Source organism: Streptomyces sp. NPDC033216 (genome assembly GCF_055577115.1).
Genome location: NZ_JBVIQK010000034.1, coordinates 1 through 48,511, shown reverse-complemented (window position 1 = coordinate 48,511; position 48,511 = coordinate 1). Strand labels below are relative to the sequence as shown.

At 69.4% G+C, this 48,511-nt stretch carries 43 protein-coding genes and 1 pseudogene; 21 read left to right on the top strand and 23 right to left on the bottom strand.

What is annotated here, in order from left to right; genetic code table 11:
- Positions 1-186: 186 nt before the first annotated feature.
- The 3 genes from ACZ5Y0_RS34040 to ACZ5Y0_RS34030 all read left to right on the top strand — a co-directional run bounded on the left by ACZ5Y0_RS34040 (position 187) and on the right by ACZ5Y0_RS34030 (position 6,290).
- Complete coding sequence (locus tag ACZ5Y0_RS34040) at positions 187-2,973, top strand: type 2 lanthipeptide synthetase LanM family protein (RefSeq protein WP_469132517.1); 2,787 nt, start codon at positions 187-189, stop codon at positions 2,971-2,973.
- Positions 2,974-3,086: 113 nt separating this feature from the next.
- Positions 3,087-3,308: a hypothetical protein gene (locus tag ACZ5Y0_RS34035; protein ID WP_469132516.1), complete on the top strand. Its 222-nt coding sequence runs from the start codon at positions 3,087-3,089 to the stop codon at positions 3,306-3,308.
- A 72-nt stretch (positions 3,309-3,380) separates the two neighbouring features.
- Entirely contained in the window at positions 3,381-6,290 is a 2,910-nt protein-coding gene (locus ACZ5Y0_RS34030; RefSeq protein ID WP_469132515.1) for a helix-turn-helix transcriptional regulator, read from the top strand.
- Positions 6,291-6,695: 405 nt separating this feature from the next.
- On the opposite strand, the gene ACZ5Y0_RS34025 is transcribed toward ACZ5Y0_RS34030, so the two are convergent.
- The 5 genes and pseudogenes from ACZ5Y0_RS34025 to ACZ5Y0_RS34005 form a co-directional block, all read right to left on the bottom strand.
- Positions 6,696-7,310, bottom strand: a complete 615-nt coding sequence (locus tag ACZ5Y0_RS34025; protein ID WP_469132524.1) for a class F sortase — start codon at positions 7,308-7,310, stop codon at positions 6,696-6,698.
- A 164-nt stretch (positions 7,311-7,474) separates the two neighbouring features.
- Entirely contained in the window at positions 7,475-8,020 is a 546-nt protein-coding gene (locus ACZ5Y0_RS34020) for a sortase (RefSeq protein ID WP_469132514.1), read from the bottom strand.
- A 131-nt stretch (positions 8,021-8,151) separates the two neighbouring features.
- Positions 8,152-8,464: pseudogene (locus tag ACZ5Y0_RS34015) on the bottom strand (FAD-dependent monooxygenase); the annotation flags it as partial.
- A 374-nt stretch (positions 8,465-8,838) separates the two neighbouring features.
- Positions 8,839-10,257, bottom strand: coding sequence for a glycosyl hydrolase family 28-related protein (locus tag ACZ5Y0_RS34010; RefSeq protein ID WP_469132513.1), 1,419 nt, complete (start codon positions 10,255-10,257; stop codon positions 8,839-8,841).
- A gap of 526 nt (positions 10,258-10,783) precedes the next feature.
- Positions 10,784-11,605 carry a PhzF family phenazine biosynthesis protein gene (locus ACZ5Y0_RS34005; RefSeq protein WP_469132512.1) on the bottom strand — a complete coding sequence of 274 codons (822 nt, stop codon included), beginning with the start codon at positions 11,603-11,605 and terminating at the stop codon, positions 10,784-10,786.
- A gap of 402 nt (positions 11,606-12,007) precedes the next feature.
- Between ACZ5Y0_RS34005 and ACZ5Y0_RS34000 the strand changes: the two genes are divergently transcribed.
- The 3 genes from ACZ5Y0_RS34000 to ACZ5Y0_RS33990 all read left to right on the top strand — a co-directional run bounded on the left by ACZ5Y0_RS34000 (position 12,008) and on the right by ACZ5Y0_RS33990 (position 14,794).
- Positions 12,008-12,652 (top strand): GAP family protein, encoded by a 645-nt coding sequence (locus tag ACZ5Y0_RS34000; RefSeq protein WP_469132511.1) that lies wholly within the window; start codon positions 12,008-12,010, stop codon positions 12,650-12,652.
- A 90-nt stretch (positions 12,653-12,742) separates the two neighbouring features.
- Complete coding sequence (locus tag ACZ5Y0_RS33995) at positions 12,743-13,090, top strand: DUF1214 domain-containing protein (protein ID WP_469132523.1); 348 nt, start codon at positions 12,743-12,745, stop codon at positions 13,088-13,090.
- Positions 13,091-13,438: 348 nt separating this feature from the next.
- On the top strand, positions 13,439-14,794 hold the full coding sequence (locus ACZ5Y0_RS33990; RefSeq protein ID WP_469132510.1) for a hypothetical protein: 1,356 nt from the start codon (positions 13,439-13,441) through the stop codon (positions 14,792-14,794).
- 228 nt (positions 14,795-15,022) lie between these two features.
- Here the strand turns inward: ACZ5Y0_RS33990 and ACZ5Y0_RS33985 are convergent, their stop codons facing one another.
- From ACZ5Y0_RS33985 to ACZ5Y0_RS33960, 6 genes are all read right to left on the bottom strand, one after another.
- Complete coding sequence (locus ACZ5Y0_RS33985; RefSeq protein WP_469132509.1) at positions 15,023-15,376, bottom strand: UBP-type zinc finger domain-containing protein; 354 nt, start codon at positions 15,374-15,376, stop codon at positions 15,023-15,025.
- The gene (locus ACZ5Y0_RS33980) at positions 15,373-16,824 is read right to left on the bottom strand and encodes an ATP-binding protein (protein ID WP_469132508.1); all 1,452 of its coding nucleotides are present in this window, start codon (positions 16,822-16,824) and stop codon (positions 15,373-15,375) included. Before ACZ5Y0_RS33980 ends, ACZ5Y0_RS33985 begins: the two co-directional genes overlap by 4 nt.
- Complete coding sequence (locus tag ACZ5Y0_RS33975) at positions 16,821-18,461, bottom strand: NAD(P)/FAD-dependent oxidoreductase (protein WP_469132522.1); 1,641 nt, start codon at positions 18,459-18,461, stop codon at positions 16,821-16,823. The genes ACZ5Y0_RS33980 and ACZ5Y0_RS33975 overlap by 4 nt, the downstream gene beginning before the upstream one ends.
- A gap of 64 nt (positions 18,462-18,525) precedes the next feature.
- Positions 18,526-18,942: a MarR family winged helix-turn-helix transcriptional regulator gene (locus tag ACZ5Y0_RS33970; RefSeq protein WP_469132507.1), complete on the bottom strand. Its 417-nt coding sequence runs from the start codon at positions 18,940-18,942 to the stop codon at positions 18,526-18,528.
- 555 nt (positions 18,943-19,497) lie between these two features.
- Positions 19,498-19,818, bottom strand: a complete 321-nt coding sequence (locus ACZ5Y0_RS33965) for a GNAT family N-acetyltransferase (protein WP_469132506.1) — start codon at positions 19,816-19,818, stop codon at positions 19,498-19,500.
- Positions 19,819-19,918: 100 nt separating this feature from the next.
- The gene (locus ACZ5Y0_RS33960) at positions 19,919-20,890 is read right to left on the bottom strand and encodes an alpha/beta hydrolase (RefSeq protein ID WP_469132505.1); all 972 of its coding nucleotides are present in this window, start codon (positions 20,888-20,890) and stop codon (positions 19,919-19,921) included.
- Between the two features lie 617 nt (positions 20,891-21,507).
- On the opposite strand from ACZ5Y0_RS33960, the gene ACZ5Y0_RS33955 reads away from it, so the two are divergent.
- From ACZ5Y0_RS33955 to ACZ5Y0_RS33910, 10 genes are all read left to right on the top strand, one after another.
- Entirely contained in the window at positions 21,508-22,452 is a 945-nt protein-coding gene (locus tag ACZ5Y0_RS33955) for an SDR family NAD(P)-dependent oxidoreductase (protein WP_469132521.1), read from the top strand.
- Between the two features lie 205 nt (positions 22,453-22,657).
- Complete coding sequence (locus ACZ5Y0_RS33950; protein WP_469132504.1) at positions 22,658-23,335, top strand: HD domain-containing protein; 678 nt, start codon at positions 22,658-22,660, stop codon at positions 23,333-23,335.
- A gap of 465 nt (positions 23,336-23,800) precedes the next feature.
- The gene (gene wrbA / locus ACZ5Y0_RS33945; RefSeq protein WP_469132520.1) at positions 23,801-24,403 is read left to right on the top strand and encodes an NAD(P)H:quinone oxidoreductase; all 603 of its coding nucleotides are present in this window, start codon (positions 23,801-23,803) and stop codon (positions 24,401-24,403) included.
- A 144-nt stretch (positions 24,404-24,547) separates the two neighbouring features.
- On the top strand, positions 24,548-25,504 hold the full coding sequence (locus ACZ5Y0_RS33940; protein WP_469132503.1) for a zinc-binding dehydrogenase: 957 nt from the start codon (positions 24,548-24,550) through the stop codon (positions 25,502-25,504).
- A 266-nt stretch (positions 25,505-25,770) separates the two neighbouring features.
- On the top strand, positions 25,771-26,217 hold the full coding sequence (locus tag ACZ5Y0_RS33935) for a DUF5709 domain-containing protein (RefSeq protein WP_469132519.1): 447 nt from the start codon (positions 25,771-25,773) through the stop codon (positions 26,215-26,217).
- A 303-nt stretch (positions 26,218-26,520) separates the two neighbouring features.
- Positions 26,521-27,798 carry an MFS transporter gene (locus ACZ5Y0_RS33930; RefSeq protein WP_469132502.1) on the top strand — a complete coding sequence of 426 codons (1,278 nt, stop codon included), beginning with the start codon at positions 26,521-26,523 and terminating at the stop codon, positions 27,796-27,798.
- 7 nt (positions 27,799-27,805) lie between these two features.
- On the top strand, positions 27,806-28,357 hold the full coding sequence (locus ACZ5Y0_RS33925) for a 2Fe-2S iron-sulfur cluster-binding protein (protein ID WP_469132501.1): 552 nt from the start codon (positions 27,806-27,808) through the stop codon (positions 28,355-28,357).
- A complete protein-coding gene (locus tag ACZ5Y0_RS33920; protein ID WP_469132500.1) occupies positions 28,354-29,364 on the top strand; it encodes an FAD binding domain-containing protein in 1,011 nt (336 codons plus the stop codon). The genes ACZ5Y0_RS33925 and ACZ5Y0_RS33920 overlap by 4 nt, the downstream gene beginning before the upstream one ends.
- Positions 29,361-31,475: a xanthine dehydrogenase family protein molybdopterin-binding subunit gene (locus ACZ5Y0_RS33915; RefSeq protein WP_469132499.1), complete on the top strand. Its 2,115-nt coding sequence runs from the start codon at positions 29,361-29,363 to the stop codon at positions 31,473-31,475. The genes ACZ5Y0_RS33920 and ACZ5Y0_RS33915 overlap by 4 nt, the downstream gene beginning before the upstream one ends.
- A 156-nt stretch (positions 31,476-31,631) precedes the next feature.
- Positions 31,632-32,522, top strand: coding sequence for an NmrA family NAD(P)-binding protein (locus ACZ5Y0_RS33910; protein ID WP_469132498.1), 891 nt, complete (start codon positions 31,632-31,634; stop codon positions 32,520-32,522).
- A gap of 348 nt (positions 32,523-32,870) precedes the next feature.
- On the opposite strand, the gene ACZ5Y0_RS33905 is transcribed toward ACZ5Y0_RS33910, so the two are convergent.
- The 5 genes from ACZ5Y0_RS33905 to ACZ5Y0_RS33885 form a co-directional block, all read right to left on the bottom strand.
- Complete coding sequence (locus ACZ5Y0_RS33905) at positions 32,871-33,494, bottom strand: hypothetical protein (RefSeq protein ID WP_469132497.1); 624 nt, start codon at positions 33,492-33,494, stop codon at positions 32,871-32,873.
- Positions 33,491-34,063 carry an RNA polymerase sigma factor gene (locus tag ACZ5Y0_RS33900; RefSeq protein WP_469132496.1) on the bottom strand — a complete coding sequence of 191 codons (573 nt, stop codon included), beginning with the start codon at positions 34,061-34,063 and terminating at the stop codon, positions 33,491-33,493. The genes ACZ5Y0_RS33905 and ACZ5Y0_RS33900 overlap by 4 nt, the downstream gene beginning before the upstream one ends.
- 199 nt (positions 34,064-34,262) lie before the next feature.
- A complete protein-coding gene (locus ACZ5Y0_RS33895) occupies positions 34,263-34,694 on the bottom strand; it encodes a nuclear transport factor 2 family protein (RefSeq protein ID WP_469132495.1) in 432 nt (143 codons plus the stop codon).
- A gap of 160 nt (positions 34,695-34,854) precedes the next feature.
- Entirely contained in the window at positions 34,855-36,000 is a 1,146-nt protein-coding gene (locus ACZ5Y0_RS33890) for an XdhC family protein (protein WP_469132494.1), read from the bottom strand.
- A gap of 580 nt (positions 36,001-36,580) precedes the next feature.
- Positions 36,581-37,543 carry a GlxA family transcriptional regulator gene (locus ACZ5Y0_RS33885; RefSeq protein ID WP_469132518.1) on the bottom strand — a complete coding sequence of 321 codons (963 nt, stop codon included), beginning with the start codon at positions 37,541-37,543 and terminating at the stop codon, positions 36,581-36,583.
- 765 nt (positions 37,544-38,308) lie between these two features.
- Here ACZ5Y0_RS33885 and ACZ5Y0_RS33880 point away from each other — a divergent pair.
- Complete coding sequence (locus ACZ5Y0_RS33880) at positions 38,309-38,773, top strand: MarR family winged helix-turn-helix transcriptional regulator (RefSeq protein WP_469132493.1); 465 nt, start codon at positions 38,309-38,311, stop codon at positions 38,771-38,773.
- A gap of 314 nt (positions 38,774-39,087) precedes the next feature.
- On the opposite strand, the gene ACZ5Y0_RS33875 is transcribed toward ACZ5Y0_RS33880, so the two are convergent.
- A complete protein-coding gene (locus tag ACZ5Y0_RS33875; RefSeq protein ID WP_469132492.1) occupies positions 39,088-39,852 on the bottom strand; it encodes an MBL fold metallo-hydrolase in 765 nt (254 codons plus the stop codon).
- Between the two features lie 292 nt (positions 39,853-40,144).
- Here ACZ5Y0_RS33875 and ACZ5Y0_RS33870 point away from each other — a divergent pair, with 292 nt between their 5' ends.
- On the top strand, positions 40,145-40,783 hold the full coding sequence (locus tag ACZ5Y0_RS33870; protein ID WP_469132491.1) for a hemerythrin domain-containing protein: 639 nt from the start codon (positions 40,145-40,147) through the stop codon (positions 40,781-40,783).
- A 5-nt stretch (positions 40,784-40,788) separates the two neighbouring features.
- Positions 40,789-41,640 (top strand): LLM class flavin-dependent oxidoreductase, encoded by an 852-nt coding sequence (locus tag ACZ5Y0_RS33865; protein WP_469132490.1) that lies wholly within the window; start codon positions 40,789-40,791, stop codon positions 41,638-41,640.
- A gap of 13 nt (positions 41,641-41,653) precedes the next feature.
- Here ACZ5Y0_RS33865 and ACZ5Y0_RS33860 read toward each other — a convergent pair whose 3' ends face one another.
- Positions 41,654-42,355: a TetR family transcriptional regulator gene (locus tag ACZ5Y0_RS33860; RefSeq protein WP_469132489.1), complete on the bottom strand. Its 702-nt coding sequence runs from the start codon at positions 42,353-42,355 to the stop codon at positions 41,654-41,656.
- Positions 42,356-42,677: 322 nt separating this feature from the next.
- On the opposite strand from ACZ5Y0_RS33860, the gene ACZ5Y0_RS33855 reads away from it, so the two are divergent.
- Complete coding sequence (locus tag ACZ5Y0_RS33855; RefSeq protein WP_469132488.1) at positions 42,678-43,208, top strand: hypothetical protein; 531 nt, start codon at positions 42,678-42,680, stop codon at positions 43,206-43,208.
- Positions 43,209-43,761: 553 nt separating this feature from the next.
- Here the strand turns inward: ACZ5Y0_RS33855 and ACZ5Y0_RS33850 are convergent.
- Complete coding sequence (locus ACZ5Y0_RS33850; RefSeq protein WP_469132487.1) at positions 43,762-44,139, bottom strand: DJ-1/PfpI family protein; 378 nt, start codon at positions 44,137-44,139, stop codon at positions 43,762-43,764.
- Between the two features lie 63 nt (positions 44,140-44,202).
- Here ACZ5Y0_RS33850 and ACZ5Y0_RS33845 point away from each other — a divergent pair, with 63 nt between their 5' ends.
- Complete coding sequence (locus tag ACZ5Y0_RS33845) at positions 44,203-45,213, top strand: AraC family transcriptional regulator (RefSeq protein WP_469132486.1); 1,011 nt, start codon at positions 44,203-44,205, stop codon at positions 45,211-45,213.
- A gap of 190 nt (positions 45,214-45,403) precedes the next feature.
- Here ACZ5Y0_RS33845 and ACZ5Y0_RS33840 read toward each other — a convergent pair whose 3' ends face one another.
- The 4 genes from ACZ5Y0_RS33840 to ACZ5Y0_RS33825 form a co-directional block, all read right to left on the bottom strand.
- Positions 45,404-46,051, bottom strand: a complete 648-nt coding sequence (locus ACZ5Y0_RS33840) for an NADPH-dependent F420 reductase (RefSeq protein WP_469132485.1) — start codon at positions 46,049-46,051, stop codon at positions 45,404-45,406.
- Positions 46,052-46,736: 685 nt separating this feature from the next.
- Entirely contained in the window at positions 46,737-47,666 is a 930-nt protein-coding gene (locus ACZ5Y0_RS33835) for an ADP-ribosylglycohydrolase family protein (protein WP_469132484.1), read from the bottom strand.
- A gap of 64 nt (positions 47,667-47,730) precedes the next feature.
- Complete coding sequence (locus ACZ5Y0_RS33830; protein ID WP_469132483.1) at positions 47,731-48,081, bottom strand: hypothetical protein; 351 nt, start codon at positions 48,079-48,081, stop codon at positions 47,731-47,733.
- The coding region (locus ACZ5Y0_RS33825; RefSeq protein WP_469132482.1) for a cbb3-type cytochrome c oxidase subunit I at positions 48,078-48,511 on the bottom strand (434 nt) is incomplete at its 5' end. The genes ACZ5Y0_RS33830 and ACZ5Y0_RS33825, both read right to left, overlap by 4 nt.

The following is a 48,511-nucleotide window of genomic DNA, read 5'->3' as shown; positions in this document are numbered from 1 at the left end:
GCCCTCCCTCCCCCCCCCCTCCCCCCCCCTCCCCCCCCCCCCCCCCCCCCCCCCCCCCCCCCCCCCCCCCCCCCCCCCCTCCCCCCCCTCCCCCCCCCCCCCCCCCCCCCCCCCCCCCCCCCCCCCCCCCCCCCCCCCCCCCCCCCCCCCCCCCCCGCGCCCGCCGACGCCGCGGACGGGGCGGCGGTGTTCGAGCCGGTGCTCCGCCCGCTGGTGGGGGCGGCCGTCGCCGAACTGGTCGAACAAGCCGGGGCGAGCGGCGCCGAGCCCGGCGAGGTGGCGGTGTTCGTCCGGGAGTACGCGCGCTGGCTGGCACGGCGGTTGGCCAAGACGGCCGCCCGGACACTGGTCGTCGAGCTCGCCGCCGCGCGGGACGCCGGCAACCTGTCCGGCGCCACCGCGGCGGCCCGGTTCACCGACTTCGCCGTCCGGGCGGGCACCCGGACGGGTCTCACCCGGTTGTTCGCCGGATACCCGGTGCTCGCCCGTCTGCTGGCCCGGACCTGCCTGCACACCGCCCGGTCCGGCGCGGAGCTGCTGGCGCGGCTCGCCGCCGACCGGCGGGAGCTGGCCGACGAGTTGTTCGACGGGCGGGACCCGGGCCCGCTGACCGCCGTGGAGCTGGGGCTCGGGGATCTGCACCAGCGAGGCAGGTCGGTGGCGGTGCTCCGGTTCGCCGGCGGCGGCAGCGCGGTCTACAAGCCGCGGCCGGTCGACCAGCACGCGCTGCTGGACCACATGGCCGGCTGGCTGGACGCCAAGGTGCCGGGCCTGGGGCTGCGCACCCCGCGCTGGGTGGCCGGCGACGGTTACGGGTGGCTGGAGTACATCGACCATCGGACGTGCCGTTCGCTGACCGAGATCGACCGGTTCCACCGTCGGCAGGGCGCGCTGATCGCGCTGGCCTACACCCTCGAAGCGGTGGACCTCCACTACGAGAACCTCCTCGCGCACGGCGACCAGCCCATGCTCGTCGACGTCGAGACACTGCTGCACCCCGTGCTGCGGGAGGGAGGAACCACCCGGCCGGATCCGGCCGCCGGGGCGCACGCCTCCTCGGTGCATCGCACCTGCCTGCTGCCGCAGCTGCTGATGGGCGAGGTCGGCGCGGTCGACGTCTCCGCACTGGGCGGCGCACCGGGTGGACAGTCCCCCAACACCCGGATGGTCTGGCAGGACGCCGGCACGGACGAGATGCGCCTGGTGCGCCGCCCGGCGCCGTTCACCGGCGCGCTGAACCGGCCGTACAGCGCGGCGGCGGCACCCGGGAGCGCCGACCGGCTGGCGGCGGTGCTGGCCGGATTCCGCACCGGGTACGACGCCGTCGTGCTGCACCGCGACGAACTGTCCGGCCCGGCCGGGCCGCTGGCCGCCGGCGCGGACGCGGTCGGCCGTCTCGTGGTCCGCCCGACGATGCTGTACGCCACCCTGCTGGAGGAGGCGACCCATCCGCAGGTGCTGCGCGACGGGCTCGACCGGGACGCCATGTTCGCGATGCTGTGGGCCGAGTCGGACGGCGACCCGGCCCACCAGGCCCTCATCGAGCACGAGATCGCCGACCTGTGGGACGGCGACGTCCCCGTCTTCTTCCACCGGCCCGGCTCGCCGGAGGTCTTCGCCTCGGACGGAAGCCCGGTGGACGGCGTCCTGGACACCTCCGGCCTCGCCTCGGCGCGGGCGAAGCTCGCCGCCATGAGCACCGTCGACCGCCACGCCCAGGAGTGGATCATCTCGGCCACCCTGGCGTCCGCGGAGCCGGGCGCCACCGGACCCCGCCACCGGGTGGGTCGCCGGGCCCGTCCGGCTCCCGCCGCCCTGCCGGGAGCCTCCGCGCTGCTGGCCGCCGCCTCCGGGATCGCCGACGAGATCGCCAGCCGGTCCGTGCGCGGGCGCGGGCGGGTCAACTGGATCGGCCTGGAGGCGGTCGACGACCGCTGGACGGTGCTGCCCATGGGCGCCGGACTGGCCCAGGGGTACAGCGGGGTGGCCCTCTTCCTGGCCCAGCTCGGCGCGCTCACCGGCTCCGTCCGGCACACCGAGCTGGCCCGGGCGGCGCTCGCCCCGGTGCCGGAACTCGTCGCCACGATGGCCGCCGACCCGGCGCTGAGCCGGGCCGTGGGCCCGGGCGGCTTCGAAGGCCTGGGCGGAGTCTGTTACGCCCTCGCACGGGTGGCCACCCTGGTCGACGACGATCTCGCCGGGTGTCTGCCGACGGCGCTGGACGCCTTGGCGCTGGCGGCGCTCGGCGACGACACTCCACCGGACGTGTCGGCCGGTCTGGCCGGAGCGCTCGCCGCCCTGCACGCGGTGCACCGCGAGCGCGGGCTGCCGCAGGCTGCCGACCTCGCCGACCGGGTCGCCGAACGGCTGCTGCGGCTCGCGCCGACCGGCCCGCCCCGCGACGGGGCGCCGGAGCGCTTCGGCTTCGCCTTCGGCGAGGCCGGGATCGGCTGGGCGCTCGCCCGGCACTCCCGGTTCGCCGACGGTCCGTCGGGCGCGCGGGCCGAGAGGGCCGGCCGGACCAGGCTGGCCGCCGCCCTCGCGGCGACGGACCGGCTCGACGCGGGGTGGTGCTCCGGAACGGCCGGCGTCGTGCTGGCGGCGGCCGACGCCGGTTTCCGTCCGCAGCCGGCGGACGACCCGGCTCGGGTCGCGAGCCGCCGGCTCACCGAGCGCCCGCCGGTGGCCGACCTCAGTCTGTGTCACGGCGAGCTGGGCATCGCGGAGGCGGTGGCCGCCCTCGCCGGGCGCGGCGACGCCGGGACACGGAGCAGCCTGACCGGCCGGATCGGCCAGGTCCTCGGACTGCTCCACGACGGAGGGCCACGCTGCGGGACACCGGGGCGCGTACCGACGCCCGGCCTGCTCACCGGGCTGTCGGGCATCGGCTACGCCCTGCTCCGGCTGGGCTTCGCCGACACCGTGCCCTCGGTCCTGCTCCTCGACCCCGCCCAGGGCGGCGGGTGGGGTTGAGCGCCTGGTACCGCCGTCTGCGATCCGGCGCCCGCCGCGCGGGCGCCACGACGACCCTTTCGGACAGCGCGACAGTCAACAACCCTGCTGATCCCAGGTGGGGATCGATTCCCATGGAAGGAATACCCATGTTCCACTTCCCGCAGAGCGGCACCGTCCACGACGAGGCCGCCGGCGCGTCCGCGGCGTCCACCGACCCCGCCGGCGAGATCCGACTGGTCCGCTGGAACGGGGCGTGCGCCCGGACCCGGGCGCTGGCCGGACTGACCCTCGGCAGCGGCGTGGTGGTCGGCCTCGGCTCCACCACCATGACCACCGTGTCGGTGCCCGTCTGACCTGCCGTCACGTAGGGCCCCGTCCGAACAGGTCCGCGACCTTGGTGGGACGGGTGAGTATCATCCGGAAGTATGCGTCTGCGGGCAGCTCATCTCATTGGCCGTGAGGCCGAAGTCACCGAGCTAGGCGAATGGTTGCGGGATCTGAACCGGTCACGCGGAGGCGCGGCGTTTCTGGTCGGAGAAGGAGGGGTCGGCAAGTCGCGGCTGGTCGCCGAGTTGATCGGGTCGGCGCTGAACGCCGGCGTCCGGGTCCTGAGAGGCCGGAGCAGCACCATCGGACCGATGGTGCCGCTCCGGCCTCTCACCGAGGCGCTGATGCCGCTCTCCCGTGGCGGGGTGACACCGGACGAGGCGAGCCTGGGTCCGTACCGCCCGGTGCTCGGCCGACTCATCCCGGGCTGGAGCACCGCCACCTCCGACCAGGGATCGACGGTGGTGCTCGCCGAGGCGGTCCTGCGACTGCTCGCCTCCGCCGGCCGGGAGAACGGATGCCTGCTGGTGCTGGAGGACCTGCACGACGCCGACACCGAGACGCTCGCCGTCGTCGAGTACCTGGTGGACAACCTCGAACAGCAGCCGCTGATGCTGGTGGCGACCGTCCGGTCGGAGCCCGGCGAGGCGCTGCGCCTCGCCGAGTCCGCCGAACGCCGTAGCAGCGGAACGGTGTTCCGGCTGGCACCGCTGGACGCCGAGGAGGTCGGCCGGCTGATCGCTTCCTGCCTGGACACCGAACCCGGCCTGCTGCCCGCCGAGGTGCTCGTCCAGATGTGGGAGGACAGCGCGGGCATCCCGTTCCTGGTCGAGGAGCTCCTCCAGGGGGCGGTCGCCGGCGGCTCGCTCATCCGCGAGGGCGCCGCCTGGCGGGTGATGGGCGACCTCCGGCGCAACATGCCCAGGGCGCTGCTGGAGGGCGCGATCCACCGCATCGACCAACTCGGCCCACAGGGGCGGGCGCTGCTTTCCGCCGCCGCCGTGCTGGGGCGACGGTTCCCCTTGTCGGTACTCCAGTTGATGACCGGCGTCGACGACCGGGACCTGCTCAGCCACCTGCACGCGAGCGTGGCGGCCCAGCTGGTCGCGGCCGACGAACCCGCCCCCGACTGGTACGCCTTCCAACACCCGCTGACCGCCGAGGCGTTGCTCGCGCAGCTCACCCCGACCGCCCGGGCCGCCCTCTCCCACCAGGCCGCGAACGCGATCGAGACCCTGAATCCAGGCTTGCCGGGCGACTGGTGTCCCATGGCGGCGACCCTGCGCGCCGACGCCGGCGACCCCGTCCGGGCCGGTCGGCTGTTCACCGAGGCCGGACGCCGCGCCCTCGCCGACGGCGCGGTCGGATCCGCGGTTGCGTTGCTCGACCGTGCCGAGCGATTACTGGCGCCAGGCGGCGACTCCGCCGCCCGCGCCGAGGCCCTGGAGGCACTGCTGCCCGCGCTCGCGGAGACCGGTGACCTGACCCGCGCGCTCAACCTCACCGGCAGCCTGCGCGAACTCGTCGGGGCCGGCCTGGGCGCGGGCCGACTGGCGGCCCTGCACACCCGCCTCGCGCACGTGGCGTACATGGCGGGTCGCTGGGCCGACGGCAACAACCAGATCGAACGGGCGCGCGCCCTGCTGGAGACGGCGCCGGACGAGGCCCACACCGCGCTGACCGACGTGGTGGAGGCGTACCTGTGCCTCAACATGCCGGGACAGGACCGCACCCAGCGGGCCGAGCGGCTGGCCCGGGCCGCGCTCGGCACCGCCGAGCGGCACGGCCTGGGCCTGGTCGCCTGCCAGGCGTGGGAGCTCCTGGGCATGGTCGCCCGCGAACGCGACCTGTCGGAGGCCAGCACCTACCTGGAACGGGCGACGAGCACCGCCGAGCGGCACAGCCTGCCGCTCCAGCGGATGTACGCGCTCACCCGGCTCGGCGGCATCCGATGGCTGGACGACGGCAGCACCGCCACCCTGGACGAAGCCCGCGCGGAGGCCCGGCGGCTGGGCGCGGTCACCGTCGTCTACGACATCGACGGAATCCTCACCCTGCACGACGTGCTGCGCGGCCGGTTCACCGAGGCCCGGGCGCTGGGCGACGAGACGCTGACCATGGCGGCCCGCCTGAAGCTGACGCCGGTGGTCCGCTACCTGCTGATGACCCGCTCGGTGCTGGCGGCCCACCAGGGCGACCGGACGGCCATGGAGGCGGCCTTGGCCGACTTCAGCCGCTGGGGCGGGAGTTGCTCGCCCGAGGAGCCGCTGGCCCTCGGCCTGGCCCAGGTCTTCTGCGCCCTCCTGGAGGAGGACCGCGACGGGGCGACCCGGACCATGGCCGACCTCCAGGCGCTGGAGGCCGAGAACCCGACCACCTTCCACCTGAGTGGACGGCACGGCCTCGGCCTGCTGCTCGACCTCCTGGACGGCCGGGCCGACCGCGGTCACCTCGACCGGGTGGCCGCCAGCGCCGCAGGCCGGATGCGCTGGAACCGTCACTTCGTCCTGCTCGCCGAGGCCGTCCTGCTCGGCAGGGAGGGCCGACCGGAGGCGGCCGAACGCGCGGCACTTCTCGCCCAGGAGGCAGGTGCCCCGTACCCCACCGCCCGCCACCTCGGGCAGCGGTTGGTCGCCGAGGAGGCCCACGCGCTGAGCTGGGGCGACCCGGAAGGATGGCTGCGGGAGGCCGAACAGCACTTCCGCGAGACCTCCGCCACCGCGGTGGTCGGCGCTTGCCGGACCCTCCTCCGTGCGATCGGCGCGCCGGTGCGCCAGCACCGCACCGGCAGCGACCTGATCCCGCCGGAGCTGCGCCTCAAGGGCATGACGGTCCGCGAGTACGAGATCTTCCAGCTGATGGCCAACCGCCCCAGCAACAAGGACATCGCCGCCCGGCTCTACATCTCGCCGCGCACCGTCGAGAAGCACGTCGCAAGCCTGATCGCCAAGACCGGGCTGCTGAGCCGCTCGCAGCTCTGCGCCCTGGCAGCGGCGGAGCAGCCCTGACGGTCGGGCAGGCACCCCGCCCCGGAGCGAGGGTGGTGACCCGGTGGCCCGCCGGGAGGGTCGCGCCATTGGGGGCCGACAATGGTGTTTTCGCCGCTTTAGGGTCCGCGCCCCGGCGACCGCAACCCTCTCCGACGACGTCGCCGCGCCCTGGCCGACGGGGTCGACCCGCGGCGGCTCGCCGACGGCTACGACCCGCACGACCGGCCCGCGTGCCCTGCGGGAGACCCGCGTCGTCACCGGCCGTCACACGGCCCGGACCCGAAACGGCGACCGGTTGGACGAGGCCCACGTGAAGCTGCTCACCGGCGGGCACCGTATCCCGGCCCGCCGAAAGGCCAGGACCCCGAGGGGCTGAGGAGCTGCACGACCCCGACCTCGGCGGCCCGCTCCGGCATCACCTGCCTAGCGCACCGCGGTGAGCGTGGCGTAGACGACGACGTTGCCCTGGTAACCGGTGTCCTTGGTGTAACCGCCGCCGCAGGTGATCACCCGTAGTTCAGCCTGGTCCGAACTGCCGTAGACCTTCTCGTCGGGGAATCGTTCCTTGTCGTAGACCTCGACTGCGTCGACGGTGAAGACGGCCGTGCGCCGGTCTGTCCGGTCGATCTCGATCGTGTCGCCCTTGGTGACGGAGCCAAGGTTGTAGAAGACCCCTGGGCCCCCGGTGGGCAGGTCGACGTGTCCCGTGGTGACGGCTGTCCCGACGGATCCCGGGGACGTGCCCCCGCCGTACCAGCCGGCGAGCCTCGGATCGTCGGCCGGTGGGGGCTGGAGCGCCCCCGACGCGTCGAGGCCCAGCCTGCCCACCGGTGCGTCCACGCCGATGGCGGGAATCCGAAGCCGCACGGGTGGTGCCGGCGGCAGCGGCTGAAGGGCCAGGTCTGCCGCTGGGGCAGGGGGAGCGACGGTGGGAGCCGCCGGCGTGGAGAACGCCTGGCCCGCCGAAGGCTGCGGTGGCTGCCCCTCGTGCAGCGCACCGCCGACCAGTAGCGCACCCAGTACCAAAGTCCAGGTCACAAGCTTCACCGACGGGACGTACGGGGGCGAGGAAGCGCGGGTTCGATGCCCGGGGGCCGTCATTTTCCAGCCTCTTGCTCACAACCGGGGGAAGGACGGACAGCCTCGCCGTGCGGCTCCGGGTGAGGCGGACCCCAGAAGCCGGTGCGGCGAGAGGCCGAAGGTCATGTGCGGTTCGCCTGCGCGCGGTGACGCACTCGCGCCAGCCAACCCGCAGCGCCTGCGGCCATCAGCACCCCGCCCACGGCGAGCTGCGCGGCTGTGCTGCCGGTGTCTCCGAAGCCGGCCTCGACGGCACCCTGGGGCTGGCGCACCGCCAGGGTGTACGAATCGGTGAGCTTCACCCGCGGCGGGCATTTGACGGTGACGGTGTCGGTGGTGGCCTCGGTTCCTTCCGGCACCGCGAACTGGCCCGTGAGGACGCCCTTCCTCTCCCCTTCGAAGAGGTGGAACGCTCCCGCCACGTCCGACTCGCCCTTGCCGTAGGTCACGTCCGCGCCGCACGCGGTGGTGCTGACAGTGACCGTGGAACCGGAAGACCCCGGTCGCGAGCGGATGTCGAGACGTGAGTCACCGGCGGCGGCAGCGACCGGACCCTGCAACACCAGGACACCGACCACCAGCCCGATTCCAATGCCGACATGTTTGCTGCCCAAGGGATCCTCCAATGACACTGCGTCCGGCTCGTCTGCACGGAGCCTCACATCCATTCCACCGATAAAGCGATTTACGCCCTGTCACCCCCCGCACCGTGGCAGCCGGACGCACGATTCACCCAGCAGGCCTACCCATCACCTGACCACGAGCGTTCGTGCCACCACCTGAGGCGCCGCGGTTGCCTTCAGCCAGGTTGGAAGAATGCGAGCAATTTCTGGGCGGCGTCCGGCGACAACAGCAATTCCTGCATGTCGCGGACATCCGTGCGTCAGCACTGGTGCGTTCGAACGTCTCGCGTTCGTATTCTTTGACGGCGGCGGGAAGCCGTCGGGGTGTGCGGCCGGCGCGAGACCGAGCAGGGCTCCGTCGAGCAGCGCCATGTTGGCGCCCTCTCCCACCGGTGGCATCAGGTGCGCGGCATCGCCGGGCAGCGTGACGCCTGGCGTCGACGGCCGGGTCAGGCTGACCGCGAGAGTGGTGATCGGCCGCGGCCCGACGCCTCCTGACGCGTCTGCCCCGGTGTCGGCCGGACCACCGATGACACCTCAACTTCCGGTAGCACCCATCGACCAGGCGGACTCCGGCCGCGCCGCCTCCGGGAGGAGGACGGGGTTCCCGGTCCCGCAAGGGCGGAGGGCGCCGGGGCGCTCGATCGGCGGAGACCGCGGCGGCGGGCGGGCTCCCGGCGTCGATGAGGGGGCTGCCCTCGTCGGAGCGCGGTGTCAGCTGCCGCCCCAGGCCTGATCGGCCGCCACCCGCGCTCGGGTCTCATCGACGGGAGAAGAGACGGTGATGCCCTACAGCCGATTCTCCCCGACCAGGACCGCCCGCGAGTGGAGCACTGCGGTCGTCTCTGCTGCTCACCTGCTGCTCAGAAGCCCTTGACGAAGTCGAGGACGTACCACTTGTTCGTGGTGGCGTTGTAGATCGCGGTGAGGAAGTCACGTTTGCCGGCCGTCGTGGTGAGGGTGACGGTGGGGATGCTGGTGCCCCGGACGAAGATCGAATTGAGGGTGAGGGTGCGGTTTCCGGTGGCGTCCTGGATGAGTTCCCAGGTGACGCGTTGGCCGTTGGTGGGGTTGGTGGGTGCGCCCAGGGTTCTGTTGCCCGCCAGGGTGACGCGGAAGAGATCGCCGAGGGCCGCGTTGGTGGCGATGGTGGGGGCGTCGGCGAGTATGACGGGGGCGGGGTTGACCTTGGCGTCGACGTAGTCCTTGCGCGTCAGATGGTCGGCCGAGGTCGGCGCGGTACCCGAGGAGACGGTGCCCTCGTAGTAGGCGGAGTCCGCGCCGTAGACGAAGCCGGTGGCGACCGTGCCGCCGGCGGTGTCGTTGATGATGTTGGTGGCGCCCGCCAGTGACAGGGGTTCCACGTTGCTGAAGTCACCGAGGGTGGCCGAGCAGCCGGAGTCGACCTTGATCGAGTTGACCGCCGCACCGGTGGGTGTGTTCTCGGCGAAGCCGAGGATGCTGACCCCTCGCGCGCCGCCGGTGACCCAGATGCTGACGTTGGGGCTGTCGTAGGTGAAGGAGTTGAACAGGCCTACACCGATCGCCGCGTTGACCTTCCAGCTGTAGCCGTCGTATCCGGTGCCCCGGTTGACCGCGGACTCGGCTCCACACCCCGTGAAGCTGATGCCCTGGCTTCCGACGCCGGTCACCTCGTAGCCGATGCCGCAGTGGTCCGCGGCGCAGCCGACGAAGGAACAGTAGGCCATCGTGTCGAGACGGAAGCCGGCGTTGGTGACGATGTCGGCGTAGCAGGAGATGAACGAGCAGCTCGTGCCTGCCGCACCTGCGGAGACACCGTGGATGTCCCAGCCGTGATTGCCGTTGTTGGCCGAGGTCACGCCGGTGAAGGTGGACACGATCGGGTTGGACAACTCGATGCCGGTGTTGCCGAAGAACTTCACCGTCACCCGTGAAAACGTCAGCGAGACGGTCGCGGGGTTCGCCGATCGCGTCAGCAGGATTCCCTTTCCGCTGCCGCTGCCCGGTCCTCGGACCGTGAGATCGTGGACGGTCAGCCTCGTGATGTCCGTGCCCGTGAGGCCGTTGGCCGTTGTGCTGCTCTGCGCGATGACCGACGAGCCGTCACTGACGCCTTGGAGGATCAGGTTGGAGCGCGTCACCAACGCGGAGGAGATTTTGTAGGTGCCCGCCGGGAAGACGACCGTTCCGCCGGAGGAAGGCACCGCGTTGATCGCGGATTGGATTGCGGTGGTGTCATCGGTGACACCATTGGCGGTCGCACCGTAATCCAGGACGTTGAACCAGTAACTGGTGGCCATGGTGATCTCCGTCGCTTGTCTCGTCGACGCGGGGTGCTGAATCGGGGCCACAGGAAACCGGGCTCGGCCGTCGACCGTGCAAAGAGCCGAAGAGCCGAAGAGCCGGCTCAACGGAGGGTTTCAAGGAGGGTGGCCCCCGGCAGAGCAGTCCGTTCCCCGGGGACGGGCTGCATGACCGGCTGCTCACGGACAGGCGCGGCACGATGACCGACACGCCGACCGATTACGCCAATGATGCGAATGATGACGCCCTGTCAGGGTAGTGGCTCCGGCACGGGCCCGTGAAGGCTTTCGCCTATTCGTACATGTGTCCCTTGGTTTGGAGACCGACGACGCCGGTACCGTGTCCGGCACCTGCCTGCCCCTTCGCCTGTCGTGGCCGCGTGGCGGTGGCAGCCCGGTCCGGACGACTTCGTCCTCCATCGCGCGTGTGCGGACTCCCCTGCTGTGGCTCCCGGCCCTCTGGATGCGGTGGGGCGGGCGTCATCGGGCGGGCCAGCCGGGACGCCCAGTGCGCTGGCCCTTCTCAGGGCTCGCTGTGCAGCGTGCCGTCCACCACGGTGACGGCCCGCCCGGAGAGCAACACCCGGTCGCCGCTCACTTCGCAGGCGACCCGTCCGCCGCGTACCGAGGCCTGGTACCCGGTCACCCTGGTCCGGCCGAGCCGTTTGGCCCAGTACGGAGCGAGCGCCGTGTGGGCGCCTCCGGTGACCGGGTCCTCCGGGATGCCGGCGGCTGGGCAGAAGTTGCGGGAGACGAAGTCGTAGTCGGCTGTGGAGTCGGCCGCGGGCGCGGTGACCGTCACGCTACGAACGGGCAGTCGGCCCACGGCGGCGAGGTCGGGGGTGAGGACGCGCACGGCGTGCTCGTCGGGCAGGATGACCAGAGCCTTGTCGAGGTTCGCGGCCTCGAACACCGATGTCACTGTGTGTCCGAGAGCGGCCTCCAGGCCGGGCAGCGGCTCGGTGGGGACGGGCGGACTCGCGGGGAGGTCGAGCGTGATCGAGCCGTCCGCCTCCAGCCGGGCTCGCAGCACGCCACTACGGGTGGCGAAGCGTACCCAGCCGTCGTCGAGCGGCCCGTCCCTGTGCAGCGCGTGGACCGTGGCCAACGTGGCGTGCCCGCAGAGGCGGGCCTCCTCCACCGGGGTGAACCAGCGCAGTGCCCAGTCCGTCTCGCCCTGGCCGGGCTGCGGCAGGACGAAGGCGGTCTCGGACAGGTTCACCTCCGCGGCGACCTGGCGCATCCAGGCATCCTCGGGCCAGCCCGGCCCGGCCAGCAGGCAGACGGCGGCAGGGTTGCCCGCGAAGGGGCGGTCGGTGAACGCGTCGATGATCCGGATCCGCATACGGCGAAGGTAAGCATCCGGCACCTTCTCGAAAAGGGTCAATCCAACCCCGGTGGACTGGTTCTCGCCCACCCGGCGCAGCCGGACGGACAACCGGCCGCGCCGCTCGGCCGGTTGCTGACACGAAGGACGCGTGCCGGACGCGGCGGCCGAGGAAGCGGAGGTCGACCGGTCAAACACGCTGACAGCGCCACCTCCAAGCGACCGACAGCCGACGCAGAGACAGGCCATGCCCGCCCGGGTAGCCCGTCGGTGCTGTCCTTGGGCGTGGCTTGCTTGACCAGCCGGGCGGCCCCCAGCAGAGTCGGGCTGCGGCACCACAGCCGTCTCACTCTGCCGGCCGGTCCGCCCGTCCACGGGTGGCCAACGGGATGGCCCTGACATCCAGGAGTGACTCGTCCGATGGTCCTCGACCTGGTTGTGATCGGTATGGCCGTCACCCTGGGGCCATTGCACAACAGCGCCTTCATCCTGCTGCTCGCCTCACGGCGCGGCGTTCGCCAGGGCCTGGCGTTCCTGGTGTCGTGGCTGGCCAACCTGATCGCGGTGATCGCCTGCGTGGTACTGCTGACGGGCGGTCAGCCCCCTGCCCGTCACAGCGCGCCCTCGACTGCCGCGATCGCCGCGAAACTCGCCATCGGCCTGACACTGGTGCTGTACGGCGCGTACCGGCACCGCAGGCCGCCCCGCCCCCACGGCCCGCCACGCTGGGTCGCCCGGGTCGGCGACGCCTCCCCGGTCGCGGCAGCCGGTCTGGCATGGCTGTTACAACCCTGGGCGCTCGTCGGCGCCGGCGCCGCGACCGCTGTCGACGCGAACCTCTCTGGCCTCGCCGACTGGCTCGCACTGACCGGCTACTGTCTGCTGGCCACACTCAGCCTCATCGTCATGGAGCTGTACGTGGTCAGGACACCCGAGGTCGCGAACGCCCGGTTGAACGCCTTGCGGAGCCGGCTGGAGCAGCGTCAGGAACCGCTGGTCGTCACGCTCTCCCTGCTCCTCGGCCTGTGGCTGACGGCCCGGAGCATCGCCGAACTGGTCGCCTGACACAGACGGCCCCGGCGGCGACACCCCAGGGGAAGTCGCGCGCGTCCTGCATCACCGGCAACCCGACCCTGCCGGCAGGGAGAGTACGAACTGACGGCACGTGATGCCCCGGTGGATGCCTTCTGGTCGATCATGCTGTACGACGCGGATGGATTCTTCCGGGCCAATGACCTTGACGCGTACAGCGTCAACAGTGTCACCGGGATGCCCGACAGCGACGGGCCGATCACCGTCCGATTCGGCGGCTGCACCGAGGGCCGCGCCGACTGTCTGCCGATCATGGAGGGCTGGAATCACCTGATCCGGCTCTACCGCACACGGAAAGAAATCCTCGACGGCTCCTGTACCTTCCCCGCCATCGCCGCTCGAAGGCGGGAAGGAACTTTCGGGGCAGGCCGTCAGGCTCACCGACGACAGGTGCATCCGGCGTCTGAGTGAGCCGGGCGCCGAACGCGAACGGTGGCAGTCGGCCGCCTGCTGGGCGGCCTCGCTACCGACTTCGTGCGCCGACACGCGGCGCAAGCTGCGGATACGAGCGCCCCCGGCCGGATGGTGCGCGCAGACGACCGGGCCCGCGGGGACCGGTCTCCGGCACGCTGGGAGAAGGGGGCATCCAGTCCGTGCGCCGGCTGACGCCGGAATTGTCCCCGAGCCTCGGTCGATGTGACGCACCACGGGGGTCTGAGCGCTGCGCCTGTCGTTCACTCCGACGGTCGCCGAACGCTCGCGCTCGGCCATGGGCGGGGTTGTGCTGGCATGGAACCCACAGCACGAGAGGGTCGAGTCATGCCGAACGGCGGATCAGCGGGTCCCGGCGGTGAACGACCTGACGCGTCGAGCGCCGACGAGCGCTCCGAGCTGGAGCGGCTACGCGCACGTATCACCGCTCTGGAGGCCGACAAGAGGGCCCGGGCTGCCCCTCACCGCTGGCGGTCCTTCTTCTCTGTGCTGCTCATCGTCACGGGTTGCGTCCTTGCCCCGCTGGCCGTTGTCGCGGCCTGGACGGCGGACGAGATCGGCGACACGGACCGATACATCGACACGGTCGCCCCGCTCGCCTCCGATCCCGACATCCAGGCGGCCGTCGCGGACCGGGTCACGAACGCGGTGATGCTACACATCGGTCTGCCCACCCTGCTGAAGGGGGTGGCGCCGACCGACCGGCCGCTCGCCGAGAAGGCCCTCGGCAGACTGGGCGACTCACTGGAGAGCGCCATCCGCAGCTTCGTCCACGACAAGTCGGAGGAGATCATCTCCTCCGACACCTTCGAGGACTTCTGGACCGATGCCAACCGCCGGATCCACTCCTCCGTCGACGAAGCGCTGACGGGCAGTCGCAGCGGCGCAGTGAAGATCGACAACGACTCTGTCACCGTCGACCTCGGTCCGGTCGTCGACCAGGTCAAGCAGCGCCTCATCGACGACGGAATGGCCGCGGCCGCAGAGATCCCTGAAGTGCACACCGACCTCACGGTGCTGCGAGCCGACGACATCGGCAAGGTCAAGACGTACTTCCGGATCCTGCAGATGGTCGGGTTCTGGCTGCCCGTACTCTCCGTGCTGCTCATCGCCGCCGGGGTTTTGCTGTCCATGCACCGCCGCCGCGTTCTGGTGACCGCCGCGCTCGCCTTCGCCTTCGCCCTGCTGCTGCTCGGTGCGGGGCTGACCGTCTTCCGCGTGGCGTATCTGAACGCGCTGCCGGACACCGTCTCGCAGGCCGCTGCCGCGTCCGTCTACGACGCTCTCACACGCTACCTGCGCACCACGGTCCGCATGGCGGTGACGGTCGCCGTGGTGGCCGCCCTGGCTGCCTGGCTGAGCGGGCACGGCCGACGGGCGACGTTCGTACGGCGATCGTGGCACTCCGGCATCGGCTCCGTCCGCGCCACCGCCGACCGCGCGGGTATGCGCACCGGTCCGGTCGGACCGTTCGTCCGGCGCCACCGACAATGGATCATCTGGGTCCTGGTGGGTCTGGCCGTACTCACCTCCATCCTGTGGAGCTACCCGACCGCCCTGGTGATCGTCGGCATCGCACTGGTATGGCTCCTCGCGGCCGCCCTGGTGGAGTTCCTCGCGGGGAACCCACAGGAAGGACGCGCACGTGCGGCTGATGATTCACCGGCGCGACCGACCGGCTGAGGACGGTCCGTCTCCAGGAGGTGCGAGGTACGTGCGGGGCGCTGGACTGCCGCAGAGGGGCATTCCCGTCGTCGTGCCGGCGGCCACCACCACGGGCAGCGGCCGGATCGCGCCCCGGCCGTCGATCCGCTCGGGAGGAGGGGCCGTGAGCGAAGGCCTTGCTGATCGGCGGTTGCCCGTCGGCGGCTCGGGGACGGCGAACGGCCCGTGTACCCGGGGGAAGCGGTGTCAGCGCCTCAGTCGGCGCACCCAGTCCTGCGGCACCCGGCCCGCCGGACCCGGGGCCGGCTGTTCTGCGGGGTGACTGCCGGGCGGCGCGAGTTCCGCGCCGATCTCCAGGATCTCCTTGCCGACGAAGTTCCAGAACCAGTCCTCGCCGGGCTCAAAGCTCTGCACGACGGGGTGTCCGGTGGCTCGGTAGTGGGCTGTCGCGTGCTGGGAGGGGGAGCTGTCGCAACAGCCGACGTGGCCACATGCGGCGCAGCGCCTGAGATGGAACCACCAACCGTTGGTCGCTTCGCATTCGGCACAGCCGGTGCCGCTCGGCGGGGCGGTGCGGTCGATGGCGGGATGGCTGCTCACTGAGACTCCTTGGGGTTGTGTGCGGGGGCGGTGAGGGGGAGCAGAACCCGGAAGCGGGTGTCGCCTGGTACGGACTCGACCTGGAGGTCGCCGTGATGTTTGTTGACCACGATTCGCCAGGCGATGTCGAGGCCGAGCCCGGTGCCTTCTCCCACGGCTTTGGTGGTGAAGAAGGGATCGAAGATTCGATCGCGGATCTCGGCGTCGATGCCGGCACCGGTGTCACGGATCTCGACGAGCAGTTGGTTCTGGACGCGGGCGGTGCGGATGGTGAGCGAGCCCTTGTCGTCGCCGCCGTTCATGGCGGCCAGGGCATTGTCGATCAGGTTGGTCCAGACTTGGTTGAGCTCGGCGGCGTATGCCGGTACGGCCGGCAGCGTCCTGTCGTATTCCTTGATGACCGTGATGCGTGGACCGATCTTGCTGGACAGCATCAGCACGGTGCTGTCGAGCAGCTCGTGTACGTCGACCGGACGGTAGGGCGCTCGGTCCAGCTGCGCGTATTGCTTGGCGCCGTCCACGAGGTGCGAGATGCGTGCCGTCGATTCCGTGATCTCGTTCATCAGCAGCTCGCTCTCGATGGTCCCGCTGAGCCAGCCGATCACTGCCGGCAGGGCGGCCTGGTCGATCTTCGCTGCGATGTGTTCCAGCCAGGCGTCGTCCAGACCGGCCTGGGCGAGGGCCGGCGCGATCTGCCAGCTGTTTTCGATGCCGTGATCGTCGAGCCAGTCGGTGAGGGTGTCTTCCCGGTCGGCGGCTTCCAGCGGGCCGAGTCGCGGTGCCTTGGCGACCCGTTCGGCCGTCTGCTGCTGCACGTCGATCAGCACAGCGCTCGTGGTCGTCGTCAACTGGCCCCCGGCGATCACAGCGAGGTCGTGGCGCATGGCGGCTACCCGCTCCCGCAGCGTGGCGACCGCTCTGGTGGCCGCGGCGGCCGGGTTGTTGAGTTCGTGGGTGAGCCCCGCCGACAGCGACCCGAGTGCCAGGAGTCGTTCGCGCTGACCGATGGCCTGCTGGGTGTTCTTCACTCCGAAGAAAAGCCCTTCCAGCAGGTGGACGGCCATGGGGAACCATTCCCGCACGATGTTGGCGAAGGTCTCGGCGGGCAGCACGAAGAACCTCGTCGGCTCGGTGACGCGCAGGGTGTTGTTGTAGACCTGTGGTGTCCGGTCCCCGAGGTATGCCTGCATGGCGCCGGCGTAGACGCCGCGTCGTGAGGTGCGGTTGACCTCGACGTCGTCGCGGCCGACTCTGCGGTACATCACCACGGTGCCCTCGAGCAGCACGTAGAAGCAGGTCGCCGGCCGTCCCTCGATGTAGAGGACGCCAGGGTCGAACAGCTCGACTCGCCCGGCGGCGCACAGGCACGCGAGCTGTTCGGGGGCGAGCCTGTCGAAGAGGAACAGCTGCTCGATCTCCTGGACGTCGCAGGGCAGGGAGCTGCTCATGACTGCTCCAGGTAGCGATGGACCAGCATGACGGCCATGGCACCCTCGCCGACCGCCGAGGCGACGCGCTTGGCTGACTCCGCGCGCGCGTCACCGGCGACGAACACCCCTGGGATGCTGGTCTCCAGGTGATACGGGGGCCGGTCCGGTTCCCAGCTGGCCGGGTGACTTCCCTCCGGGCTCAGGTCGGGTCCTGCCAGGATGAAGCCGCGGTCGTCGCGCAGGACGGTGTCGCGGAGCCAGTCGGTCAGCGGGGCGGCGCCGATGAAGACGAACAGCCAGTGCGTGTCGACGATGTCGCTCTGGCCCGTCCGGGTGTCGCGCAGGGTGAGCTGTCTCAGGTGATCCGTACCGTGGGCGGAGTCGACGACCGTGTGGCAGCGCACGCGAATGTTGGCTGTCTGCTCGATCTGCTGGATGAGGTAATGCGACATCGATGCCGTCAGAGACGTCCCGCGCACCAGGAGGGTCACCGACTTGGCTGTACGCGAAAGGTGCATCGCGGCTTGTCCGGCCGAGTTGGCGCCGCCCACGACGTACACCTCGTGGCCCTCACAGGACGCGGCTTCGGTCAGAGCCGAGCCGTAGTACACCCCGCAGCCTGCCAGGGCGTCGGCGCCCGGCGCAGGCAGCTGACGGTAGGACACTCCCGTGGCGAGAATGACGCTGCGCGCGGCGATCCCGGAGCCGTCGGAGAATCGTATGACGCGAGCGGGGCCCTTGGCTTCGAGTCTGGTCACTTCACGCGCCGTGAGGATCTCCGCGCCGAACTTGGCCGCCTGCCGCCGCGCTCGGTCGGTCAGCTGAGCTCCGGACACGCCGTCGGGAAAGCCCAGGTAGTTTTCGATGCGTGAGCTCTGTCCGGCCTGCCCTCCGGTTGCGGACCGTTCGACCAAGACGGTGCGTAGTCCCTCTGATGCGCCGTAGACGGCTGCGCCGAGGCCGGCCGGGCCTCCCCCGATGACGACCAGATCGTAGAAGTCGGTGGCGGGCTCGGTCGCCAGGCCCACTCGCGCGGCCAGGTCGGGTACCTCCGGCTCCACCAGCGGCGTTCCGTCCGGGGTGATCACGATGGGCAGGCGTGATCCGTCCTGGCCCGCGGCGGCCAACAGCCGTCGCGCCTCGGGCTCGTCGGAGGAGTACCACCGGTAGGGCACCTGGTTACGGGCCAGGAAGTCACGGACGTGCGCGGAGCGAGCGGACCAGCGGTGGCCGATGATCTTGATGCTGGGCACGGGCCGGTGGTCACTGGCTCGCCACGCCGTCAACAGGTCGTCGAGGACCGGATAGAACTTCTCCTCCGGCGGGTCCCACGGCTTGAGCAGGTAGTGGTCGAGATCCACCACGTTGATCGCGTCGATCGCCGCGTTGGTGTCCGCGTAGGCGGTCAGCAGGACGCGGCGGGCGCCCGGGTATACGTCCATGGCCTGCTCGAGGAATTCGATACCGTTCATGTTCGGCATGCGGTGGTCAGCCAGGATCACGGCCACCTGGTCGCCGCGCAGCTTCAACTCCCTGAGTGCTTCGAGGGCCGTCTCACCCGATTCCGCCCGTACGATCCGATGCGAGGCTCCATAGCGTCGGCGCAGGTCCCTGGCGATGGCTCGGGAAACTCCTGGGTCATCGTCTACGGTCATGATGACGGTCCGAGCCGCCTCGGTTTCCTCTGGCACGAGTCCCTCAAATCTTCGGGCAAAACACTTAAGGAATTTCAGGAGCGGCACACACATTCTCTATGATGCGCTCCGCTGTCTCCGCGAGCCAAACTATTTGACCGGGAGAAAGATGGTCGAAGAAGAGTCGTCGAATTTCTTGCGCCTGTCGGGGAGTTGCCTCAATGATGGCCGACCGGCCCTCTTGGGTAGTGGCGACGAGAGCTGTGCGCCTGTCATCGGTGTATTCCTTCCTGACGACCAGACCTCTTCTCTCCATGCGGCTCAATTGATGCGACAGCCGACTCTTCTCCCAGGCCAGACAGTTGACCAGTTCTGAGATAAGCATCCAGCCGTCGCCTGCTGCGGTCTGCGTCAACTCCGTCAACACGGCGAAATCAGCTTCGGAAAGACCGAACTCGACCTGGATGGGCCGCGCTGTCCGGCTGGCCAGCAGCGCACTCATGTGCAGCAGGTTCCGCCACGCCCGCAATTCCATTACCGACAACGAGGACGGTCTATTGTCCATTTGTCCACCATACGAGACGGCGGTTCCATGTGGCCCCGCTGGTCAGAGAAATGCAAGCGATACGCCCGCCGGGGCCGGAGTGGTCACAGAAGGGCTGATCGCCGGATCTTGCGCACCCTCAGAGGATCGCGCTCACTTCACGGCGGATGCCTGCCGCTCTTCCACGCGCAAGTCACCTCGGACACGCAGAATTCCGTCCGGACGCCGCCGCAGTCGAGTGGGCCGCTGTGGCAGTGTCGCGCTCCGAACGAACTGGTACAGCAGAACGCCACTCGAGCAACGCTCCCTCGCTCCGGTGCCGGCCGACGTGGGAGCGGCCCCCACCCCGATCCCAGGAGTGCGTTCCACGTCGAGACAGTCGGCGGCCCGCGCCGGCATTCCACCCGATGCCGGCGGATCCGCGCTTCTGACGGACGTCGATGTCTGCGTCCTCGTACCGATTGGCGCTGAGCCGCAGCGTTCGATCCACGCCGGCATGAGCTCTTGTGGTCGTCAGTCGCTGACCTTGCTCTTGCCCGAGTAGAGAAGCCCCTGGTAGTCGGGGTGACGAGCGATCCAGCCTGCGTAGAAGGGGCACACGGGCAGGACGTCGAGGCCGGCAGTACGCGCTTCGTCCAGGGACGAACGGACGAGGGCCGCACCGACCCCCTGCCCCTCGTAGCCGGGGTTGACCTCCGTGTGCACGAAGGCGATGAGACGCTTCGTGCGGATGTAATCGGCGAAGCCCGCCACTTCGTTTCCGATGCGCGCCTCGTACCTGTTCGCTGCTGCGTTGTCGACGATCTGCACGGTGGGCGTCTGCGTGTCGCTCATGCTGACTCTCCTGATGAGTCGGGGCCATAAATGTCAGGTGTGCCATGGGGGCATGGTTTCCGCGGCGGCCGCCGGTGGGGGCGGCCGCCGTCGGGGAGGGTCAGCCGGTGGTGCCGAGGGCTTCCTTGAGGCTGGCGACGGCCAGGAGGACGGCGTGCTTGGCGGCCTCGGTGTCGTGCAGAGCGTTGACCATGACGAAGTCGTGGACGATGCCGCCGAAGCGGGCGTTGGTCGCGGCCACGCCGGCCTGGCGCAGCCGGGCGGCGTAGGCCTCGCCCTCGTCGCGCAGGACGTCGGCCTCGGCGGTGATGATGAGGGCCGGCGGCAGGCCGGCGAGGTCATCGAGGCCGGCGCGCAGCGGGGAGACGGTGACCTGGCCGCGCTCCTCCTCGCTGAGGGTGTACTGGTCCCAGAACCACTTCATGCCCTCGCGGGAGAGGAAGTAGCCCTCGGCGAACTCCTCGTAGGAGGCGGTGTCGAACGCGGCGTCGGTCACCGGGTAGAACAGCACCTGCTTGACGAAGCGGACGTCACCACGCTCCTTGGCCAGAAGGGTCAGCGCGGTGGCCATGTTGCCGCCGACCGAGTCGCCGGAGACGGCGATCCGCGTGGCGTCGAGATGGTTGTCGGCGCCGTTGCTGACGACCCACTGCGCGGCGGCGTAGCTCTGCTCGAGCGCGACGGGGTAGCCGACCTCCGGCGAGCGGTCGTACTCGGGGAAGACCACCGCGGCGTTCGCCCCGACGGCCAGGTCGCGCACCAGGCGGTCATGGGTGTGGGCGTTGCCGAAAACCCAGCCGGCACCGTGGACGTAGAGGATGACCGGCAGTGTGGTTCCGGCCGAGCCCGCCGGACGCACGATGCGGATCCTGACGCTGCCGGTGGGGCCGCCCAGGACCTCCTGCCACTCCTCGTCGACCTCCGGCTTGAAGATCGGCGTGTCCTGCACACCATCGACCGTCTTACGCCCCTCCTCGGGCGTCATCTGGTAGAGGAACGGCGGCTCCGATGTGGCATCCACGAAAGCCTGCGCAGCGGGCTCCAGAGCGATGTTTCGAGGGTTACCAGCCATGACGTACTCCCTGATCGGTGGGGGCTGTGAACACACACCAGCTTGGTCTGCCGCGTGGGCGGAAGCCCCTCGGATCGGGGCGCAAACTCCTCGGATCCGGACGGGATCAGCGTTGGCCGATCCGAAGTCCTTGCCGGGTACGGTGCGACGCGGGCGCCAGCGGGACAAGAGGTGGTTCGACCGCGGAGAAGGCGCGCGGGCGGCACCGTGGTGAAGTGCTCGCTCCGCCCAGCTCCGTCAGCAGACCGGCTCAGTCAGTGGCGTCGGCAGGAGAAGCCGAGCCTGCTGCCTCGGCGACGGCGGACGACACGCGCGCGGCGGCCCGAGCTGCTTTGCCGGTCGGCTTCCGGCCGACCTTGCGCGACCCAACGGCCACGCGCGCGGCCGATGGGCGGGTGCATCGTCGTGCACTCCGGCGCCCATGAACCGTCGCCCGGTGGGGCTGCTGCCTGCCGCACGGAGGGGACGGCCCGCATACACGCCTCACCCGCGACTGGACGATCTCTCATCTCTGTCGGACGGCCAACGATGGATCGTCCAATCGCTCCGCCGTAGCTTCGTATGCACCAGCACGCCCAAGCGTTCTCAAGGAGTTCCCCTTGAACCCAGTCCCTCGGATGACGACTCCCTTCGCCCCCAGCGCCACCGCTCTCGACGTGATCGACGGTATCGATCTGGCAGGGCGCCGTGCCGTGGTCACCGGAGGCACCTCCGGCATCGGCGCCGAGACCGTCAGGGCCCTCGCCCTGGCAGGCGCAGAGGTCACCGTGGCCACCCGCCGCCCTGAAACAGCCGCATCTCTCGCCCGTGAACTGGCCGGCTTTCCAGAAGCAGGATCCGTTCGGGCCCAAGCCCTCGAACTGTCCGACCTTTCCTCGGTGCGCAACTTCGCCAACGCATGGCAGGGTCCGCTGGACATTCTGGTCGCCAATGCCGGAGTCATGGCCCTGCCGCAGCGGATGACCAACGCGGAAGGCTGGGAAATGCAGCTGGCGACCAACTACCTGGGTCACTTCGCTCTGGCCAGCACCCTCCTGCCGGCGATGCGCGCATCGGGGTCCGCTCGAATCGTGATCGTGAGTTCGGGAGCGCACCGCGCCTTCCCCTTCGACTTCGACGATCCGCAGTTCCACCACCGGTCCTACGACCCCTGGGCAGCCTACGGACAGTCCAAGACAGCCGACGTCCTCCTCGCGGTGGGCGCCCACCGCTGGTGGACGGACGGCATCACAGCCAACGCGGTCAACCCCGGATACGTGTTGACCAACCTGCAGCGGCACCTCGACGACGACACCATGCGCTCCTTCGGCGTGATGGACGACGACGGCAAGGTGAAGCCACTGCCCCACTACAAGACTCCCCCACAGGGAGCCGCAGGATCGGTGCTGCTCGCCGCGTCTCCGTCGGTGGCCGGCGTGACCGGACGCTACTTCGAGAACAATCAGGAGGCCGAGGTCGTCGCCGGTGACCGGGGGGAAGCCAGCGGTGTCGCCGCGCACGCCGTCGATCCGGCTGCCGCGGACCGGCTGTGGGACTACGCCACCGACGCCCTCTCGGGGTGAGCGGAAGAGCTGCCCACTGCCGCTCGGCTGAGTCTCCCGGCGCGCAGGCCGCGCGCTCGGCGCGGCGGCATCCGACCGATCCGCGCCGTCTCGGTGCGGCAATGACCAGGTGGCGCCCAGCGGCGTGGGCAGGGTGCCCCTCGTAGGAGCAGCCGTCGCTGTTCGACGGGTCGGCCTCCACGTGGGTGTGTGTGCCCGCGCCGTAGTGGATATCCTCGACGAGCAGAGTTCGCGACCGCTGTGCACTGTTGACAGCGCCCCCAACGATCAAGGCTGGACCTGCATGGACGTATCTTTCGGCGGCTCTCTCGGCACTGCCGCCTATGAGCACGTGCGCGATGTGCTGCACCCGGCGATACTCGCTCACAGCATCCGCGTCTGGCTCATTGCAGACCACGCGGCCGGCAGCCTTTCGCCCCTCTCACCGGAACAGCGAGAAGCCCTGGCCGTAGCGTGCCTCTTCCACGACGCCGGCACCGCCACCATCTACGACGGCACTCAGCGGTTCGAGGTCGAGGGAGCCGACGCGGCTTCGGGGTTCCTCACCGAGCGCGGCATCGAGCCCGAGCTGCGCAGACAGGTCTGGGAGGCTGTGGCTCTGCACACGTCCCCAGGCATTGCGGAGAGGATGAGCCCCTTGACGCGCTTCGTCCGCCTGGGAGTGACGGCCGATTTCGGCAGCGGCACCGGCGTGATCCCGCAAGATCTGAGGGCCGCGTTGCGTGAGTTCCCACGTGCTGACATCGAGGTCGTGCTCGGTGATGCCGTCGTAACCCAAGCCGTCGGGCGCCCGAGCAAGGCTCCGGCGTCGAGTTGGCCCGGCGGGCTGCTCGCTGCCCACCTCGCCGATCCGGAGCATACGGGCGTGAACGAAGCGTTCTAGAGATCGAGTCGGACGTTTAATGGCCGGCTTGGGGACCTGCTCTGCGAAGTGCGGCAACCAGTCGGTGCGAGGCGCTGTCAGGTCTGCTGCCGGACCTCGGTTCCGCACCTCCATCCCGCGGCATCCGTCAGAGTCCCCTGTATGCGGGTAGTGCCTCAGCGCCCACGCGAGGGCGTCTCGCCGGCGTCTTCGACATCCCCCAGGGCTGCCAGGTGTGCCGCCGAACGGGGGTGACTCCTGTCGTGGAGGGTGCCCGTGACGCCTGCCGGGATCGCCGGCAAGGGCCCAGACGAAGAAGTCCTGATCCGTGGAGTTCGTGCCCATTACTGAGGGGCATAGGGCAGATCGACGGGGCAGTCTGGTGAACACCTCACGCCGACGACCGCGTCCGGGTCGAAGCCGACATGGCGATGACCACGGGCGATGGCCGGTTGCGCAATGGATACCACTCGAATGGAGTTCGCCATGGGTGTTCGTGTTGCCGTGATCTACTACAGCGCGACAGGCAACGTGCATCAACTGGCCGAGGCCGTCGCAGAGGGGGCAGCGAGCCGCAACGCGGACGTCCGCCTGCGCCGCGTCTCCGAACTGGCGCCCGACAGCGCGATCGACGCCAACCCTGCCTGGCGAGCTCACACGGACGCGACCAAGCACGAAGTGCCTGAGGCGACGTTGGAGGACCTCGAGTGGGCGACGGCCTACGCCTTCGGCACACCCACCCGGTTCGGGAACATCGCGTCGCAGCTGAAGCAGTTCATCGATTCGACCGGAGGCCTGTGGCAGGCCGGCGTGTTCCACAACAAGCCGGCCACCAGCTTCACTTCGGCGATGAACCGTCATGGCGGCCAGGAGTCCACCCTGCTCGCTCTGAACAACGTCTTCTACCACTGGGGTTCGATCCTCGTGCCCCCCGGTTACACCGACCCGTTGCTGTTCGCGTCGGGCGGCAACCCGTACGGCACCAGTTGGCCCAGCGGTGGCGGTGAGGGCCCTGACCAGGCGACGTTGGAAGCGGCTCGATACCAGGGCCGCCACCTTGCCGACATCGCCGATCGCCTCCGCGGCTGATCCACGAGGCGGCTGGCACCTGCCGGAGCCTGAAGGCGCTGTGCAGGTCTTGTTGACGCCGCCCGTCTTGCATCGCAACCCCAGTCCACATCTGCGGCGGTCGGTTTCGCGGCCGGCCGCTGCCGCCCAGGGAGAGAGTCACCCATGGCAAGGGTCATCCGTATTCACGAACACGGAGGCCCCGACGTGCTGCGGATCGAGTCCGCTGAGGTCGGGAAGCCCGCACGCGGGCAAGTGAAGATCAGGCAAGAGGCCATCGGCGTCAACTTCTTCGACGCCATGGTGCGCGACGGCAGCGTGGACAGCACGCTTCCGCTGGTGCTGGGATCCGAAGCCTCCGGCGTGGTGGAAGCAGTCGGTCCCGAGACCACGGAATTCTCCGTCGGTGACCGTGTCGGCTACTTCGCTTCAGCCGGCGCCTACGCGACCGAGCGGCTGATCGATGCGGCCTCCCTCATCTCCCTGCCCCAGGACGTCACCGACGAGCAGGCTGCGGGCTTCCTGGCCAAGGGTCTGACAGCCTGGATGGGCATACGCGCCCTGCACAGCATCGCCCCTGGTGAAGTGGTGCTCGTGCAGGGAGCGTCAGGGAACGTCGGCTCGATCCTGTCGCGCTGGGCGAGGGCATCGGGCGCGACGGTCATCGGCGTCGCCGGGTCGAAGGACAAACTGGACAAGGTGAAGGCGGGTGCCGACCACGCCGTCTTCGCGCAGGACCCGGACGCCCTCGCCGCGATCCGGGCAGTCGCTCCGGAGGGTGTCGATGTGGTCTTCGACTTCGTGGGACGCGCGACAGCACCGCTTTCTGCGGCAGCCGTCCGCTCCCACGGGAAGATCGCCGCTATCGGTGCCGCGTCGGGCCAGTCGGACATGGATGCCGCCGAACTGTCTCGCCGGGGCGTCAAGGTAGTGAGTGGCGGCGTTCCCCAGTACGTCAACTCGTCCACGGTCGGCAAGGCGTCGGAGCAGTTGTTCCAGGCGATGCGGGACGGGGTCTTCCACGACCTCATGGTGTCCCGGTACGCCTTCACCGACGCCGCCCGGTCCCACGAGGACATGGCCGCGCGCAAGCTGGCCGGTCTGGCCGTGCTCGTCGTCTGACGCCCCCGCCGCGCCTCGAGACGATCGAAGCAGCACACCAGCCCGGACGGTGCCTGCCACTACTCGTCGGTTCTACCGGACAGGCCATCACCGTGGAGGCGCCTCGTAGCCCTTCAGTCCTTCTTCTTCCCGTTCGCCCATGACGTTGTGGACCGCGGATGGCCGACTCGGCACCTGTGGTGTTCGGAAACGCCACGCGGTCCTGCGGATGAGGCAGCGCCACCGTCCTTCTGACAAACCGAGGAGCCCCCTTGATCGACGAAGCCATGGGAGATGACGTCTACCAGCCGGACGGGTCGGAGGTGCAGGACGACATCGGCGTCCTGGACGCGCTGGACACCCTCGACTACCGGGGCGGTGAAGAGGCCCTCGACGAAGGGTATTCGCCCCCGGAGCGGCCTTGGGGTGTCGAGCACAGCGGGGTCACCGCATCGGAGCAGCATCGGGGGGAGACCCTGGAGGAGCGCCTGGCGGAGGAAGTGCCAGATGTCGGCTTCGAGATGGGCGATGGCATCGGAGACGCCTGGGACACCGACGGTGAACCGATCGACGACGAGGTTGGCTACGAGCGGGCAGGGCGCCTGGTCGCGCCCGACGAAGGAGCGCACGAGGTCACCGACTCCGATCTGTTGGCGTTCGATCAGGGCCTGGATGGTGCCGGCGCTTCGGCGGAAGAGGCGGCCATCCACATCATCCGGGAGACCGAATACTGATCCGGTGCGGCAAGCGCCGGCGCCGTGGGGCGTGACGGGCGCCGGCTTGACCGGGGCCAGCCGGTGCCGATGGGCGATCACTCGCCATGCAGAAGACGATGCAGTGGCCGTGGCCAGGGTTGCCACGCGCCCTGCGAAGGCCGGCGTACGGGATCCAGCGGCTCGGACCCCGCATTCTCGGCATCCGTCGGGATCGCCGCCGCCTTCGGCGCATTTGGTTGATGGAGAGGCTCAAAAGTGTCCCAGCACATATCACCCCAACTGCCTGCCGGCCCGTCCGCAGGGGATGAGGCGGGAGCCGGCGTGAAGCTCGCACGAGGCACACTGCCGGCCTGCCATGGCTCGTCGCATGCGCTTCAGCAGCCCGGGCCGGGGGGCCACGGGCGAGGCGGCTGGGCGGCCGTCAGCGCGGTCGCTGCGGCGTCCTTCGCCCTCGTCCTGTCCCAATTCGTCATGATCGCCGTCCTGCCGGATGTCGTCGACCAGTTCGACGTGTCATCCGGACGCGCGGGCCTGACCGTTGTGCTGCCCGGTCTCCTGGCCGCTGTCGCGGCACCGGTCCTCACTCTGGTGTTCGGGCAGCTGGACCGTCGTTCGGTCCTGTGGGGCCTCACCGGCGTCGTCGCGCTGTCCGATGCGCTCGCGGCGGTCGCCCCCGACTTCGCCACCCTCACAGCGGCACGGCTGGTGCTGGGCGCCGCCATCGGCGCCTTCTGGACCATGGGTGTGGGAGTGGGACCCCGCCTGGTGCCGCCGCAGCGGCTCACCCGAGCCACCTCTCTGGTGATGGCCGGCATCTCGGCGGGCACCGTGGTCAGCCTCCCGGTCGGCAACATCGTGGCCCAGAACTGGGGTTGGCGTTCTGCGATGGCCACCGCGGGCGCCCTGAGCATCGCCGTCCTTCTGGTGCAGCTGCGCACTCTGCCGAAGATGCCCGCAGCCAGTGCGCTCCACGCCGGTGACGTCCTCGGGCTCCTGCGCCGGGCCCGGGTGCGGATGGGCCTGTTGTTGTCCGCTCTGTTGTTCTTCGGGCACTTCGGGGCCTACACCTTCGTCTCGTCGTTCCTGACAGATCAGGCGGGCTTCTCCCCTTCGACGGTAGGGGTGCTGCTTCTGCTCTACGGGTTGGCTGGATTCATCGGCAACTTCGCGGCCGGGGCAGCCCTGGACCGCAGCATCCCCGTCACCTTGGGCACGGCAGCAGGCCTCCTCGCCGTGTCGATGGTCACCCTCGGGCAGTGGCACTCCCAGACTGCGGCGGTCGTCGCCCTGTTCCTGTGGGGGCTGGCATACGGAGCCGTTCCCATCACCCTCCAGACCTACATGATGCGCGGAAACACAGCCGAGGGCGGCTTGGCGCTGTTCGTGACCACGAGCCAGCTGTCGCTGGCGACGGGCTCCTTCATCGGCGGCCTGGTCGTCGACAGTTTCGGCCTGCCCGCCGACTACACCGTCTTCGCTGTGCCCGCCCTCATCACAGTCCTCCTCAGCGCCACGTGGCTGCGCGGTCTCCTCGACGGTCCGGCGCCCTCGCCCGGCCCAGCCGCACAGCCAGCAGCAGCGGAACCCGGCAGAGAATGAGAATCCAGTGAGCAAACCCAGCCGAAGCGAAGTCACCCTGATCATCAACGGCGCCGAGAAGTCGGTGACGGTCGACCACCGCGTCACCCTGCTCGACCTGCTGCGGGAGCATCTCGGGCTCACCGGCACGAAGAAGGGGTGTGACCACGGACAGTGCGGCGCATGCACCGTGCTGCTGAACGGGCAGCGCATCAACAGTTGCCTGAAGTTGGCCGTCTCCGTGTCCGGCGCAACCGTCACGACGATCGAAGGAGTCGCCGACCTCACGGAAGGTGACGACCTGCACCCGCTTCAACAGGCCTTCGTGGCCAACGACGCGATGCAGTGCGGCTACTGCACCCCGGGGCAGATCTGCTCCGCACTCGGAGCGCTCGCCGAGGCCGACGCCGGCTGGCCGAGCCACGCCACCGCCGACGTGGCGGCCGGAGTCGAGTCGGCGTCCGCACTCACCTCCGACGAGATACGCGAACGCATGAGTGGCAACCTGTGCCGATGCGGCGCCCACCACGGAATCGTCGCCGCGATCTCCCAGGTCGCGGCGACGGGGGGAAACCGATGAAGAGCTTCGCCTACCAGCGGGCCGCGAGCATCGAGGACGCCGTTCAGGCGGTCAACGCCGACGCGGACGCGATGTACCTCGGGGGCGGCACCAATCTGGTCGACCTGATGAAGCTCGGAGTTCGCCGGCCCCGTGCCCTGGTCGACATCTCCCATCTGCCGCTGGACCACGTCGTCCACCGTGCGGACGGGGGCGTCGTCATCGGGGCCACCGCGACGAACGCGGTCGTCGCCGGCGATCCCCACATCCGCAGGAACTTTCCGGTGCTGTCCGAGAGCATCCTCGCCGGTGCCTCCGGGCAGCTGCGCAACAGCGCCACCATGGCGGGCAATCTGTTGCAGAAGACCCGCTGCGCGTACTTCCAGGACGTCAGCAAGCCCTGCAACAAGCGAGTGCCCGGAACCGGCTGCCCCGCCCGGACCGGTGCACACCGCGACCTCGGCATTCTCGGTGTGTCCACCTCCTGTATCGCCACACAGCCCTCGGACATGGCCGTGGCTCTGTCGGTCCTCGATGCCGTCGTGCACATCCGGGGCACCGTCGGCGCGCGGGCCGTGGCCCTGCGGGACTTCTACGTCCCACCGGGCAAGACCCCCGACCGGGACACCGTGGTGCAGCACGGCGAACTCATCACCGCCATCGAGCTTCCCGCCCCACCCGCCGGCACGGCCTCGCGGTACCACAAGGTGCGCGACCGGTGGTCGTACGCGTTCGCCGTGGTCAGCGCCGCGGCAGCGGTCGTCCTCGAGGAGGACGGGCGCATCGCCCAGGCCCGCATCGCCTGGGGTGGCGTCGCCCCGCGGCCGTGGCGCGCCTCCATGGCCGAGGCCGAGCTGCGCGGCCACCAACCCTCCAAGCGGCTCTTCGAACGGGCCATGCGCGCCGAACTGCGGCACGCCACCCCGTTGCCGCACAACGCGTTCAAGGTAGACCTCGTCGCCGATGTGACGGGGGCGCTGCTGGCAGACCTCATCCGCAGCGCGGAGGACCGGATGGTGACGCGATGAGCGCGGTCGGTGCCCCGTTCGAGCGCCAGGACGCACGGGCCAAAGTCACCGGAGCGGCCACCTACGCCTACGAGCACCACGTCGACGGCGTCCTGTACGCGTGGCCGGTCACCTCGACCATCATCAAGGGCCGGGTCGCGGATCTCGACACCCGCCTCGCGACGAGCGTTCCCGGCGTGGTGGCCGTCCTGCACGCAGGCAACGCCGTCCGGCTGAGATCCCCGATCGATCTCGGTCCCGTGCAGCAGGCGGCGGTGCCCGAGTTGTACGTCCTACAGTCGGACGAGATCGCCTATCGGGGACAGATCGTCGCCGCGGTCGTCGCTGACTCGCTGGAGGCTGCGCGGGAAGGCGCGGAGAGCGTGGTCGTGCATTACGACGAGCGGCCGCACGAGGTGGAGTTCCGTCCTCGGGACCCGCGCGCCTACGTGCCACCCATGGTCGGCGACCTCGGGCCGGGCAATGTCGTTCGAGGGGACGCGGACCGCGCCCTGAAGACGTCCGAGGTGGTGTTGGACGTCGCCTACACCACGCCCGCTCAGCATCCGCATCCGATGGAGCCCCACGCCACCATCGCCAGTTGGACAGGCGGGCGGCTGACCCTCCACAGCTCCGAACAGGGGCCTTCGAACACCAGCCAGGCCTTCGCGGCGCTCTTCGGGATGGGCGCTGACGACGTCGAGGTGGTCTGCGACCATGTCGGCGGAGGGTTCGGCGCCAAGGCGTCACCGCGTCCCCCGGCCGTGCTGGCGGCACTCGCAGCGAAGTTGGTCGACCGGCCCGTGAAGGTGGCGTGGAACCGGTCCCTGATGAGCATGCATGCGACCTACCGATCGCCGACTGTCCAGCGTCTTCGGCTCGGTGCCGACCGCGACGGTAAGCTCCGCGCCGTCGTACACGAAGCCCAGCACATGACGTCTGCGCTGTCTGACTACGTCGACCAGACCGCCAGCTCGGCGCGGATGATGTACGCGGCCGAGCACGCCCGGACCACGGCCACCGCGGTACGCCTGGATGTTCCCTCAGCCGGCTGGATGCGCGGACCCGGGGAGACACCGGGTATGTTCGCCCTGGAATGCGCCCTCGACGAGCTCGCCTACCAGCTGGGCGTGGATCCCATCCGTCTGCGCCTCCGCAACGAACCCTCGGTCGATCCATCCGACGGCAGACCGTTCAGCAGCCGCAACCTCGTCGGGTGCCTCTCGACAGGTGCCGACCTCTTCGGCTGGGCAAGCCGCGACATGCGTCCAGGCATCCGCCGTGACGGCCGGTGGCTCGTGGGCACCGGAGTGGCGGCTTCCCGCTATCCCGTCTTCACGGTGCCCAGCCGCGCCTCCGCCACCGCCGAGACCGATGGCACCTTCAGCGTCGCCATCGGCGCCGTGGACATCGGCACCGGCTCCAGGACGGTGCTCAGCCAGATCGCCGCAGACGCGCTGGAGGTCCCGATCGAGCGCGTGCGCCTCGACCTCGGCCGTGCCTCCTACAGCGCGGCCGCCTTCGCCGGCGCTTCTCTGGGCACTGCCTCCTGGGGATGGGCGGTCGACAAGGCTGGCCGTGCCTTGAAACAGAGACTTCAGGCAGGCGCACAGCTCGGCGTCACGGTGGAGGCCGACACGACCGATGAGGTGAGCGCCATGAAGGACGTCAGCCGCAACGCCTACGGCGCTCAGTTCGCCGAGGTCGGCGTTCACACCGTGACGGGTCAGATCCAGGTGCGGCGGATGCTCGGCGTCTTCGCGGCCGGTCGCATCATCAACCCCCGGACCGCCCGGTCCCAGCTACGCGGTGGAATGATCATGGGCCTCGGGGGCGCGCTGATGGAAGCCGCCGACATCGACATCACGTACGGCGACTTCGTCCAGTCCGATCTCGCCGGTTATCACTTCCCCGCGCACGCCGATGTCCGTGACATCGACGTCGTCATGCTGCCCGAAGCCGACGACGAGCTCAACGCTCTCGGAGGCAAGGGAATAGGTGAGATCGGCGTGGTCGGTGCGGCGGCCGCCATCGCCAACGCGGTGCACCACGCCACTGGCGCGCGCTTTCGCGACCTGCCGTTGCACCTGGAGGACGTGCGGACGTCCCTGGGAGCAACCAGTGGCCGTTAGGACGCCGACGGACAGGTCCGGTGCGCCGTCGCCTGGTCCTGTCCGCTCATGCCGGTGGCCCTCACTTCGGTGACCGGCCCGTCGCTGCCCCAGGGCACGGCAACAAGCGGAAGACCCTGGCCTGCCAGGGCTACCACATCCACAAGGAGCAACAACATGAAGGTACTCGTCACAGGCGCCTCGGGCACCGTAGGCCGCCTGGTGGTCCATACGCTCGCCGAGCAGGGCGTCGGCGTACGGGGTGTCGTGCACCGCCAGGAGAGTGCTGCGGCGCTGCGCTCGCGGGAGTTGCCGGGCGTGGAGGTCGCGGTCGCCGACCTCGCGGATGAAAAGGCGGTGCCCGCGCTGCTGGACGGCATCGACGCGGTGTTCCTGGTGACCGCCAACGTATCCGGTCAGCTCGCCCAGGAGCGGCAGGTCATCCGGGCAGCCGCCAGGGCAGGGGTGCGGCGCCTGGTCAAACTCAGCGTCGGCGGTGCCTCACCCGACGCGCCCCTGGCCCTGGCCCGCGTGCACTACGCCGCGGAGCAGGAACTGGCAGCGAACGACTTGGCGTACACGGTGCTGCGGCCTGCGTTCTTCATGGACAATCTGCTTCAGTACATACCCTGGATCGACGCCTCCGGGCAGCTGGCGTTGCCGACGGGCGACGGGGCAATGGCGATGATCCATTCGCAGGACATCGCTGACGTCGCGGTTGTCGAACTCACCTCCGGCTTCTCCGACAATCGCGACCTGGTCCTGACCGGTCCGGAGGCACTCACCGTCGATCAGGCGCTGAGCCGTGTGGGTGAGGTCGTGGGACGGTCGCTCAGCCACATCGACGCGACCCGAGAGGACTTCCTGCGCCGGTACATCGACGCCGGCAACACCACCGAGTACGCGCAGGACATCGCTACCCTCTACGACGGCATCCTGCGGCTGGGTTACGGCGCGACTGTCACCGACACCGTCGAGAGGACGACCGGTTCCGCCCCGCGCACCATCGGCGACTTCGCCCGCGACCGTGCCGCTGACTTCTCCCCGGCTCCGACCGACAGCGACTGACAGCGCAATGGCCGCTGATGCGGCAGTCCCCCCACCGGCCGGGCAAGCGCTGCCGCACGCCCCGCGACCGTCCCCCATCGCGCAGCCGGCCGCGACGGCTTCTCACCTCGTCGGCACACAGCCCCGGCCGGCGTCACCGTGGAGGGCTCCTGCCGCCCGCGACGGTGGCGCGGCCCACGATGAGCCGGCCTTCCCGGTTCGAGGATCCTCGCGGTCCAACGGGGCGCGCACAGCCCGCTGTGCGCGCCCGCGGCAGGCTCGAGGGCCGGCGGAGTCCTGCACGAGCAGGGCCGTCACCATGCGTTGCCCTGTGCAGTGGACGGTGGCGGACCTCAGCCGTGGGCGCCGCTACTTGTCGAAGGCGCGGTGGAAGAGAGCTTCGCCTTCCGCCGTGGCCGGGCTGGTGCCGCCGCATACCGGGACCACACCGTCCTGGCCTGTCACGAGGTAGCTCTGGCCGACCTCGAACACGAGGGTCTCGCTCCCGCCGTCGGCCGAGTCGTTGGTGAGCTGGGCGGTGTCGGCGTCACCCCCGCGGAACCAGCGGTCGATCCGGAGCACGACCTGGCCGTCCTTCAGGCTGGTGACGGACCCTTCGAAGGCGACCTCGAACTTGCGCAGCAGGTCGACCGTGGGCTCCATGCACTTGGCGGCGCCGCCAGTCGGGAGGGTCAAAGCCAGCGGGGTGTCGGCGGGTGCCTGATCGCTGTCCGATCCGTGCTCGGCCACCGCCTTCCAGGTCACACCACCACCCACGAGCAGCAGGACCACGGCGGCCGCCGCGAGCACAGAGCGACGACGGCGGTGCAGCGGTCGACCGGCACGGATCGGGACGTCGGTGACGGACGTACGGGCGGTGCGTTCGGTGGTCATGGCGGCCTCCACAAGACGGTCGATGTCGGGTGTCGGAGCCGATGCGGTCGCCGCCGGGTCGGCTGCCCTGAGGTGAGCCAGCAGCTCGTCGTCTTTCATCCATCGCTCCTTTCCTCGTCCGTCTCATGTCCGCCAACGAGTGCGCTCTTTCGCTCGAGTTGGGCAGCGATCTTCCGCTTCGCTCGATGCAGCCGGATGCTGACGGCGTTCGGGGTCAGCCCGGTCGCCTGCGCGATCTGGCGAGGAGCCAGCTCCTCCCAAGCCCACAAGAGCACGACCTCGCGGTCCAGCGCACGGAGTGTGTTCAGCGCCTGGTACAGGCCGCTGTGGTCGGCGCTGCCCGCCGCCGGCGGCTGCTGCGGCATCCGGGCCAGTCGCTCCTTCAGCCGCGCTCTGCGCCGCAGTGCGCGCTGCGCGTTGGCCAGACAGCCGCGGGCCACGCCGTAGCACCACGGCAGGACCTCGTCCGGGCTGAGCGGCTGCTGCTGTGCGAGCATCGGCACCTCGTCGATCCGGCGCCACAGAACCAGCAGAGTGTCCGCCAGCACGTCCTCGGCCGTGTCGGCGTCCGTGCGCCGCAGGAGGAACCTGCGCAGCGGCTCCGCCACTGTGTGCACCAGTGCTTCGAAGCGGGACCGCAGCTCCCTCGATGTTTGCTCTTCCGTCATGGATTCCACGCCCTGCCCTGTCCGGCTGCGGACTTTTCCTTTCGGCCCCCGCGCCACGGCGTGGACACCGATCCCCTTCGCATCGTGAGGAGAGGGAATGTCGCGGGTGTCGTCGGCTGCGTGGGGCGGTGGGCCGGCGCCCCTACGGTCCGCGCGCAGAAGCAAGCCGGAGTTGTGTGCGCTCGCCTGTCCCAGCCGCTCAGTTGCCATACGCGGCCCGAAGCAACTTGCCGACAAGCCGGTTGTCGTACAGCCCTCGGTAGGCGTGTACGAGGCCGTCCTCACCGACTTCCAGACGGTCGTCGCCGTGAAACTCGATGGGTCGATCGGTACCGATCGGCGTCCCCTGAAACCGCCAGGCCACCACCATGGCAGGTCGGTCGACCTCGATGTACAGGCCGAGCCGCGTGAAAGACGAGGAACCGTCGGGGAAGGTGCGCGCCATGTCCATCACGTGCCGTCGGACGGCCTCCCGGCCGTGCCTGGTGTCGCCCAGGGCGGGCTCGTCATAGCGCAGGTTCTCGGCGCACAAGCGCGCGACCGCGTCCCCGTCCAGTTCGGTCCAGGCCCTTTCCCAGCGATCGCAGAGCGCCTTGAGGGCCTCGATGCGAGCCGTGCCGTCACCAGTCATGATCGTGATCTCTTTCTTTTAGTGCGGTGTGCGTGGGGTGACCGCCGGCTCGAGGAAGAGGCCGGGCGTTCGCGTACGGCCTTGGGCTCCGTGCGGGTCGTGAACGGCGGCATACGGCGGGCCTGCCGCGCCGGGTGGCGAAACGTCTGCAAAGAAAGCGTCACCCGGCCACGGGTCGGGGTTGCCGCGTCGTCGGGTCGCGATGGACGGGGCCGTTCGACAGCCGCAGGGAGGCTCCGCTGCCACCGTGACGCAAGGCGACGATCTCCGCCATGATGGACAGGGCGGTCTCCTCAGGGGTTCGGGCACCGAGATCGAGTCCTATCGGGGAACAAAGCCGGGACAACTCGGGGGCGGTGACGCCGGCCGAGCGCAGTCTCTCGAGACGGTCGGTGTGCGTACGTCGAGACCCCATGGCCCCGACGTAGGCCACGGGGAGCCGCAGCGCGAGTTGCAGCAGGGGGATGTCGAACTTCGCCTCGTGCGTGAGCACGCACAGTGCTGTGCGGTCGTCCGTGGGGGTCGATTCCAAGTAGCGATGTGGCCACGTCGCGACGACATCGTCGGCAACCGGGAAGCGCTCGGCCGTTGCGAACACAGGGCGGGCGTCGCAGACGGTGACGTGGTAGCCGAGAAGCTTCCCGGCGGGGGCCAGGGCTGCGGCGAAGTCTGTCGCGCCGAAGATGATCAACCGTGGTGCGGGAACGCTCACCTCCACCAGCTTGGCGAGCGACGCGTCGCAGGACGATCCGTCTTCGCCCACAGCGACGATGCCGGTGCGGCCGGCTGCGAGGTGAGCGCGGGCCGCAGCCACGGCGGCCGCGTCCAGTCCGGGCGGGCGGTGGAAGCCACCATGACGCACTCCGTCGGCCGAGATCACCAGCCCCTCCCCCAGCAGGGAGGACGGTCCTGCCACTACCCGGACCACTGCCGTGGCGACGTTGTGTGCGGCAGCTCTCACGGCGGACGCGAGAACTGCCCGGCCAGGGTCCATTCGGCGCACGGGGGCGATCAGAACATCGAGGCTGCCACCGCAGGTCAGGCCCACCGTGAAGGCATCGTCGTCGCTGTATCCGAAGCTTTCCACGACGGTCCTGCCGTCCCGGAGAGCTTGTCGGCACAGCTCGTAGACGGCGCCTTCCACGCATCCGCCGGAGACGGATCCGATGACGGTGCCGTCCGATGCGACAGCCAGGGCGGCTCCCGCTGCTCGTGGTGCACTCCCGCTGATTGACGTGACCGTGGCCACCGCGAAGTCGCGTTCTTCGTCGATCCATCGCGCCAGTTGTCTGGCGATGTCCAACATGTGCACTCCTGACCTGGGCAAGGGCGAGGGGATCACTTGGGGATGCCCATCCGCCTGACCTGTGCCTCCCTCTCTCCTCGCCGAGGCGTCTCCGTGCACACGACGCGAGATACCCGTCGAACGTCGAACAGGACAGGTCGTGGGGTAAGTCATCGTGGTGCGCAGCCGGACGAGCACCTGCCGCCGGACAAGGCGACGTTGCTCAGCGCACCCTCTTCACCTGCGGCCCGCACCGCTGTCGTGTGGTGCGGAGGGAGCCTCCATGACGACGTGCACCCCCGGAGTGTCCGTGTGAGCTCGGTGCCGTGCGGCAACAGGTGCTGGCCTGCCTAGTGCCCGTAGAGCGGTGGAGTTGTGGGTCGGCGGTGACGGAGCATGGGCTCGTTCGGGACAGGACGCGCACGAAGCAGCTGCTCGACCGCTCGCGCAGCGGGTGCGCGCTGACCCACGGGCAGGCGACCGGGATGGGCACCGCCGCGAAGAAGCGGCGAGGGAGGGGGAACATGCGGAGCGCCGCAGGGGGCGGGCTCCCGGAACCGCGACAGACCGGCTGCCAGGCGGCGCCGATCGCCTGACGAAGCTACGCGGTCTTGAAGCGGTGCTGGTAGGCGCGCGGAGAGACTCCCAGGCGGGCGATGAAAGCACGCCGTAGCGTCTCCATGCTGCCGAAGCCTGACATGAAAGCGGTATCGGTGACGGATTCACCTCGGTCGAGGAGGGATCGCGCCGTGTCGAACCGCACCTGTTCCACGAACTTGGCAGGGGTGGTCCGCAGCTCTTCCTGGAAGAGGCGGGAGAGGTGGCGCGGGCTGACCGCAGCGCGGCAGGCCAGGTCGGTCAGAGTGTACTGAGCCGAGGGGTCCGCCACGATCTCCTCGGTCAGCTTGCGTACCACGGGATTGCGAGGGGCGGTCGTAGCCTCGTCGGCGGGCCCGGCGGATCGGGGTTGGTAGACCACCAGATCCCGCGCCACAACGCTGTGCACCTTCTCTCCCTGGTCGTCCTTCAGCAGCTGCAGAGTCAGCGCAATCCCGGCACCCTCCCCGGCGGAGGTGATCAGGTTGCCGTCCGCAACCAGTTCGCTGTCGTGGATGATCTGGGCCCGCGGGTACAGCTCCTGGAGGCGCCGCGTGTGATGCCAGTGCGTCGTCGCCTTGCGGCCGTCGAGGAGGCCTGCGGCGCCCAGGACGAAGGCTCCGGTACAGACGCTGGCCACCCGCCGGGCGCGGCCGGCGAGGTGGCGCGCTGCGGAGATGTGTTCCGGGGTCAGGGTCCGGTTGGGCAGGCCGCAGCCACCGGTGATGATTGCGGTGTCGAGCGGCCCCTCGTCGTGAGCGTTGGAGTCGGCCTGCAGGGGCAGCCCACTGCCGGTGGTCACGTTCCCGCCGTCCGGCGAGCAGACGACGAGGTCGTAGTTCCTACTGGAGTGACGGGACTCAGCGAAGACCTCGGACGGTGCAGCGACATCGAGCATGGACACACCGTCGACCACGAGAAGGGCCACTCTACGGGTCACGGTCGTGTCCGGATTTGATCCGTTCATGGGGCGATCGTAGGAATCCGCTTGTGGATATGTCAATTGTTTAGAGGTGACTTTCATGTGGCCGCGGTGCGGTGTAACAACCACATGGCGCCGCGGACGACGCCCGCTGTGGACGATGCGACAGCCATCAGGGACTGCATCACCGATGTCATGGAAAAACCGTGCCGCCTGCCGCACGATGGCTCTGCCGCGTGGAGGCGGATTGGGCGCGCGGAGCGGCTCGGCGGAGTGACTGGCCCTTCGCCGCTGGTCCGCCATCGCGATGCGCAAGCCCTCTGAGCTGCAATTATGGTGAAATTCAGGAGTGATGGCGCCGCTCACGCCACTGCCCGGCGTCACGCTCTGGATCGTGCGGATGCCGTCCGTCGAAGACCCGGGCTCCCACCCGGCCGGGTCGGCGCCCTGGATGCCCCGAAGCGGTCCGGCGCGACGTACCGAAGCACCGGGACGGTCCTCGGAGTGAGTCCACCATGCCCGTCTGAGCTGCTCACATATCGCGAATATCGGCCACGGCAGCACCCTTTCATCCCGATCAGCCTGGAGCGATCAGGCCATTTTCGGCCACTGTCCGTTCTGAAATACCCGGCTCATTCGCTGGATCAGGGCAAGCCCACTGCCTCATAGGGCAGGTTTCTCGACCGCAGGATCACCGGGACCTCTCCACAGACCCACTCTCCGCATGCGCGGCACACCTCACGGTGGGGAGAACCCGATACCCCGATGGGCAGAGATGCATGAGATGTCAACATTTTGTACAGTGGAATCATGAGTGACTCACCGCGCTGGCTGACGACGACCGAGGAGCGAGCCTGGCGGGGCCTGCTCCGCATGCACGACGTGCTGGTTCACCGCACGGGTCGGTCCCTGCAAGGAGAGTTCGGGCTCTCCGGCGCCGACTACACGGTCCTCGCCGAGCTGACGCGAGTTCCTCATGGTCAGCTGCGAATGGCCGAACTCGCCCGGACCCTCGGGTGGGAGAAGAGCCGGCTGTCCCACCACGTGGCCCGCATGACGAAGCGGGGACTGGTCGAGCGTACGGAGTGCGCTGACGACCGGCGCGGGGCCTATGTGGCAGTGACCCGGGAGGGGCGGGATGCGATCACCACCGCGGCCCCGAGGCACGTCGAGGACGTCCGGGCGTTGTTCCTCGACCATCTCACCCCCGGGCAGATCACCCTGCTGGCAGAGATCAGCGACTTGGTCCTGGAGAGGATCGACGCCGACGGCTGAGGACCGCGCTGTACCGTCGCGGGCACAGATCGACGTCGGGCTCCCGACGGCGCGGTGCACAGCGCCTCCCGTCGCCCCGCCAGCATCATGCGGGCCTGCGCGGGCTGCCGCGGCGTGCAGATTCCCCTCACCCGGTGCGCCACAGGCCGGGGAAGGACAGGAACGGGTCGGCGTCGCGGTGATGCAGGCCGCCCTGAGGTGTGGAGGGGCGGGGCCGGTCGGCCCCGCCCCTCCTCCTGCTCGCATCGTCGTTCAGGTGGGGGCGGCCCAGGTGCAAAGTGGTGGGGCCGTTCCCTCGAGGTGACGTCCTCGTGTCACTGGCGCACGCGTTCACGAGCGATGGCCACAGCCTCTTTGAGGTTTCCGTGGTGCATGGGCCCGTGCCCGGGCAGGACGATGTCGGAGTCCAGGCTCTCCAGGGCTCGCAGGGACGTGAGCGCCTGTGCGCGGTCGGCGTCGAACATGGTGGGCAGTAGTTGGGGGCCTGCGATGTGCGAGGTGGGATGGGCAGTGACGAGAGCGTCCCCGCTGATGAGGATGCCGCTGCCGGGGAGCAGGTAGGCGCAATGACCCTTCGCGTGTCCGGGTGTGGGCACGGGCGTCGGGGCGCCGGGTAGGTCGAGCGGTGCTGCTGCGGGAAAGGAGCGGGGTGACGTGAGGGAAACGTCGAAGGTGCCGCCCGACGCCATGGCGTGTACGGCCCAGGGCAGGACTCTCGGGCGCCACGCCTGCCGGAGCACTTGGCCGACGGTCACCTGCTGAAGGAAGTCTCTCCGTGCGTGCGGCAGTTCGTCCTCGTGCATCAGGGCGGGGATGCCGTGGATCGCCCAGAGACTCTCGGCTGTGCCTATGTGGTCGTTATGGGCGTGGGTGACCAGCAGGGCGTGGACGGCGCCGGGAGACACTCCGATACAGGACAGGGAGGCGAGGAGGCGTTCGTAGTCGGCCGGGTAGCCGCTGTCGATGAGGGTGACCGCGTCGCCTTCTTTGACAAGGATCCAGTTGGTGTTGCTGCCCGAGACGAGATAGACGCCCTCGTCGACGCGGACCACATCGTCGGACCGCAGGGTCTTGGCCATGGACTGTCCTTCCGGTGCGACCCTCCGCAGCGGAGCGGGGGATGGCGCCTGCCGCCGGCTGGGGCCGTGCGCCGGATGAGGATGCGCTCCGGGTGGGTCGCTGAGTCATATACGTGTGTGGCAGTGAAGGTACACGTGGGTCGACAGGTGCATGTGCCTCGTCTGTCACGTGAGACGGAGGAGGGCCCGCTATGCGCGGTGTCAGCGAGCCTGGCACGGCAGGTTCGGGGGCGGGGGTTTAGCTACGTGAACTATTTGGATAGAGCTCCCTTTATCGATTAGGGTGCAGAATATGAATCGCTCCGGTACCGAGGTTGTCGCTGTCATTGAGACGCGGCTGAGCCATGATGTGCACCGTCGTGCCACCACCCTGCTGGCCCAGGCAGCTCCGCGCCCGTCCGTGCCTCTCAAGGCCCTGGACGAACTGCGCACGTACCTGGTGAAGAACCTGCGCCATCACCACGAGACCGAGGACCGACAGCTCTGGCCGATGATCGTCGAGGCCGCGCCCGACGTGGCCGCAGAACTCGGCTCCCTCAGCGAGGAGCACGACCAGCTGGACGCGGCACTCCACGCACTGGAGTCGGCACCGATCGCCGGCGACGCCGACAGGGAGAACCTGCACAGGGCGGCCGAGCAGGTCCGGGTCCTCGTTCATCGCCATCTCGAGCACGAGGAGCCGATTCTGTTCCCCGCACTCGCCCAGCACGTGTCACCCGAGAGCTGGACGGTCTTCTCCCAGCAGGTCATCGCCACTTCTCCCATGGAGGCCGCGCACCTCACGGTGGGTTTCTTCGACGAAGTGGGGACACCTGAGGAGGTGGCTCTCGTCCTGTCAGGGCTGCCCGAGCCGGCTCAGCAGTTCGTGCCGGCCATGCGAGAGCAGGCGCGGGCAGATCTCGCGGTGCTGTCCGGTTCGGCCGCGAGCTGATCGCGGTGGAACTCGGCCTCGCCATACCGTTCGTCGATCACGAGTCGCTGCTGTCCTGGGCGCAGCGGGCGGATCAGGGCCCGTACCACCGGATCGGCCTGCCCGATCGGATCGTCTACGACAACCCTGAGACCATGATGATGCTCGCCGCCATGGCGGCCGTGACCACGCGCGTCCGCCTACAGTCGGAGATCCTGCTGGCACCGTTGCGTGAGCCTGTCTTGCTGGCCAAGCAGTGCGCCACACTCGACCGCCTCTCGGGCGGTCGCTTCACCCTCGGGCTGGGAGTCGGTGCCCGCGACGACGATTTCCGCGTGGTGGGAGCCGACTTCGCCCGGCGTGGTCGGCGCCTCGACGAGCAACTGGCGGTGATGCGGCAGGTCTGGTCCGGTGCCTCCCTCGCCGAGGGCGTCGGCGCCGTGGGGCCGAGTCCTCTGAGCCCTCGAGGACCAGAACTGCTGTTCGGTGCCTTCGCACCGAAAGCCCTCGCACGTGTCGCTCGCTGGGGCGACGGGTTTTTGTGCGCTGCGCTGCCCGAGCAGGCCGGCGGGATGTTCCACCTGGTCAGCCGGCAGTGGCAGGAGGCGGGGCGAGAGGGTCGACCTGTGTTGATCGGGCAGCTCAATGTCGCCCTGGGCCCGGAGTCGACGGTAGAGAGCGCGCGGGCGAACATGCTGCGCTACTACGGATTCGCGCCAGAGTTCGCCGAGCTGAGCGCCAAGGAGATGATCACGACCGGGGCCGGGATCCGGCAGGCGATCGACGCCTACCGCGATCTCGGGGCGCACGAAGTGATGCTCGGCTGCTGGTCCGACGACATCAGCCAGGTCGACCGGTTGGCGGACCTCGCCGCCTGACATCTGGCGCTGCTCACGGGGCCGCGAGCAAGGCTCGTCTCGCGGCCCCCGCGAGCCAGTCCTCGGCCTCGTCGAAACTCCAGTGCCGATGTGCCACGAGGCTGAACCAGGCATCCTGGCCGACGTAGAACCACAGCAGATCAACCGCCCTGCTCACATCGAGACCGGGCAGCAGCGCGTTCATCTGCTCAAGACGCTCGACGACCGCCGTCAACGCCTTGATGTATTCCGCGTTGCCGGCGGCCAGCACCGCTGAGGCCGTCGGCTCCGCGTGACATTGCGGCACCAGCGCCGCCAAGAACCGCCAGTGCCTCTCATGTGCCTGCCGGGTCCCCCGCGCCGTAGCGTTGATGACTTCGCGCGGATCATCCGTCTCGAAGAGTTTCCGCATCGTCTCGGCGACGCTGGGGTCTTCGATGGCGGGTGCCAGGAGGTCTTTGAGGATGTCCGCCTTACCGCCCGTGCTCGCGTAGACGGTCTGCATCGCCACGTCGGCGGCCGCGGCGATTTTCGCGACCGTCACAGAGGAGTAACCCTCCGTGACGAAGAGCTCTTCCGCAGCTGCCAGGATCGCCGCCCGGGTCTCCGCAGCCCCCTGCGCGCGACGAGATGATCGGTAACTCCTGGTGGCCATCTGCTCCTCACCTTGGCTGCGGATTGCTGTTCGAGGCGGTACCTTACCCGTTTCCAGATGATCACCCACGGCGTTCGTCACGTTCGTCAGTGTTTCTCGGTGACGTGGACCGACCGACCGCGGGCCGACCGACCTCGCTGAGCAACAGTGCGTAACCCGTGTCTGCGAGGAGCCGCCGTCCGGGCTGCCGATCCGCTGCGCATCGCACCGCATTCGCGTGGTTTTCGATAAAGCATGCTCGGCATTCGCCGAACCTGTCGGTGCGATCGGAGAAACGTGCCCGTACGGCCACGCCGTGGCGCTGCTTTGCGATCGGTCGTACCGTCGCGCGGCCAGCGGGGTTCATGGAGAGGGACCCTGAGTAACATGCGCAGCGTCATCCATACACGAAGGAGCAACGGCCATGGCTATGCAATCGCACCCGGTCACGCTCAAGGCGCGCTACACGGACCAGGCCGTGGCGGACTTGGAGGAGAACCGCCGTCGGCAGGCGGAGCTTCTGAGTCATCTGGAGGTCCTGCGGCAGGAGGAGGAGCTGCTGCTGAAGATTCTCGACCTGACGAGGGACTCCGCGGCGAACTCGGGTGCGGCCCCGCAGCGGCAGGAGGAAGTGCCGCCTGCCGCTGGTCCCGCAGCGAACGAGTCGTCGCTCGATGCGCCGACCGGTGACCGTCCTGCGCCGAGCACGCAGGAACGTCGCGGAAGCGACGCTCAGCAACCCCTCCTCAGAGACATCCTCTTGGATCTGCTCAGTGGTCACGGTGAGCCGCGCGCGGCGAAGGAGGTCTGGCGGGAGTGCTTGCAGAAGCATCCTGATCGCTCCACCAGCAATCAGGTAGTGCGCAACACGCTGGAGGGCCTGGTTGCCCGAGGAGCTGTTGCGCGACACAAGCAGAAGCATAGTGTCATGTACACACTCGTCGAAGCAGGCTGAAGCGCCGCATACAGCGACCGGTCTCCGTACGCGGCACTCGTCTCCCGAAATGGGCGTGCCCCTCCTCGTGTGCGGGGACGGGGACGGGGAGCACAGGGGCTGACAACCGACCGCTTCAGCAGCAGACAGCGAACGAGCCCCGGACTCCATCGTGCTACTGCGGTCCGCTCGGACATGTCCGCGGCGCTGCTCGCCGCGTCGGCCGCCGGGACGGACGGAGGCACACAGGTCTGGCACGCCGCCGATGACGCCGGTCAGGTCGATCTGGACAAGGGGCGGGTGTCCAACCGGTATCCGCTGACGCGTCCGGCCGTCTCCGGCCTCCTAGTCGCACGTCGGGCGCAACCGCCGACCGTGGTGACGGCCAGGCGGCAGCCCGCTCGACCGCTCACCGGTGGAACCCGGGCGGTTGCGGGAAGGCCGAACATCGCCGGCACCTTTGAGAAGGCGCAGGCTCGGCCGGGCCTCCACGAACGAAGTCGCGCTCCTTCACGACTCCGCAGCGGCAGTGCTCACAGGGTTGTTTCGAGCCAGGCCCTTGCGCCGTCGGCGGTCAGCGTGTCGCTCGCTCTGATCGTGACGGTGAGCGGTGCGCTGGTGGCAGCCGCCTGCGTGCCGGGTGTCTTGGGACACCGCATGTGTCAGTGGGAGCGAGACCGCCGGGAACGTAGAGCAGGTCGTAGTCGGCCGGATCCACGTCGACGAGAGCGACGGTCTCCTGGATGCCCATGCCACGGTAGCCGGTCAGCTCACCGCCGGTCGGGGTGACGACGTCGACGTCGTAGCCGGCCTCAGTGAAGCGGTAGTAGGGATAGAAGAACTCGACGTCCTCGACCTTGTCGGCGGTCAGGACGGCGACGCGGCCCCGGGACGACTCGCCGGTCGGCAGGGCCACTCGGTTGTCGGCTGGACGGGTGGTGGTGTCAGCCACAGCAGCTCCTTCAGGTGCTTTCTGCTCACACCGTAGGAGCCGCGAGTTAGACTCGAAATCATCATGAGTCCTTCTTCAGCTATAGAACGTCCAGCCTCAGTGGACCCTCTCGAAGAAGTGCTCCGGCTTGTCGAGGTACGCGCCGGACGCGCCTCGACGCTGACGGGACACGGAGGCTGGGCCCTTGGCTTCCCGGCCCCTGACGGCGCGAAGTTCAACTCCGTCCTCTCCGGGTCGTGCATGATCGACACGGACGGCCTGGACCATCCGGTCACTCTGCGCGCCGGCGACTCCTTCCTTCTCACCCGCCCTCAGGAATTCGTCCTCGGCACCTCACCACGCAGTACCGTGCAGCCGGCCTCGCCCTTCTTCAGGGCAACGGGAGGCACCAGCGCGGAGACCGGCCCGCTCGACCAGCCGGTGAGCGCCCGTCTGGTCGGCGGCAGCTTCACCTTCGGCCGACGCGCCCGCGAGCTGCTGCTCGACGCCCTTCCTCCGCTGATCCATCTCCCCGCCCATGCCGAGGGCGCGGCGATGCTCCCCCACCTGCTGACCAGGATCGACCAGGAGGCCCGCACGGGCGGCCTCGCCTCGAACGTCATCACCGAGCACCTGGCCGTCGTGCTGCTCGTCGACGTCGTCCGCTACCACCTCACCCAGCAGCCGGACAGAACCGGCTGGCTTCAGGGGTTGCGCGACCCCGTGGTCTCCGCAGCCCTCCACGCCATCCACGCCGACCCGGCCCGGCGCTGGACGGTACGCCTGCTGGCGGACGTCGCGCTCGTCTCCCGCTCGACACTCGCCGCGCGCTTCAAGTCCGTCGTCGGCCAGGGACCGCTGGAATATCTCACTCGGTGGCGCCTGGAACTGGGGGCACACCAGCTCACCGTGACCGACCAGACCATCGCCACCATCGCCGATGCCGTCGGTTACGGCTCCGAGGCGGCATTCGCGCTCGCCTTCAAACGTGAACTCGGCACGCCTCCAGGGAGCTACCGCCGTGAGTCCCGCAAGCAGGACGCCACTGCTGCCCCCCAAAGCGTTCGCCGGCTGACGTCGGGTGCGTCCGTATAGCTTCGGCACCACAGCTGTCCGTCCCGGTCGAGCGGTGCAGCAGCTCGACGGGACCACAACGCGACTCCGGCGCGCACCTGTTCCTGGCAGGCGAGGAGCGGCCTGTGCTTGCTGGCGTGGCGGCAATGGCGCGACCGCGTCCGCTGACGGCAGCCCCGTCGGCCCGTGCTGTTCGGGCTCTCGTCATCGCCTACATGTCGCGATAACGCCTGGCGGCCGCCAAGGCGGCCTGCATCTCCTGCGCGTTGTGCCGCACACCGTAGGCGGGGGTGTCGCGTTGGAACCGCCAGCCCTCAGACAGGGGACCCGCGTCGACCACGTCGAAGCCAAGGGTGTTCATCAGTTGAGCGACCCGCTGCTTCGCCTGCTCGTCATCGCCTGCGATGGCGAGGGCTCGCCGATTCGGTGTCCCCTCCGCTGTCCCGTCATTCACGATGTCGGCGGCCGCGAGGTTGCTGAAGCCCTTGACCACAGTGCTCTTGGACAGGTGACGCTGGAGCAGCTCCGCCGTCGTCGTGCTCTCGTTGTCGAGCTCTGCGACGTGGCCGTTCCAGTCCGGGTAGTAGTTGCCCGTATCGATCACGACCTTGCCCTCGAGAGCGTCGGCAGGGAGATCGCTGTAGCGGTGGACGGGGACCGCCACCACGACCAGCTCGGCCTTCCTGGCCGCTTCCTCCACCGTGGCCGCCGATGCGTGTCTTCCCAGCTCATCGACCAACTGACCGAGGCTGCCCGGGCCTCTCGAGTTCGCGAGAACCACCTCAAGGCCCGCCCCGACTGCCCGCCGCGCCAGGTGGGAACCGACGTTTCCGGTGCCGATGATGGCGATGACTGTCATGGAACATCCTCTCGAGAGGTCGAGTGACAAACCGCCGTGAATCTCGCAATTGTGCAGCATCCTAGCCACATTCTCTTCGTGTACAACCGAGAGCCGGAGGACCTGGCCGCGTGTACACCGGCGACGCACGAGACCATGGATATAGGTATGTCGTGGCCGCGGATGCGTGGGACCACGTTGCCACCCTGTCGCGAGGGCCGAGGACACCGAGTCGGAGTTGGTGGCTGACCTGTGGGGACAGTCGACGGCAGCGCAGCACGCGAGCAGCGTGCCGGAGTCCCGAGCGACGCGCGCACAGGCAGGCGCAGCGGAGATCGCCGTCGAGGTGGCCAACCCTACGCACTGGTGTCCCTGGGCGACCGCCCCTGGCTCACCGATGGTCCCGACGGCCGGCGGCTGCACCACTCCTCCTCGCCGTGCCCTTCACCGCCCAGGGTGACGACGGCCGGGTCCGGTGTCAGGTGGCCGCCGCTCCATGGGAACTCGCCCCTTCCGGGACGACGCTGAGCCGAGCCTCCCGGCAGGCAGGGCCCAACTGGTCAGGTGCAGCGGATGCGGGCAGCGCTTCGTCGGGGTGCGCGGCATGTCGATGCTGATCGAGTGGTCCCGCACACGCAGTCCCTGGTCGGCGACTGCGGCTGACCGCCGGCCTGCGCACCGGGTGCCGTCGTGCAGCAGGACCGGTTCAGCCTCCGAGGCGGCGTGCGAGGTGAAGCAGTTCGGCCAGGCGCAGCACCCGCCCGTCGAATCCCGGGAGGGGGACATGGAGCGGCTGGGTCCAGCGGGTGGGGATGGCGTCCAGCCCGTAGTACGCCCCCGCGAGGCCTCCGGTCACCGCGGCGACGGTGTCCGTGTCACCACCGAGGTCGATCGCCGCGCGTATCGCGTCTTCGAAGCCGGTGGTGGAGCGCAGGGCCCAGACGGCGGAGCCCAGGCAGGGCCAGACAGCACCGTTGAACTCGGTCGCCTGATCGGGGTGCCAGTCGGGCGAGAGGACTGCGGCGTAGCGGCCGCGGTGGTCGGGGTGGACAAGAGCCAGGACGTCGGGGAGTGCGGTGAGGGGGTCGGTGTCCTCGAACGTGACGCGGATGAGTTCGTGGAAGATCGCGGTGCCTTCCCAGGCCGCGCGGTCACCGTGAGTGAGGGCGGCGATGCGGCGGGCGGCGTCCATGGTGGCTTCTTGGCCGGCGGCCGCGAAGTGGACCGCGGAGGTCGACGCCCGCATCAAGGAGCCGTTCCCCGCCGCTCGTTGGTCGACCTGGAAATGGATCGCGGCGGCGAGGTCCCAGGGCATGCCGTTGGTCAGGACGTCTTCGGTCTGCAAGCCGATGTCCTTCGGCTCTGATGCCGCCCACCGCTGGAAGCGGGCGAAGATGTCCGGCAGATCCAGCCCGCCCCGTTCCAGCAGCGACTCCGCGACCAGGATGGCCATCTGTGTGTCGTCAGTGGCCTCTCCGGGGTCCCAGCCACCGCCTCCGCACATCTCGCCACCGGCACCAGGCGCGGGAAACCGCGCAGAGAACGCTCCCTGGGGACCGAACTCGAAAGGGGCGCCCAGGGCGTCACCCACCGCTGAGCCGACGACCGCGCCGGCGGCCCGCTGAATCCGCTGCATACACGCAGGTTAACCGTGCCGCGCCGACGTCCGCGCGGCCCGATTCTCCTCCTTCGGCGGCACGTCAGGCGATCGAGGCGATCAGCATGGCCGCCGACATGAGGAGCGCGATACCGAGCACGCATGCCGCGAGGAGTCGGCGACGCAGCAGGCGGTACATCTCCCGGTATTCGGTTCGGAGTTCCGCGCCACGCCGTGTGATGTGCTGCCAGGAGAGTCGGGCGAGCGCGACGTACTCCTCCGTGAAACGCTCCTCGACCTCAGCACGCTGGGTGTCGGTGAGCCATCCGAACTGCCGGGTGAAACGGCTGGCTTCCGTCCGTCCCTCGCTGCGGGTGGCTTCGATCAGGAGATGGCCTTCCAACTCGTTGATCAAAACGCCCGCGTCGATCGGCCGGTTGTCCCACGCGGTCATCGAAGGGCCCTCGCAGCCTCGTGCGACTCGACGCCGATCACGCCCACCTCGGGATGGTGCAGGTCGAAGGCTGGAGACTCCGAGCGGATCCGCGGCAGGGTGAGGAAGTTGTGCCGCGGCGGCGGGCAGGAGGTCGCCCACTCCAGGGAGCGGCCGTAGCCCCACGGGTCGTCGACCTCGATCTTCTTGCCGTACTTGGCGGTCCTCCACACGTTGTAGAAGAACGGCAGCAGGGACAGCCCGAGCAGGAAGGAGAAGATACTGGACACCGTGTTGAGAACCGTCAGGCCCTCGACGGCCAGGTAGTCGGGAATCCGGCGCTGCATTCCGTTCGTGCCCAGCCAGTGCTGGACCAGGAAGGTGCCGTGGAAGCCGACGAACAGGGTCCAGAAGGTGATCTTGCCGAGGCGCTCGTCGAGCATCTTGCCGG

Excerpts from the sequence above, each read along its gene's own strand:
- ACZ5Y0_RS34035 (WP_469132516.1), top strand. The coding sequence starts at position 3,087 with ATGGAAGGAATACCCATGTTCCACTTCCCGCAGAGCGGCACCGTCCAC.
- wrbA (WP_469132520.1), top strand. The coding sequence starts at position 23,801 with ATGGGTGTTCGTGTTGCCGTGATCTACTACAGCGCGACAGGCAACGTG.
- ACZ5Y0_RS34020 (WP_469132514.1), bottom strand. The coding sequence starts at position 8,020 with ATGGATGTGAGGCTCCGTGCAGACGAGCCGGACGCAGTGTCATTGGAG.
- ACZ5Y0_RS33920 (WP_469132500.1), top strand. The coding sequence starts at position 28,354 with ATGAAGAGCTTCGCCTACCAGCGGGCCGCGAGCATCGAGGACGCCGTT.
- ACZ5Y0_RS33870 (WP_469132491.1), top strand. The coding sequence starts at position 40,145 with ATGAATCGCTCCGGTACCGAGGTTGTCGCTGTCATTGAGACGCGGCTG.
- ACZ5Y0_RS33895 (WP_469132495.1), bottom strand. The coding sequence starts at position 34,694 with ATGACTGGTGACGGCACGGCTCGCATCGAGGCCCTCAAGGCGCTCTGC.
- ACZ5Y0_RS33830 (WP_469132483.1), bottom strand. The coding sequence starts at position 48,081 with ATGACCGCGTGGGACAACCGGCCGATCGACGCGGGCGTTTTGATCAAC.
- ACZ5Y0_RS33905 (WP_469132497.1), bottom strand. The coding sequence starts at position 33,494 with ATGAAAGACGACGAGCTGCTGGCTCACCTCAGGGCAGCCGACCCGGCG.
- ACZ5Y0_RS33900 (WP_469132496.1), bottom strand. The coding sequence starts at position 34,063 with ATGACGGAAGAGCAAACATCGAGGGAGCTGCGGTCCCGCTTCGAAGCA.
- ACZ5Y0_RS33890 (WP_469132494.1), bottom strand. The coding sequence starts at position 36,000 with ATGTTGGACATCGCCAGACAACTGGCGCGATGGATCGACGAAGAACGC.
- ACZ5Y0_RS34010 (WP_469132513.1), bottom strand. The coding sequence starts at position 10,257 with ATGGCCACCAGTTACTGGTTCAACGTCCTGGATTACGGTGCGACCGCC.
- ACZ5Y0_RS33915 (WP_469132499.1), top strand. The coding sequence starts at position 29,361 with ATGAGCGCGGTCGGTGCCCCGTTCGAGCGCCAGGACGCACGGGCCAAA.
- ACZ5Y0_RS33845 (WP_469132486.1), top strand. The coding sequence starts at position 44,203 with ATGAGTCCTTCTTCAGCTATAGAACGTCCAGCCTCAGTGGACCCTCTC.
- ACZ5Y0_RS33875 (WP_469132492.1), bottom strand. The coding sequence starts at position 39,852 with ATGGCCAAGACCCTGCGGTCCGACGATGTGGTCCGCGTCGACGAGGGC.
- ACZ5Y0_RS34000 (WP_469132511.1), top strand. The coding sequence starts at position 12,008 with ATGGTCCTCGACCTGGTTGTGATCGGTATGGCCGTCACCCTGGGGCCA.
- ACZ5Y0_RS33835 (WP_469132484.1), bottom strand. The coding sequence starts at position 47,666 with ATGCAGCGGATTCAGCGGGCCGCCGGCGCGGTCGTCGGCTCAGCGGTG.
- ACZ5Y0_RS33855 (WP_469132488.1), top strand. The coding sequence starts at position 42,678 with ATGGCTATGCAATCGCACCCGGTCACGCTCAAGGCGCGCTACACGGAC.
- ACZ5Y0_RS33880 (WP_469132493.1), top strand. The coding sequence starts at position 38,309 with ATGAGTGACTCACCGCGCTGGCTGACGACGACCGAGGAGCGAGCCTGG.
- ACZ5Y0_RS33990 (WP_469132510.1), top strand. The coding sequence starts at position 13,439 with ATGCCGAACGGCGGATCAGCGGGTCCCGGCGGTGAACGACCTGACGCG.
- ACZ5Y0_RS33980 (WP_469132508.1), bottom strand. The coding sequence starts at position 16,824 with ATGAGCAGCTCCCTGCCCTGCGACGTCCAGGAGATCGAGCAGCTGTTC.
- ACZ5Y0_RS33955 (WP_469132521.1), top strand. The coding sequence starts at position 21,508 with ATGACGACTCCCTTCGCCCCCAGCGCCACCGCTCTCGACGTGATCGAC.
- ACZ5Y0_RS33975 (WP_469132522.1), bottom strand. The coding sequence starts at position 18,461 with ATGACCGTAGACGATGACCCAGGAGTTTCCCGAGCCATCGCCAGGGAC.
- ACZ5Y0_RS33935 (WP_469132519.1), top strand. The coding sequence starts at position 25,771 with ATGGGAGATGACGTCTACCAGCCGGACGGGTCGGAGGTGCAGGACGAC.
- ACZ5Y0_RS34030 (WP_469132515.1), top strand. The coding sequence starts at position 3,381 with ATGCGTCTGCGGGCAGCTCATCTCATTGGCCGTGAGGCCGAAGTCACC.
- ACZ5Y0_RS33940 (WP_469132503.1), top strand. The coding sequence starts at position 24,548 with ATGGCAAGGGTCATCCGTATTCACGAACACGGAGGCCCCGACGTGCTG.
- ACZ5Y0_RS33885 (WP_469132518.1), bottom strand. The coding sequence starts at position 37,543 with ATGAACGGATCAAATCCGGACACGACCGTGACCCGTAGAGTGGCCCTT.
- ACZ5Y0_RS33910 (WP_469132498.1), top strand. The coding sequence starts at position 31,632 with ATGAAGGTACTCGTCACAGGCGCCTCGGGCACCGTAGGCCGCCTGGTG.
- ACZ5Y0_RS34005 (WP_469132512.1), bottom strand. The coding sequence starts at position 11,605 with ATGCGGATCCGGATCATCGACGCGTTCACCGACCGCCCCTTCGCGGGC.
- ACZ5Y0_RS33965 (WP_469132506.1), bottom strand. The coding sequence starts at position 19,818 with ATGAGCGACACGCAGACGCCCACCGTGCAGATCGTCGACAACGCAGCA.
- ACZ5Y0_RS33970 (WP_469132507.1), bottom strand. The coding sequence starts at position 18,942 with ATGAGTGCGCTGCTGGCCAGCCGGACAGCGCGGCCCATCCAGGTCGAG.
- ACZ5Y0_RS33840 (WP_469132485.1), bottom strand. The coding sequence starts at position 46,051 with ATGACAGTCATCGCCATCATCGGCACCGGAAACGTCGGTTCCCACCTG.
- ACZ5Y0_RS33960 (WP_469132505.1), bottom strand. The coding sequence starts at position 20,890 with ATGGCTGGTAACCCTCGAAACATCGCTCTGGAGCCCGCTGCGCAGGCT.